At 62.8% G+C, this 56,761-nt stretch carries 49 protein-coding genes and 1 pseudogene (1 of these 50 cut by a window edge); 23 read left to right on the top strand and 27 right to left on the bottom strand.

Annotated features, from left to right (window positions below; translation table 11 throughout):
* Positions 1-203: 203 nt before the first annotated feature.
* A complete protein-coding gene (locus tag NTD82_RS26010; protein ID WP_262130805.1) occupies positions 204-1,118 on the bottom strand; it encodes a LysR family transcriptional regulator in 915 nt (304 codons plus the stop codon).
* A gap of 162 nt (positions 1,119-1,280) precedes the next feature.
* On the opposite strand from NTD82_RS26010, the gene NTD82_RS26015 reads away from it, so the two are divergent.
* A complete protein-coding gene (locus tag NTD82_RS26015) occupies positions 1,281-2,291 on the top strand; it encodes a zinc-dependent alcohol dehydrogenase family protein (protein WP_262130806.1) in 1,011 nt (336 codons plus the stop codon).
* Positions 2,292-2,730: 439 nt separating this feature from the next.
* Here NTD82_RS26015 and NTD82_RS26020 read toward each other — a convergent pair whose 3' ends face one another.
* A complete protein-coding gene (locus tag NTD82_RS26020; protein ID WP_262130853.1) occupies positions 2,731-3,624 on the bottom strand; it encodes a LysR family transcriptional regulator in 894 nt (297 codons plus the stop codon).
* Between the two features lie 97 nt (positions 3,625-3,721).
* Here NTD82_RS26020 and NTD82_RS26025 point away from each other — a divergent pair, with 97 nt between their 5' ends.
* Both NTD82_RS26025 and NTD82_RS26030 read left to right on the top strand, forming a co-directional pair.
* Positions 3,722-4,489 carry an SDR family oxidoreductase gene (locus tag NTD82_RS26025; protein WP_262130807.1) on the top strand — a complete coding sequence of 256 codons (768 nt, stop codon included), beginning with the start codon at positions 3,722-3,724 and terminating at the stop codon, positions 4,487-4,489.
* Between the two features lie 36 nt (positions 4,490-4,525).
* Positions 4,526-5,692 carry an aldo/keto reductase gene (locus NTD82_RS26030; protein ID WP_262130808.1) on the top strand — a complete coding sequence of 389 codons (1,167 nt, stop codon included), beginning with the start codon at positions 4,526-4,528 and terminating at the stop codon, positions 5,690-5,692.
* A gap of 174 nt (positions 5,693-5,866) precedes the next feature.
* On the opposite strand, the gene NTD82_RS26035 is transcribed toward NTD82_RS26030, so the two are convergent.
* The 6 genes from NTD82_RS26035 to NTD82_RS26060 form a co-directional block, all read right to left on the bottom strand.
* Positions 5,867-6,760: a LysR family transcriptional regulator gene (locus NTD82_RS26035; RefSeq protein ID WP_262130809.1), complete on the bottom strand. Its 894-nt coding sequence runs from the start codon at positions 6,758-6,760 to the stop codon at positions 5,867-5,869.
* Positions 6,761-6,842: 82 nt separating this feature from the next.
* A complete protein-coding gene (locus tag NTD82_RS26040) occupies positions 6,843-7,898 on the bottom strand; it encodes an alpha/beta hydrolase (protein WP_262130810.1) in 1,056 nt (351 codons plus the stop codon).
* A gap of 40 nt (positions 7,899-7,938) precedes the next feature.
* Positions 7,939-8,883: an alpha/beta hydrolase gene (locus NTD82_RS26045; RefSeq protein WP_262130854.1), complete on the bottom strand. Its 945-nt coding sequence runs from the start codon at positions 8,881-8,883 to the stop codon at positions 7,939-7,941.
* 127 nt (positions 8,884-9,010) lie between these two features.
* Positions 9,011-9,784: a carboxymuconolactone decarboxylase family protein gene (locus tag NTD82_RS26050; RefSeq protein ID WP_262130811.1), complete on the bottom strand. Its 774-nt coding sequence runs from the start codon at positions 9,782-9,784 to the stop codon at positions 9,011-9,013.
* 233 nt (positions 9,785-10,017) lie between these two features.
* Positions 10,018-10,491 (bottom strand): cupin domain-containing protein, encoded by a 474-nt coding sequence (locus NTD82_RS26055; RefSeq protein ID WP_262130812.1) that lies wholly within the window; start codon positions 10,489-10,491, stop codon positions 10,018-10,020.
* Positions 10,492-10,552: 61 nt separating this feature from the next.
* Positions 10,553-11,542 carry an aldo/keto reductase gene (locus NTD82_RS26060; protein WP_262130813.1) on the bottom strand — a complete coding sequence of 330 codons (990 nt, stop codon included), beginning with the start codon at positions 11,540-11,542 and terminating at the stop codon, positions 10,553-10,555.
* Between the two features lie 233 nt (positions 11,543-11,775).
* Between NTD82_RS26060 and NTD82_RS26065 the strand changes: the two genes are divergently transcribed.
* The 3 genes from NTD82_RS26065 to NTD82_RS26075 all read left to right on the top strand — a co-directional run bounded on the left by NTD82_RS26065 (position 11,776) and on the right by NTD82_RS26075 (position 14,536).
* Complete coding sequence (locus NTD82_RS26065) at positions 11,776-12,180, top strand: bifunctional diaminohydroxyphosphoribosylaminopyrimidine deaminase/5-amino-6-(5-phosphoribosylamino)uracil reductase RibD (protein WP_262130814.1); 405 nt, start codon at positions 11,776-11,778, stop codon at positions 12,178-12,180.
* A complete protein-coding gene (locus tag NTD82_RS26070; RefSeq protein ID WP_262130815.1) occupies positions 12,098-12,598 on the top strand; it encodes an ASCH domain-containing protein in 501 nt (166 codons plus the stop codon). The genes NTD82_RS26065 and NTD82_RS26070 overlap by 83 nt, the downstream gene beginning before the upstream one ends.
* A gap of 84 nt (positions 12,599-12,682) precedes the next feature.
* Positions 12,683-14,536, top strand: a complete 1,854-nt coding sequence (locus tag NTD82_RS26075) for an ABC transporter ATP-binding protein (RefSeq protein ID WP_262130816.1) — start codon at positions 12,683-12,685, stop codon at positions 14,534-14,536.
* 103 nt (positions 14,537-14,639) lie between these two features.
* Here the strand turns inward: NTD82_RS26075 and NTD82_RS26080 are convergent, their stop codons facing one another.
* Positions 14,640-15,005, bottom strand: coding sequence for a hypothetical protein (locus NTD82_RS26080; protein ID WP_262130817.1), 366 nt, complete (start codon positions 15,003-15,005; stop codon positions 14,640-14,642).
* Positions 15,006-15,045: 40 nt separating this feature from the next.
* Between NTD82_RS26080 and NTD82_RS26085 the strand changes: the two are divergent.
* A pseudogene (locus tag NTD82_RS26085) lies at positions 15,046-15,261 on the top strand (arsenical resistance protein ArsH); the annotation flags it as partial.
* A 146-nt stretch (positions 15,262-15,407) separates the two neighbouring features.
* Here the strand turns inward: NTD82_RS26085 and NTD82_RS26090 are convergent.
* Entirely contained in the window at positions 15,408-15,656 is a 249-nt protein-coding gene (locus tag NTD82_RS26090) for a hypothetical protein (RefSeq protein ID WP_262130818.1), read from the bottom strand.
* Positions 15,657-15,869: 213 nt separating this feature from the next.
* On the opposite strand from NTD82_RS26090, the gene NTD82_RS26095 reads away from it, so the two are divergent.
* The gene (locus NTD82_RS26095) at positions 15,870-16,673 is read left to right on the top strand and encodes a hypothetical protein (RefSeq protein WP_262130819.1); all 804 of its coding nucleotides are present in this window, start codon (positions 15,870-15,872) and stop codon (positions 16,671-16,673) included.
* Positions 16,674-16,923: 250 nt separating this feature from the next.
* A complete protein-coding gene (locus NTD82_RS26100; protein ID WP_095156618.1) occupies positions 16,924-17,625 on the top strand; it encodes a pentapeptide repeat-containing protein in 702 nt (233 codons plus the stop codon).
* A gap of 256 nt (positions 17,626-17,881) precedes the next feature.
* Here NTD82_RS26100 and NTD82_RS26105 read toward each other — a convergent pair whose 3' ends face one another.
* A complete protein-coding gene (locus NTD82_RS26105; protein WP_262130820.1) occupies positions 17,882-19,072 on the bottom strand; it encodes an FAD-dependent oxidoreductase in 1,191 nt (396 codons plus the stop codon).
* A 151-nt stretch (positions 19,073-19,223) separates the two neighbouring features.
* On the opposite strand from NTD82_RS26105, the gene NTD82_RS26110 reads away from it, so the two are divergent.
* Positions 19,224-20,168 (top strand): AraC family transcriptional regulator, encoded by a 945-nt coding sequence (locus NTD82_RS26110; protein ID WP_262130821.1) that lies wholly within the window; start codon positions 19,224-19,226, stop codon positions 20,166-20,168.
* Between the two features lie 135 nt (positions 20,169-20,303).
* On the opposite strand, the gene NTD82_RS26115 is transcribed toward NTD82_RS26110, so the two are convergent.
* Entirely contained in the window at positions 20,304-21,182 is an 879-nt protein-coding gene (locus tag NTD82_RS26115) for a LysR family transcriptional regulator (protein WP_262130822.1), read from the bottom strand.
* A 95-nt stretch (positions 21,183-21,277) separates the two neighbouring features.
* On the opposite strand from NTD82_RS26115, the gene NTD82_RS26120 reads away from it, so the two are divergent.
* Together NTD82_RS26120 and NTD82_RS26125 are read left to right on the top strand one after the other, a co-directional pair.
* A complete protein-coding gene (locus NTD82_RS26120) occupies positions 21,278-21,958 on the top strand; it encodes a nitroreductase (protein ID WP_262130823.1) in 681 nt (226 codons plus the stop codon).
* A gap of 31 nt (positions 21,959-21,989) precedes the next feature.
* Positions 21,990-22,970 (top strand): NADPH:quinone oxidoreductase family protein, encoded by a 981-nt coding sequence (locus NTD82_RS26125; RefSeq protein ID WP_262130824.1) that lies wholly within the window; start codon positions 21,990-21,992, stop codon positions 22,968-22,970.
* 64 nt (positions 22,971-23,034) lie between these two features.
* On the opposite strand, the gene NTD82_RS26130 is transcribed toward NTD82_RS26125, so the two are convergent.
* The 6 genes from NTD82_RS26130 to NTD82_RS26155 form a co-directional block, all read right to left on the bottom strand.
* Positions 23,035-24,108, bottom strand: coding sequence for a CaiB/BaiF CoA transferase family protein (locus tag NTD82_RS26130; RefSeq protein WP_262130825.1), 1,074 nt, complete (start codon positions 24,106-24,108; stop codon positions 23,035-23,037).
* Positions 24,109-24,133: 25 nt separating this feature from the next.
* Positions 24,134-25,273, bottom strand: a complete 1,140-nt coding sequence (locus NTD82_RS26135; protein ID WP_262130826.1) for an acyl-CoA dehydrogenase family protein — start codon at positions 25,271-25,273, stop codon at positions 24,134-24,136.
* Positions 25,274-25,313: 40 nt separating this feature from the next.
* On the bottom strand, positions 25,314-26,588 hold the full coding sequence (locus NTD82_RS26140; protein ID WP_262130828.1) for an OprD family porin: 1,275 nt from the start codon (positions 26,586-26,588) through the stop codon (positions 25,314-25,316).
* Positions 26,589-26,648: 60 nt separating this feature from the next.
* Positions 26,649-27,968, bottom strand: a complete 1,320-nt coding sequence (locus tag NTD82_RS26145; RefSeq protein WP_262130829.1) for an MFS transporter — start codon at positions 27,966-27,968, stop codon at positions 26,649-26,651.
* Positions 27,969-28,142: 174 nt separating this feature from the next.
* On the bottom strand, positions 28,143-30,743 hold the full coding sequence (locus NTD82_RS26150) for a LuxR C-terminal-related transcriptional regulator (protein WP_262130830.1): 2,601 nt from the start codon (positions 30,741-30,743) through the stop codon (positions 28,143-28,145).
* A 100-nt stretch (positions 30,744-30,843) separates the two neighbouring features.
* Positions 30,844-31,458 carry a TetR/AcrR family transcriptional regulator gene (locus tag NTD82_RS26155; RefSeq protein ID WP_218241295.1) on the bottom strand — a complete coding sequence of 205 codons (615 nt, stop codon included), beginning with the start codon at positions 31,456-31,458 and terminating at the stop codon, positions 30,844-30,846.
* Between the two features lie 206 nt (positions 31,459-31,664).
* Here NTD82_RS26155 and NTD82_RS26160 point away from each other — a divergent pair, with 206 nt between their 5' ends.
* Genes NTD82_RS26160 through NTD82_RS26195 form a run of 8 tightly spaced genes read left to right on the top strand, consistent with a single transcriptional unit; the run spans position 31,665 to position 39,957 of the window.
* Entirely contained in the window at positions 31,665-32,426 is a 762-nt protein-coding gene (locus NTD82_RS26160) for an SDR family NAD(P)-dependent oxidoreductase (protein ID WP_095156629.1), read from the top strand.
* On the top strand, positions 32,423-33,598 hold the full coding sequence (locus NTD82_RS26165) for an acyl-CoA dehydrogenase family protein (RefSeq protein WP_262130831.1): 1,176 nt from the start codon (positions 32,423-32,425) through the stop codon (positions 33,596-33,598). The genes NTD82_RS26160 and NTD82_RS26165 overlap by 4 nt, the downstream gene beginning before the upstream one ends.
* Complete coding sequence (locus tag NTD82_RS26170; protein ID WP_262130833.1) at positions 33,595-34,662, top strand: phosphotransferase; 1,068 nt, start codon at positions 33,595-33,597, stop codon at positions 34,660-34,662. Before NTD82_RS26165 ends, NTD82_RS26170 begins: the two co-directional genes overlap by 4 nt.
* Positions 34,659-35,456 (top strand): enoyl-CoA hydratase/isomerase family protein, encoded by a 798-nt coding sequence (locus NTD82_RS26175; protein WP_262130834.1) that lies wholly within the window; start codon positions 34,659-34,661, stop codon positions 35,454-35,456. The genes NTD82_RS26170 and NTD82_RS26175 overlap by 4 nt, the downstream gene beginning before the upstream one ends.
* Complete coding sequence (locus NTD82_RS26180; RefSeq protein WP_262130835.1) at positions 35,449-36,609, top strand: acetyl-CoA C-acetyltransferase; 1,161 nt, start codon at positions 35,449-35,451, stop codon at positions 36,607-36,609. The genes NTD82_RS26175 and NTD82_RS26180 overlap by 8 nt, the downstream gene beginning before the upstream one ends.
* A 1-nt stretch (position 36,610) precedes the next feature.
* Positions 36,611-37,588: an NAD(P)H-dependent flavin oxidoreductase gene (locus NTD82_RS26185; RefSeq protein WP_262130836.1), complete on the top strand. Its 978-nt coding sequence runs from the start codon at positions 36,611-36,613 to the stop codon at positions 37,586-37,588.
* A gap of 16 nt (positions 37,589-37,604) precedes the next feature.
* Positions 37,605-38,381, top strand: coding sequence for an enoyl-CoA hydratase-related protein (locus NTD82_RS26190; protein WP_262130837.1), 777 nt, complete (start codon positions 37,605-37,607; stop codon positions 38,379-38,381).
* Positions 38,382-38,427: 46 nt separating this feature from the next.
* Positions 38,428-39,957 carry an acyl-CoA synthetase gene (locus NTD82_RS26195; RefSeq protein WP_262130838.1) on the top strand — a complete coding sequence of 510 codons (1,530 nt, stop codon included), beginning with the start codon at positions 38,428-38,430 and terminating at the stop codon, positions 39,955-39,957.
* A gap of 66 nt (positions 39,958-40,023) precedes the next feature.
* On the opposite strand, the gene NTD82_RS26200 is transcribed toward NTD82_RS26195, so the two are convergent.
* From NTD82_RS26200 to NTD82_RS26235, 8 genes are all read right to left on the bottom strand, one after another.
* The gene (locus tag NTD82_RS26200) at positions 40,024-41,286 is read right to left on the bottom strand and encodes an OprD family porin (protein WP_262130839.1); all 1,263 of its coding nucleotides are present in this window, start codon (positions 41,284-41,286) and stop codon (positions 40,024-40,026) included.
* Between the two features lie 111 nt (positions 41,287-41,397).
* Positions 41,398-43,050 (bottom strand): AMP-binding protein, encoded by a 1,653-nt coding sequence (locus NTD82_RS26205; protein ID WP_262130840.1) that lies wholly within the window; start codon positions 43,048-43,050, stop codon positions 41,398-41,400.
* Positions 43,047-43,787: a nitroreductase gene (locus NTD82_RS26210; RefSeq protein ID WP_095156638.1), complete on the bottom strand. Its 741-nt coding sequence runs from the start codon at positions 43,785-43,787 to the stop codon at positions 43,047-43,049. Before NTD82_RS26210 ends, NTD82_RS26205 begins: the two co-directional genes overlap by 4 nt.
* A 59-nt stretch (positions 43,788-43,846) precedes the next feature.
* Positions 43,847-45,187 (bottom strand): MFS transporter, encoded by a 1,341-nt coding sequence (locus NTD82_RS26215; protein WP_262130841.1) that lies wholly within the window; start codon positions 45,185-45,187, stop codon positions 43,847-43,849.
* Between the two features lie 215 nt (positions 45,188-45,402).
* The gene (locus tag NTD82_RS26220; protein ID WP_262130842.1) at positions 45,403-46,428 is read right to left on the bottom strand and encodes an AraC family transcriptional regulator; all 1,026 of its coding nucleotides are present in this window, start codon (positions 46,426-46,428) and stop codon (positions 45,403-45,405) included.
* 189 nt (positions 46,429-46,617) lie between these two features.
* On the bottom strand, positions 46,618-47,844 hold the full coding sequence (locus NTD82_RS26225) for an MFS transporter (protein WP_262130843.1): 1,227 nt from the start codon (positions 47,842-47,844) through the stop codon (positions 46,618-46,620).
* A 680-nt stretch (positions 47,845-48,524) separates the two neighbouring features.
* On the bottom strand, positions 48,525-49,223 hold the full coding sequence (locus NTD82_RS26230) for a DUF4225 domain-containing protein (protein WP_262130844.1): 699 nt from the start codon (positions 49,221-49,223) through the stop codon (positions 48,525-48,527).
* A gap of 348 nt (positions 49,224-49,571) precedes the next feature.
* The gene (locus tag NTD82_RS26235) at positions 49,572-49,880 is read right to left on the bottom strand and encodes a hypothetical protein (protein ID WP_262130845.1); all 309 of its coding nucleotides are present in this window, start codon (positions 49,878-49,880) and stop codon (positions 49,572-49,574) included.
* A 631-nt stretch (positions 49,881-50,511) separates the two neighbouring features.
* On the opposite strand from NTD82_RS26235, the gene NTD82_RS26240 reads away from it, so the two are divergent.
* From NTD82_RS26240 to aldA, 3 genes are all read left to right on the top strand, one after another.
* Positions 50,512-51,582, top strand: a complete 1,071-nt coding sequence (locus NTD82_RS26240; RefSeq protein WP_262130846.1) for a ShlB/FhaC/HecB family hemolysin secretion/activation protein — start codon at positions 50,512-50,514, stop codon at positions 51,580-51,582.
* A gap of 303 nt (positions 51,583-51,885) precedes the next feature.
* Positions 51,886-54,066, top strand: coding sequence for a PQQ-dependent dehydrogenase, methanol/ethanol family (locus NTD82_RS26245; protein WP_262130847.1), 2,181 nt, complete (start codon positions 51,886-51,888; stop codon positions 54,064-54,066).
* A gap of 66 nt (positions 54,067-54,132) precedes the next feature.
* Positions 54,133-55,566: an aldehyde dehydrogenase gene (aldA, locus tag NTD82_RS26250; RefSeq protein WP_095156645.1), complete on the top strand. Its 1,434-nt coding sequence runs from the start codon at positions 54,133-54,135 to the stop codon at positions 55,564-55,566.
* A 61-nt stretch (positions 55,567-55,627) separates the two neighbouring features.
* On the opposite strand, the gene NTD82_RS26255 is transcribed toward aldA, so the two are convergent.
* Positions 55,628-56,761: the 3' portion of a sigma-54-dependent Fis family transcriptional regulator gene (locus NTD82_RS26255; RefSeq protein ID WP_262130848.1), read on the bottom strand. Its footprint extends 798 nt past the window's final position; the window shows 1,134 of its 1,932 coding nt (coding positions 799-1,932); its start codon lies beyond the right edge, outside the window — the gene reads right to left on this strand; its stop codon occupies positions 55,628-55,630.

The following is a 56,761-nucleotide window of genomic DNA, read 5'->3' on the forward strand; positions in this document are numbered from 1 at the left end:
CTCAGTACGTCGAGCAGCGACGAGCGATGATGCAGGACTGGGCTAACCGACTGGATCAGTTGGAGGAGGGCAGGGTCGCGGTGGCGTGTGAGCGATTGACCACTAGCTTGGAAGGGGCGGTTCTGCAGTCATTGAGGGCGCGGGGGCTTGAGAAAGAGGTGGGCTTGGAGGTGAGCGAGTTGATGGATCGACTAGCGCTCCTATCAGTTTTTTAGCCAGCGCCCATAAAGTTTCGGAAATTGCTCCCGCACCCATTCAACAAACACCTCAACCTGCGGCGCCAGATGCGAGCGACTCGGGTACAGCACCGAGACAGGCCGCGGATGTGGACGATAGGGGCGCAGCACCTCGACCAAACTCCCTTCCGCCAGAAAGCGATCCAGGGTGATGCCCGGGGCCTGAAGAATGCCGAAGCCCGCGACGCCACACTCCACATAGGTGTTGGACTCGTTGACGGTGATCCCCTGGCGGCTGATATGGGAGTGCTCACGACCGCCGTCCAGAAATTGCCAGGCCAGCGGGCGCTGGTTCTGGCCGGACAGAAAGGTCACGCCGCGGTGCGCGTTGAGTTCTTCAAGCGTCTTAGGCTCACCCTGTTCTTCCAGATACCGGGGCGCCGCGCACGTGACCATCGTTGCCATACCGATGCGGCGGGCGACCAGGCTTGAACTGGGTAGCTCGCCAATGCGCAGCGCACAGTCCACGCCCTCTGCGACCAGATCGACCGTTCTGTCGGTAACCCCCAAGACCAACTCGATTGCCGGGTACAGGGTGGTAAACGCGCGCAAGCTCTCGATCAAACCGGGCTGAGAAAACGCGGTAGGAATATCCACCCGTAATCGTCCCCGCAAGGTTGAGCCTGGCGAGGCGAACATGGCCGTGGCACCCGCGACCTCGCCAAGAATGGTTTTAACCCGCTCGTAGAATTGATCACCTTCGGAGGTCAGCCTCACCGTACGCGTGGTGCGTTGAAACAGCCGCACGCCGAGCGAAGTTTCCAACTCCTGTATGGCGCGGGTTACTTGCGGGCGGCCGATCTGCATGGCGTCCGCAGCGCGGGTAAAGCTGCCCAGTTCGGCCAGCTTGGCAAAAACCTGCATGGATTGGAGGAGTTCCATAACGTCGTGCTGCCTGTCGGTTTTGTTGCGGATTAGTCATTCGGGGTCATTCTGATTGTTGCCAATGAAAACAACAATCCTGTGTCGGCCTGGGCATTTATTGACTAGCCTCGCTTGGGAACAATATCGCCAGTAGGTCACCCCCCAACTGGAGATAGACAGATGAAAGCTTGGCTTCTGAACGATTTCGGTCTCGACAACCTGGCACTTGGCGAAGCAGCTACGTCTGAGCCAAAAGCCGGTGAGTTGCTAGTGAAGATCGGCGCTGTGTCGCTCAACTTCCGCGACAAGGCCATCGTCGATGGTTTCTATGAACCGCACCTGGTGCCCAAACCTCTGATCCCGGTTAGCGACGCTGCCGGTACTGTGGTTGCCGTCGGCGAAGGCGTTAGCCGTTACAAGATTGGCGACCGCGTCAACTCGCACCTTTACTCGCGCTGGATTGATGGCGAACCAGGTCCAAACGAACCTGCCTACTGCTTCGGTATGCCGCTGCCTGGTGGCTTGGCCGAGTACATGATCATCCACGAAGAAAGCGCTGTTCGTGCACCAGACAACATGTCTGACGAAGAAGCCTCGACCCTGCCGATTGCAGCACTGACGGCATGGTACTCGCTGGTTGACTTCGGCCAAATCCAACCCGGTCAAACCGTTCTGGTGCAGGGCACTGGTGGCGTGTCGATCTTCGCTATCCAGCTCGCAACTGCCCTGGGGGCGAAAGTAATCGTTACCTCCAGCAGCGACGCAAATCTGGAAGCTGTGAAGAAGCTCGGCGCCGTTGCAGGCGTGAACTACCGCACCTTCCCGCGTTGGGAGGAAGAAGTGCTGAAACTCACCGATGGCAAGGGCGTAGACCTGCTGCTGGACGTAGCAGGCGGCGAAGGCTTGAACCAGTCCATTCTGGCTACCAAAGCTGCCGGCAAGATCGCGCAAATCGGCTTCTTGACTGGCCAGGTCACCACGCTGAGCTTGATGCCGCTGATCTTCCGTCAGACAACTCTGCGCGGTATCGCTGTAGCCCCTCGCTCGTCGTTCGACCGGATGAACGCTTTCTTGAACGACCACGCAATCCGCCCGGTGATCGACCAGACCTACGCCTTCGAAGATGCGAAAAAGGCCTTCGAGCACTTGGCCCGTGGTCCGTTCGGCAAAGTCGTTATCAAGGTTTCGTAACCCCCCGTCAGCCTGAATTTGCCAAGAGGAGACTCTGTAGACCAATAAAATCCGTGTGGGCATCATCGGAACCGGAGGCTGGGCACGCTACGGCCATATTCCGACTTTGGAAGCGTTGGAGCATTTCGATGTCGTTGCGCTGTGCGGCCGCGACCTTGAAACGGTGTGCGGTTATGCCGAGGGCACCGAAACATTCACACCACTGGCGACGCCAGCGCACAGGACGTCGCCTACCTCTTCAGCGCCTGCACTACGGATAAAGCCACTGGCAGCATCGAGGCTTCAAGCTTTGCCGATGCTCTTCGCCAGCATGCACGCGACGGAGCATCCCGCATTTCGCGAGGGGCTACTTCTGCCCGTAAACGGCCTGAAGCAGATGCGAAAATGGCCAATAGCTGCCGTTGCGGGCAGGAGGCAATTAACAGGTGTAAACGCCGCATCACACGCCAGAACGCAGCAGATCCAGCAAAAGCCTGAACGCGGGCTTGGGTTGTCTACGGCTAGGGTAGTAGAGGTGATATCCCGTGAGAGTAGGGCACCATTCATCTAGGACGCGAATCAGTTGGCCTTGCGCAATGTGCGATTCGACGACGTCTTCGGGAAGATAAGCTAGCCCGATTCCCGCGATGGCGAAGTCCAGCATCAGCGGAACTGTGTTGCAGACAACGTGCCCTTCCGCTCGGACTTTGATCTCCTGGCCTGCCTTCGCAAACGGCCAAGACCACAATCCGCCAGATGTTGGCAGCCGCAAATTGATTCCAATGTGGGTCGTCAGGTCATGGGGCGTAATGGGTTTGGGTCTGCGTTCGAAGTATGCAGGCGAGCCGACCACCGCCTGCCGGAAGTCCGGGCCGATACGCATCCCAATCATATCTTTGGCAACCTGCTCACCGAGCCGAATACCTGCGTCGTACCGTTGCTCGACGATGTCGACCAGTCCGTAGTCATTGTTGATTTCGACCCGTACCTCTGGGTAGTCCAGCAGGAGCCTGCTAACGGCAGGTGCCAGGATGGTTGCTGAGGCGTGTTCTACCGAGGTGATCCGTAAGGTGCCCGCTGGTTTTCCGCTTAGCTCGGACAGGTCTGCCAGCCCGGCCTCAATGCCTTCAAAGTGGGGGGCGATGGCGCTTATCAAGCGCTCCCCGGCTTCCGTAGGTGAAACGCTTCGGGTGCTGCGCGTGAGTAAGCGCACGCCCAACTGTTCTTCGAGACGCCTCATCGTTCGGCTTAGCGCAGGTTGGGATGTCCCCAGTTGTGCCGCTGCTTTGGTAAAGCTCCGCTCACGAGCAACCGTCACAAATGCCACCAGATCGTTAACAGTGTCCCGCATGATTGATATCTATCTGATATGGGTGCATTCCAATCATACCAGCTAATTATTTATAGGGTGCGCTGCTAGATTGGCCCCACATTCCGCGTGGGTCTCTTCAATGAATCCGATCTACAACTTCGACGGACAAGTAGCCCTGGTGACGGGGGCGAGTGCTGGCATCGGCCTCGCAGCGGCAAAAGCCTTTGCCAGCGCCGGCGCTGCCGTAGTCCTGGCCGACATCAACGAAGCGTTACTTCACGGCGAAACCGACAAGCTGCGCGCCGACGGTCACCAGGTGACTGCTCTCGTATGCGATGTAGCGGACGAGGCGCAAGTGGCCGCGATGATTGAACGCATCGTTGCCCATCATGGCCGGTTGGACATGGCCTTCAATAACGCCGGTATCGCGGGCCACTCCGGGGCCCTGACCGACGAAGCTACAGCCTCCTTCGACCAGGTCAACGCGGTCAATTTGCGTGGCGTTTGGGCGTGCATGAAACACGAACTGGCCCAGATGGTGCGTCAGGGCAGCGGTGTCATTGTGAATTGCTCATCGCTGGGTGGGTTGGTCGGTCAGGCAGGTCGCGCCACCTATCACGCGACGAAGCACGGCGTGATCGGATTGACCAAAAGTGCCGGGGTTGAATACGCCGCTCGCGGAATCCGGGTGAATGTCGTTTGCCCAGGTGTGATTGACACCCCGATGTTCAGTGAGCTGCTCAAGCGGTCGCCCGAGGCAATGGAGGGCGTCAAACGCGACCAACCTATCGAGCGCCTTGGACGACCGGATGAAATCGCAGCAGCCGTGTTGTGGCTGTGCAGCCCGGCGGCAAGCCTTGTCGTGGCCACTGCGTTGCCCGTCGATGGCGGTTTTACCGCGCACTGATTCTGCAATACGCACTCACCGCACTCAGGAGTTTTTATGGACAGCGAAAAGCCGGTATCGCGTTCTGACTTTTTCACCTCTCTTGGCCGTCGCGAGTTCGTGACCAAAGCCGCCCTGACGGGCGCTGCACTGGCCGTCGGCGCTTCGGCCTGGGCTGAATCTTCGGTCCCACCTACCGCTGACCAAGGCTCGAAAACCCTTCCTGGAGAACAGGCGAAAATGACCAAACGTCATCTAGGTAATTTAGAGGTCTCCGCCATTGGTGCCGGATGCATGAGCATCAGCGCCAACTACGGTCCACCCGCCGATATTGCTCAAGGCATTCAAACGCTTCGCACGGCGTTTGAAAACGGCGTCACTTTTTTCGACTCGGCGGAGGTGTACGGCCCCTATACCAACGAAGAACTGGTGGGCAAAGCGCTTAAGCCGTTTCGCGACCAAGTGACGATCGCGAGTAAATTCGGTTTTGCCATTGACGGCACCATCGGCCTGAACAGCCGCCCGGAGCACATCAAAAAGGTTGTCGAAGAGTCTCTCAAGCGCTTGCAGACCGACCACATCGATCTCTACTACCAGCATCGCGTCGATCCCAATGTCCCTATTGAGGACGTAGCGGGCGCGATCAAGGACCTTATCGCTGAAGGCAAGATTCTGCATTTCGGTCTGTCCGAAGCGAGTGCCAAAACCATTCGCCGTGCGCACGCCGTTCAGCCTGTCTCCGCCATCCAGACCGAATACTCGTTCTTCCATCGCGACCCGGAACACAACGGCGTTCTCGCAGCATGCGAAGAATTGGGAATCGGGTTTGTGCCATGGGCGCCGCTGGGGGAGGGCTATCTCACCGGTAAAATGGACGCCAACACCAAGTTCGATCCGAAGACTGATTTCCGTGGAACATTCCCTCGTATGTTCCCTGAAAACATGACCGCAAACATGCCGGTCGTGGACCTCTTGAGGAAAGTGGCCGCAGCAAAAGGCGGCACACCCGCACAAGTGGCTATCGCCTGGTTACTCGCTCAGAAGGCTTGGATCGTGCCAATCCCCGGCACTCGCCGAATCGATCATCTGACTGAAAACCTTGGCGCGTTGAATATCCAGCTCACTAATGAAGACCTGGTGGCCATGGAGCAACAATTCTCCAAATTGACGGTGCATGGCGAGCGCATGTCTGAAATGCACATGCAGCAAATCGACCGTGACTAGCGGCCGCCGCCCGCCATTGGGTAGTGCGGCTCATCCTTATCTCTCCGGTCGATAGCGGTCATTGATGACCGGCCGCTGTCGATCGATTCCGTTAAAAAAGTCGGTCCTTCCAGACTGCCCAAATACTGGCTGCTGAAAACACTTTTTGCGCGTAGCTATGCGAAATCTGGCAATTCAGTGTTTATAAAGCAGTGCACCAACCACAACGCCAAACGCTGACGAATGCTCACGGCGATTCGGGTAGTAAAGATGGTATCCCGCAAAGGGTTGGCACCAGTCCTCAAGTACTCGCACCAGGCTTCCGTCAGCCAGCTCCCTGGCGACCATATCTTCTGGCAGGAACCCTAAGCCGCATCCCGCCACAGCCGCTCGCAAGATCGGCACGCTACTGTTGAACGTCCACTGCCCCTCGACGCGTGCCTTGAGTTCGTGTCCGTCCTTCTCAAAATCCCACTGCATCAGGCTCCCGTGGGTGGGCAGGCGCAGGTTGATGCAGTTGTGAGCAGCCAGATCTCCTGGCTCCCTTGGAATGGGTCTGTTTTTGAAATACTCGGGGGACCCTACGACCGCGATGCGCAACGACGGGCCGATTGGCACGGCGATCATGTCCTTCGCCACCTGATCTCCCAGCCGCACGCCGGCGTCATAGCGCTGCGCGACGATGTCGGAGAGGGCGTAGTCGACGGTGATTTCGACCTTGATGTCCGGGTAGTCGGGAAGCACCTTCAACAACTTGGGCCAAAGAATATTGTTCGCCGCATGTTCGGAGGCGGAGATCCGCACATTGCCTGCCGGGGTATCGCGAAACTCGCTGACCGCGGCCAGTTCAAGCTCGATCTCGTCAAAGCGCGGTGCCATGGTTTGATACAAGCGTTGGCCAGCTTCGGTCGGGGAAACGCTGCGTGTGGTCCGCGTCAGCAGGCGAACCCCAAGCCGGGTTTCGAGCGCACGCATGGTGTGGCTCAGTGCGGACTGCGAGACGCCCAATTGTGCCGCCGCGCGGGTGAAGCTGCCCTCGCGGGCAATGACCACGAAGGCTTGCAGATCGTTGAGATTGGCGCGGGGCATTGATGAGAGCCTCTCATGGGGCAGTGCGTGATTTTGCCATGTAAGCAGGTTCCGGCTGGATGCGCGACCCCCGAAGAGCCCGTCAAAGGGTTCGTGCGTAGAACGTTGTCAGCTTGCCAATGGCCGCGTCGACATAACGCGGAACCCAGTAGGTTTCGATATGGGTCGCGCCGTCGATGACGAACAATTCCTTGTCCTTGGTGCCGCTAGCCTTGGGAAACGCATCCTGAGTCATGTACAGGCTGTCAGCCTTGCTGCCCGCGATCATCAGCAACGGTTGATTGATCAGTTCGATCTGGTTGGTCGCGTTGAAACGCATCAGGCCCAGCAGGCTGCTCGTGGTGTATTTGAAGGTCGAATTCGGATGCGCGTGGGTCTTCCAGTAGTACTCGTAGCCTTGGCGATACAGTTCGAAGGGCAGTTTGGCGATCTGCTCATCGGTGAGGTTGGCATCACCCGAATACAGCACCGCGCCACCGGCGGCTTCCTGCGCGCGGGCGGCCGACGCTTGTTGCAGGCGTTGCTGGATGCTGTCCAGTTGCGAGTCGTTATAGCCGTTGCGGCGCACGCGTCCCGAGTTGAACATGCTCACCGTCGCCAGCGATTTGAAACGCTTGTCGGTTTGCGCCACGGCCAGCGAGTAACCACCACCTCCGCAGATGCCAAGCAAGCCCAGGCGCGAGCCATCGACGCCCGGATACTGAGTGATGAAGTCGGCCATGCCGTGGATGTCTTCGATGCGATACGCGGGTTCATCGACGCTGCGCGGTTGCCCACCGCTGGCGCCTTGATAGACCGCATCGGCGGTGATGGTGATGTAGCCCTGTTCGGCCAGGCGCTGGGCATACAGCCCGGCGACTTGCTCTTTCACGCCGCCATTCGGGTGCGCGACCACCACCGTCGGGTAGGTCTTCTTCGCATCGTAATTGGCCGGGGTGTAAACGTTGGCAGCGATGTCCAGGCCATTGAGTTTGTAGTTGACCGGGTGGATGTTGACCTTGCCCGGTTCGTTTCTGGTGAGTGCGCCGTCGTACGCCAGGGTGAACGGGTTCTTTTTGTAATCCGCAGCGCCAGCTTCGCCCGCAGAGAGACCGACCAGCGCCGACATGAGCGTGGCTTTCAGAAGGGTGTTTTTCACGTGAAGCTCCTGAGCAATCAAAAAAGGTGGCAGTGGAGGGTCAATCCAGTTGTTTTTCTTTGAGGAATTGCGACACCAGGTCGGCGATTTGCACGTTGTTCAAATCCGACATGGGGAAATGGGTATTGCCCTTGATGCCAATCTCCGGCAAGTGGATCAGTCGCACGTCGCCCCCATGCCGATTGACGGCATCACGCCATAGCCGGGCCATCTTCAGGCGGGCGCGCCAACTGTCCTGAGCGGGCAGGTCGACCGCCTGTTCCGGGATGTTGTCGCCGTAGAGGATCAGGATCGGAATGCGCGTAAGCGCCATGAATTGCTCCAATGGCACCGTCGCGCCTTGCACCGTGTCGAACGCGCTGGGAATCGGCGCCGGCACTTCACCCTCGGCAAACACGAAGCTGCTGCCAGGCTCGAACGCCACAATGGCTTTGACCTTGTCGTTCTTGATCGCCGTCAACCAGCCCGGCCCGCCGCCCTGCGAATGCGTGAACAAAATGCCCGGGCCGATTCTGTCGAACAGCGCCGACACGCCATCGGAAACCACGCCCATGTCGAACGGCCCGGTGTTCGGCGTCATCGCACGGAAGAACTGCTCGCGGGTCTGCGCATCCTGAGCCACTTGCACGCCGTTGAAGTAGTTGGGCCACAGGCCGATACGGAACTGGTTGAACCACAGTTGTTCGTCTGGCACCGGTTTGAGCGTCGTCTCGACCATGCTGCGCCCGGCATCGCCACGCCGAGGCTGATCGATCAGATAGACGCCGTAGTGGCGACGCAGAAAGATGTTCTGAAAACCCTCGCGGTTATCGGCGGTGGTTTCCCAGGTCTTGGAAAACTGGCCCGCGCCGTGCCACATGACGATGGGCAGTTTTCGCGCATCGACCGGGATTTGGTAAAACGCGTAGGCATGGTCACCGTGGTAGGTCTGGCCGTCGGGCGTCATCGGTTTGCGCGAATTGAATGTGCCCGGCGCGGTGGTCATCGTTCCCCCGGCGGCGAAGCTGCCTTGTGCCTGAATCAGCAATGGGCCCGAGCCATCGGGCTGGTTCGCACACGCCGCCAACACGCTCAGCAGAGTGATGCCCAGCAGGTTTTTTGCGGATTTCATGTCATTTCCCCGACGCAGCCAGTGCCTGGTCCAGCGCTGTGTTTGCACGTTCGGCAGTCCGCGCATCGCCGTGGGCCTTCAGCACTTCAATGACCTGACGCAACTGTGCCGAGCTGAGCCCCACACGCAGGCTCGCCAGCATGTGCGAACGCAATTGCGATTCCACCCCCGGCGTCGCCGCCAGCGCTCCGACGGTCGCCAGTTCGCGGCTTTGCCAGTCGAGGTTGTCGCGCTCGAAGATGTCGCCAAACAGGTGGGTTTGCAGAAACCGGTTGATCACCGGGGCGAACTCGAACACCGGCCCTTTGACCGGGCCACCGGAAATTTTCGTTTGATTGGCCGTGCCGGCCGTCAGCAGCTCATCTCCGGTTGGAATGGCCCGGCCCGGCTCATGCCCCGGCGCATCCGCGATGCCGCGTTGTTTGCGCGCTTGCACCACTGTCATCAGCTCGTTCAAGGCATTGAGGCTGCGCGGGAAGCCAACGTATGCGTAAAGCTGCACCAGAACTTCCCGGGTTTCGCTGACGGTCAGGCCGGCATCGAGACCCTGGCTGAGCGCCGTGTTGAGATTGGGCATGTCGCTGGTCGCCATGAATGCTGCGATCAGGGGAATGGCCTGTTGTTCGCTCGACAGCGTTTCTGCGGTGGCTTGCGTGCGGGTCATGGCTGACGAGGCCTCGGCTGTTTGTGTGGTAACGCTGAACATCGCCCCTAGGCTCAGGCAGAGCGCCATCAATGCGGGGAGGGGAGTGGTCTTGTGAGCGTCAGTGGTCATCGTGAAAGACTCCGTCCATTGCGGGTCACTGCGGTGTCGCTGGATCGTACGGAGGATGGTTGTGGCGATTAATCCCGATATTGCGCAAGGACTCCTGAGCAGAACTCATGAGTCGGTTTTTCAATGACCGTTGGAAACCTGACACCGACTCGCAAACACTGTGCTTGAGGCGCTGCGGGAGGACCCTGAGAAACGTGTCGAGCGCCAGGCCCCGACACATTCCGTAACCTCATTTACTGCGCTTGCGCTGCGTATTGCGCGTCCGAGACTTTTTCCGCCCAAGTCACAGTCTTGCCGTCCTCGGCTTCAGCGATCGCGATATGGGTCATGCCGTTGCTGGCTGTGGCGCCATGCCAGTGACGGATGTGCGGCGGAATCCAGACAATGTCGCCCGGACGGATTTCCTGACGCGGGCCACCCTCTTGCTGCACATAGCCGGCCCCGGCGATGACGATCAGTGTTTGCCCCAGCGGATGGCTATGCCACGCGGTGCGCGCGCCAGGTTCGAAGGTCACCGTGCCGCCGCCGATGCGCGCCGGCAAGTCACCCTTGAACAGGCCATCAACGCGTACTGTGCCGGTGAAGTTTTCCGCCGCGCCCTTGATCGAGGGCTGAGAGCCATTCTGGGTGATGCGAATTTCATTGGCCGCTAGGGCTTCAGTGGTAAACAGAGACAGGGCCACGAGTGGTGCGATCAGTGGGTTCATCGGATGGACTCCGGTCAGACAGTGAAGCTGCTCCGCAAACGGAGCAACGCAAGGCAGGCGCTCATCGCCCGACGCGCGCCTTGAGAGATTCGGGATAGCGCTCGCCTTCGATGTGTATTTGCGCCAGAGCCGCATCGATAGCCTTGAGTTCGGCCGCGTCGAGCGTGATGTCCGCACCACCGAGGTTTTCTTCCAGTCGATGCAGCTTGGTCGTCCCGGGAATCGGCACAATCCACGGTGCCTGGGCGAGCAGCCAAGCCAGTGCGATCTGCGCCGACGTGGCGTGCTTCTGCGCGGCGATCTGGCGGATCAACACCACCAACCCCTGATTCGCTTGCAGCGCCGACTGGCTGAAGCGGGGCACGATGCTGCGGAAGTCGTCGCTGCCATAAGTGGCATCCGCCGACACCGTGCCGGTGAGAAAACCCTTACCCAGCGGACTGAACGGCACAAAGCCGATCCCCAACTCCTTGAGCGTCGGCAGAATTTCCCGCTCGGGCTCACGCCACCACAACGAGTATTCGCTTTGCAGCGCCGTGACTGGCTGCACCGCGTGAGCACGGCGAATGGTTTGCGCACCGGCTTCCGACAGGCCGAAGTGCTTGACCTTACCCTCGTCAATCAACGCCTTCACTGCACCGGCGACTTCCTCGATAGGCACGTCCGGATCAACCCGATGCTGGTACAGCAAATCGATGTAATCGGTTTTCAGTCGGCGCAACGAACCCTCGACGGCGACCCTGATGTGCTCGGGGCGGCTGTTGAGAATCTGCTGTTTATTGTCGTCGCCGAAGGTAAAGCCGAACTTGGTGGCGATGATGACTTGATCGCGAACCGGCGCCAGCGCCTCACCCACCACCTGCTCATTCAGGTAAGGACCGTAAACCTCGGCGGTATCGAAGAACGTGACGCCTCGGTCAACCGCTGAACGGATCAACGCAATGGCTTGTTGCGTATCCGTCGCCGGGCCGTAGCCATGGCTCAGGCCCATACAGCCCAAGCCCAGGGCTGACACTTCGAGTGAGCTGTTTCCGAGTGTGCGCTTGTGCATTTCGATCTCCCGACGTTGGCATTTGGGGAACAGTAAGCGAGCTAACGAGTAGGGACTAGATGGGGCGATCGGCAAGGGTTGATGAGGTTTGCTCATCAATCCTGGAAGAAGAGACGCCAGCTCTGGTGGCACTGCCATTTTGGCTGTGTCGCGGCCAGTAGGTTATCGAGTTGGAATCGAAGAAGGCTCACCCTGTATCCTCACCGCGTCATATCGCTACCACGGATCCTGGTATGTCGCTTCCCAGCGAACTCAATGCGTTCTCCGATACAGACTCGTTTTTCATGAGGCAGGCGCTCGATCAAGGCCGACGTGCTCTTCCTGATTGCCTGCCCAACCCTCCAGTCGGATGCGTCATCGTGCGCCATGGCGTCATCATCGCCAGTGGCTACACCCAGTCACCAGGGCAGTATCACGCGGAAGCGATGGCCCTCTCACAACTGGAACCGGGGCTCGATGACTTGACGGCATACGTCACGTTGGAGCCTTGCTCTTTCGCCGGCCGGACACCTTCATGCGCCCTGGCGTTGGTTGCCGCCGGTATCGCGCGAGTGCATGTCTCGATGCTCGATCCCGACCCGCGTAATGCCGGAGCAGGAGTCGCCATGCTCCGACAAGCCGGATCAGGCGCGCCGTGACCTTGGCCCGCATTTGCACGGTGGGCAGCCGGACTGTCAGCACAAGCCCCTCAAGGCCTTGTCCATCGTGAGGCCCAACGGCGGACGCATCGCTTCCGGCCAGAAAACCCTCGAAATCCGCCGCTGGCACCCACACCTCGACCCAACCGAGGACCTGCTGATCGTTGAAAACGAGCGGTTCCTGCACGTCGATGGCGATGAAGACGACGGTCATGCCGTGGCGATCGTGCGGGTCAAGGCAGTTCGCCCCTTCGTTGAGGCCGACATCCCGGCTGCCTGCGCCAGCAGCTACGCGCGGGGCTGGCTCGCCTGGGAGCTGACCGATGTCAGGCCGATCACGCCGCCGATTCCAGTCCGGGCAGCACGGGGTATTTACCCGGTGGATTTCCCGGACTTGAGCCACTGCCGGTCTTCGTAAAATGTTTCGCGCTTGAACTCAAACGCGCAAAAAGCCTCTGTCGAATGACAGACTCGTGCCACTTCCACTTTTTCAGAGATCACCATGCTTCGTGTTTTCGAACGACGCCTCGACCCTTTTCCACCTGACGAATTGCCGCCACCCCCCGTCGGCCTGATGCGTTTCCTCTGGGCCTGCACGCGCGGCGCCCGGGGTTACATTCTTTTATTCGCGCTGCTGAGCGCGGCGGTGTCGGTCTACGAGGCCTGGCTGTTCGCCTTTCTGGGTCAGGTCGTGGATCTGCTGTCGGCCTGGAAAGCCGGCGGCGCCGAGGCGGGGCAGGAAAGCCGCGTGTTGTGGGGGATCGCCATCGTGCTGGTCACCAGTATCGGCATCGTGGCGCTGCGGACCATGGTCCAGCACCAGGTATTGGCGATCAATTTGCCGCTGCGGCTGCGCTGGGACTTCCATCGCCTGATGCTGCGGCAAAGCCTTTCGTTCTTTTCCGACGAGTTCTCCGGGCGGGTCACCACCAAGGTGATGCAGACCGCTCTCGCGGTGCGCGAGGTGCTGTTCACTCTGATCGAAATCCTTCCCGGCATCGGCGTGTATTTCATCGCGATCATCGCCCTGGCCGGCGGCTTCGCCCTGAAGCTGATGCTGCCGTTCATTGCCTGGATCGTGCTGTTCGGGCTGGCCATGCTGTATTTCGTGCCGCGCCTGGGCAAGGTCGGGCAGGAACAGGCCAATGCGCGCTCATCCATGACCGGTCGGGTGTCGGACGCCTACACCAATATCACCACGGTGAAGCTGTTTTCCCACTCCAAGCGCGAGGCGCACTTCGCTCGCGCGGCGATGGAGGATTTCAAGGAAACCGGCTTCCGCCAGATGCGCCTGGTCAGCCTGTTCGAGATCGTCAACCAGGCGCTGGTGGTCGCGCTGATCCTCGGCGCCGGCGGTTATGCACTGTGGCTGTGGCATCAGGGTGCTGTCGGCACAGGCGCGGTGGCGGCGATCACCGCCATGGCCTTGCGCATCAATGGCATGTCGCACTGGATCATGTGGCAGATGACCTCGCTGTTCGAAAATATCGGCACCGTGCAGGACGGCATGCAGACCCTGACCCAGGGGCCCAAGGTGGTGGATGCGCCTGACGCGGGCCAACTGGTGACCTCCGGCGGCGCGGTGAGCTTTGATAACGTCAGCTTCAACTACGGCGGCGAGCGTCAGGTCCTCGATGGCCTGAGCCTGGATATCCGTCCGGGTGAAAAGATCGGTCTGGTGGGCCGTTCCGGGGCGGGCAAGTCCACCCTGATCAATCTGCTGCTGCGCTTCTACGATGTGGACAGCGGCGCGATCCGCATCGATGGCCAAGACATCGCCCGGGTTACCCAGGACAGCCTGCGCAGCGCCATCGGCATGGTCACCCAGGACACCTCGCTGCTGCATCGCTCGATCCGCGACAACATCGCCTATGGCCGGCCCGACGCGACCGATGCGCAGATCCGCGAAGCCGCGGCGAATGCCCAGGCCGCGGGCTTCATCGACCAGCTCAGCGACCGACAGGGCCATGCCGGCTATGACACTTTGGTCGGTGAACGCGGGATCAAGCTGTCGGGCGGGCAGCGGCAACGTATCGCCATCGCCCGGGTGATGCTCAAGAACGCGCCGATCCTGTTGCTCGACGAAGCGACCAGTGCCCTGGATTCGGAGGTCGAGGTCGCCATCCAGGAAAGCCTCGATGAAATGATGCAGGGCAAGACCGTGATCGCCATCGCCCACCGGCTGTCCACCATCGCGGCCATGGACCGGCTGATTGTCATGGACAACGGACGGATCATCGAACAAGGCACCCACGCCCAGTTGCTCGAAAAGAACGGCACTTATGCGCGGCTGTGGCAGCACCAGAGTGGTGGATTCCTGGGCGAGGATCAGGGCGTGGTCGAAGCCGTCGACTAAAGGCCGCGAGGCGCCGATAGCTGCCGTTCGGGCTGGCAGCTATCGGTCACCCTCCGGTGACCGGGGAAATGAATCGCGCAACACCTGCAGCGTTCGCTCCTGTTCAGTCAACCAGCTCGACGTAGCTCGATTCGCCGCCACCGGAAGCCCCCGACAGCCAGCCCCAGACAAAACTCAGCGTGGTCCGCCCCGCGTCATCGACCCCCACCGTCCCCCGCGACCAGCCGGCAAGCATCTCGCCCTCTGTAGTCAGGCATTGGAACAGCAGCTCGATACTGTTGGGCCCTGTGCACCGGCCAACCTGATTGCCGATGCGAATCCGCCCGCCCTGGTAGGTGCTGGAAATGCCGTCACCCTCGACCCGATAGTGAAACACCGTCCCGGTGCCAGAGAGCCCGCTGGCATTGGCGGCGACCACGAAGCGGCGGTTGTGCAGGCGGTCGCGAAGTTGGGAAAAAGCGCTATCCATGAATGTCATGTCCTTGGTGATGTGGGCTGCGAGTGGTGGCTCGCAGTCGTCGGTGCCGAAAGCCTTCCTGGAGTTTGATGAAACAGAGCGCATGAAGCCATCTTCGTTCTACGACCGCCTGGTCGATGTGATGGAAGAGGTGACCAGGTTCACCTTGCTGCTACGCGATCGTCAGGACTACCGGGTGGACCGCTACTCCGAGCGCAAGGAGTCGGCGGAGGCGCTAACCAGGCGAGTCAACCTTCGGTCCATTTGACGTCTGGAGACGCCGGGCAGGCCTGCTTACCGTTCGGTAGCGTAACCAGGCACTGGTTTGCGACAAACTGAAACTGCCTTCCAGCGTCGACCCGCACTCGCCATTGGCGAAGGGTGCTCAGATCGGGGCATGCAAGGCGCCGCTGATCATAGCTGAACCAATCTTCGTCCAGCGCTTCGACGATCTGGCGCCGGCAAACATCGGCGCTGGCGCTGGCCATCAACCGCCGCAGCACTAGGCTGTCCAGGTGCCAGGCGGCGGGGCACCGGCTCGAAGGCCCGGGCGAAGCCGGCCAAGTCGTGGACCAGCGTCACGTCGTAGCCGCAGTCACCGAGGAACTCGTGGAGTTCTCCGGCCATCACGGGCTCGTCTTCAAGGAGGATCAGATTGGGCATTTCGGGGCGGCACCAGCGGTTCCGGGCAGGTCGAACTCGGCGATTCACCATGCAGGCTTGACGCGTGCGATGAGGTCAGCATCAATGCCGGCGCATTGTTCTATAAGTTCGATACCCCAACAAGGACTCGGGTCAAAGCTGGCTCAAAAGTTCCCTGCCCATGCAGGCTTGCCCGGGAGTTTCATCGTACTTTCTGGGCAAATGGCCATCTCGATGGCTACGCTCCTCTCTGTCGCGGACAACCGCAGATTCATCATAGGGGTGCTCATGCGAGCCTTTGTCCTGGTTGTGTGCCTGATCCTCAGCTCATTTGCCTGTGTCGCTCAGGCCGAGACAATCCGTCTGACCGTCTACGATGATGGCCGATCCTGCCCCGGTGACTGCGATGCGCACGTCGTGTTCGACGATGCGCTGAACAGGTCCGATTTCGCTCACCTGCCTGGTACGCAGAAAGGCGAGTGCATAAAAGGACAGAAGTGCGAAATTTGCATTGAGTCAGGAAGAAAGCAGTGCCTTGAAGTCACCTACCGTGGCAGGGGGCCCACCAAGAAAACCTTCGACCTCACACCGGCCTTTTTCCGAGATGCATGTGCTACGCCCCCAACACAGCCAGCTCTGGGCGCCAAGTGCAAGGAACTGAAGAAGGACGGCCAGGCACTGGAGGGCCGCGTGAACTGCATCGCCAACCCAGGCCATGCCAAGTGCGTCGAGATGATCGCTCACGCCAAGGCCGCCCGGGATCTGGACGAGCCCAAGTACGAACAATGCGTTCGGGTTGGGGAAGAGAAATACAACCAGGGTAAATCCAAATCCGAGCAACGCGCCAACACGTGCACCTATGAGTTCTTGAGCAACGGTGGACCCAATAGCCATGGAACCAGATGGCGCAAGCTGCTTCCCGGCGCCTGCCGGGAGGGGACCTTCGTTGGCCCCTACGGAACCGACTGCTGCAACGGTTTTCCATTCGAGGACGGCCCCAAGGGTGCCGAGTGCAAGTTCTACTACCCAAAACCTTAGGTGCTTCACGGAATCTTGGGGGCGATGAACTCGCTCCCACATCCGGCCCTCCTAAAGTCGCGAAGTTACGGGCGGCGCCTGGACTGACGCATTTCACCCTGGTAACTCTGCGGTTGAAGCTGCTGGTATAGCGGGCAAACAGCGACCGGGTGTCGTTCAGGTCATAGAGCCGTCTGACGGCAGACAGTCTTGACCTCACCGCGCACGAACCAGAAGATGCCTCCCTTCCAACGGTGCAGCCGGAGCTCGCATGCAGGCCAAAAGTGATTATTTTCGTGTTGACCCCGAGGTGCTCGAGGGCAAGACGCTGACTGACTTGACTGGCATCCAGCCCCTGCCGCTGCAGTGTGTCGGGCTCGACTTGAGTGGTGAGGATCTGGCCAGAGCCAACCTGGAAGGCGCGCTGTTTGAACGGTGTATTTTAACCGGCGCCGATTTCACCGCCGCCAACGTGATGGGGACCCAGTGGGTCAGTTGCCGGGCGGCGGAAGTCAATTTTCGCTCCGCTGTTCTCACCGATGCCAGCTTTGAACGGTGCGACCTGAACAACAGCAAGTGGCAACGCAGCAAGCTGGCCCACGTGCGCTTTGAAGGCTGCAAGCTCACCGGCGGCAACTTTGGCGATCTGGCCTCTTCACTGGGCCTGAGCTTCTCTGATTGCCGGTTGAACAGCGCGATGCTCTCGGGGATCTCCTTTTACAAGTCCGAGTTGCACAACATCGATTTCAGCGAAGCCGACCTGACCTACTGCGACTTCCGCAAGGCGGTGTTTGTCGAGGGCGGCAGCCTGTCGATGGCGCGGGTCAATAACGCGCGTTTCGATGACGCCGATCTGCGCGAGGCAAGTTTGCAAGGGCTGCGCTTGGTCGATGCCAAATTGTTCAAGGGCGCGATCATTTCCCGAAGCCAGGCCGGGATGTTGCTTGCCGGGTTGGGGTTGACGGTGCTCTGATCGACGGGGGGATGGGATCTCGAGCCACAGGCCGGCATCACGACGAAGAGTCCCGCCTGATCATGTTCACCCTCGCGCCGATGTATGCGCCGGACGCCATACCGAGCAGCATGATGAACCCATGGGTCAAAAGGGGATGACCACGCTATTAGCTGTGGTCTGTCCCCTCTGCCGCGCTTTTTTGCGACCCGAAGCGGTCGGTGGCGACCGTTGGAAACCGGGGCGTCACAACCTCATCATTTGCCAGGAGGCTGCATCAGTTGGGGTGAAGCTCCTGCATCGCCAGTGACATCTTCTCCGCGTCGGCGAGATAGTCGCGACGGATCATCCGATCAAGAATGCCGGTGTGATCGAAGAGGAAGTCGCGCACCTTGGCCAGGGGGTAGGGCAACTTGTGGAAGGCATCGCCGAGCTTCCTGGCGAACTCAACATGATGATTGACGTAGTTCACTCGCTGCGCCTCGAAACCATTGAAGCCCTTCGCGACCTGCTGTGCGTCGCTGAGGTCGGCGCCGGTGAGCGCCTTGGCCAGAAAGTAACCGTCCTCGATGGCCATGCCCATGCCGTAGGCGGCGTAGGGCGAGACCGGGTGCACGGCATCCCCCAGGCAGACCACGCGGCCACTGCTCCATTGCTCAAGCGAAGGCCGGTTGTAGATGTCCCACCTGAATATCTGGGTTTCCAGGTTGGTGGCTTGCAGAAACCGCGGTAGCGGGTCAGGGAAGTTGCGCAGGATCTTGCCGATATGACTGGCCACGTCGGCCGGCGCGGGGGCGTTTTCCTCGCAGGGTTCGACGATCCACCATTCGTAGCCAGGCTTGCCGTCGTGCAGCATGGGAAAGAAGCTGGCTTGGTACTTGTGTGAATGGATGATGCGTCCGGTCTGCACGGGAATGCCGGCGATGGGGTCGCACCAGGCCAGCCAGACCCGCAGCCCGACATGAAAAAGCTCGGGCTCGCCGAAGGCCTGGCGCGAGACGCCGGAGCGGATGCCATCGGCGCCAACGAGAATGTCGGCCTCGATGGTCTCGCCGTCCTTGAAAACGACGGTGACGCTGTCCGCGGTCTGCGTGTAGTGGTCGAAGTCCGCATTGGGCACCAGCATGCCTTCGGGCATCAGCTCCATCATCCTCGCGAACGCATTGGCGCGAAGCATGCCGTAGTGCCAACCCTTGATGCCGAAGGACGCTTCCACCGCCTGATTGAAGGGCAGGCGCGAGCGGAGGTTGTTTTTGTGATTACGGAATTCGGTGACAGTGAGGGAGCCGAAGTTGCTCAGGTCGACTCCGTAATGGCGCAGCACGGCCAGTACCGGCACGCTCAGCAAGACGGCGCCTCCCAGAGGCCTGGGTTCCGGCTGCTTTTCGAAGACGCGTACATCGAAGCCTTGCCGGTGCAGGGCCAGCGCGGCGGAGACCCCACCCGGGCCCGCGCCTATCACCGCCACTCGTTTTCCAGCACGCCATGGGAGACTCGGGTCAAAACGCATTCGCTGATACCTCGCTTATTGTTGTGCGGGCATTCTGGAAGGCTTTGCCTGGACAATATATGCGTAACTCGCCGAGTATTCGGATGATTACTCTCAATTGCGTAACGCCATGGACCTTCTCAGCCACTTTCTGTCGATGTTGACCGTCGAGTCGACCAGCATTTCAAGTTGGCACTTGTCGGAGCCTTGGGGCGTGGCTGTTCACGACTATCAGCCCGGCTTCTGCTTTATCGTCAACGAGGGGTCATTTGTGGTGCAGACCGCCGCCGGCCAGACGCTGCACCTCGCCCAGGGCGACACCCTGCTGGTGCCGCGCGGCGGCGAGTGCCGCCTGCTTTCGCGGCCGGGTGTCGCCACCACTGACCTGCATGAACTGAACTGGAGCGAGCCGCGTTCGCCCAGGCTGGACCGCAGCACACAGCCGGGCTCGGCGATTTCAGTGGTTCATGGCGGTGGCGGCGCGCTGTGCCGTCTGCTCGGTCTGGCGTTCAGCATTCACAGCGGGCAGGGAGGCTTCGTGCTGGCGGCTCTGCCGGACTTCATCGTGCTGCGCGACGCCGACAGCAGCATGCTGAGCCTGATGCGTCCGGCCATCGAGGCGCTGCTGGCGGACAACAAGAATGGCTATTACGCGGTAGCCAAGCACATGGCCGAGCTGATCGTGGTCGGACTGCTGCGCAGCTACATTCTCTCCGACAAAGGCTTTTCCCCCGGCTGGCTGAAGGGCCTGCAAGACCCGTACATCTGCAAAGCCATGCTGGCCATCCACGAGGCGCCGCAGCGCCAATGGAGCGTGCCGCTGCTGGCGGCGGTCGCCAACTTGTCACGCTCGACCTTCGCCGCGCGATTCTGCCGGGTGATCGGTCAATCGCCCATCGACTACCTCAGTGCCTGGCGCATCACCCTGGCCGCGCAGATGTTGCGCGACGGCAACGCGTCAGTGGCGCAGATAGCCGCCGCCGTGGGTTACCAATCGGACCGCGTGTTTCGCCAGGCCTTCCGTGAGCGCATGGCCATGTCGCCGCGTCACTATCGCAACCAGCAAGTTGACTGATGTGGCGTGCGCCCATCGCCGCCAAGCCCGTGCGCCGGCCCGGCGGCCGATGATATCCCTGTGGGAGCCGGCTTGCCGACGATGAGGCCAGTGAGCCGCTGAACCCTCCCAACGCTCCACCGGCTAACAACCATCTCAGCTATACAGCGCATTCAAAAAAACGTTGACCTTCTCCGAATCGTCCCGGTGGCGCAAAGACGCTGCGAACATCTCATAGTCGGCGAACGCCAGTCCGGGCAGGGCCTCGACCAGTTCTCCCGCCTTCAGGTCGGCTTCGATCAGGTAGTTCGGCAGCACCGCCAGTCCCGCCCCGGCCAACGCCAGCGCGCGTAACGATGTGGAGTCGCTGACGCTGATTCGCGGGTTGATTAGCAGGGTGGAGGACTGGCCCTGCCACGTTATCGGGAAGCTGATCCGTGGCGCATACACCCGCTGGGCCAGGCAGCTATGAGCAGCAAGGTCGTTCACGTCCAGCGGTTGACCGTGTTCGCGCAGGTACGCGGGGGATGCGCACAGCGTCAGGGTGAAGGTGTGGATCTTTTGGTAGCGAACGCCGGACTGCTCGGGCGTGCTCATGCGAATCGCCACGTCATATTCGCCGTCGAGCAAATCGACATAGCGGTCCGACAAATCGACCTCGAACCGCAAGCGCGGGTACTCGGCCGACAATCGGGCAATACGCGGCAGGACGAAGGCCCGGCCGAACGAGGTGGGCAGGGTGACCCGCAACACGCCTTCTGCCACCCGCAGGCCTTTTTGCAGGCGCGCATCGGCGTTTTCCAGGCCGGCCAGTATTTGCCGCAGTTCGCTGGCGTAGCTGATGCCGATGTCGGTCAGGGCAACCTTGCGGGTGGTTCGCAGCATGAGCTGGTGGCCGAGACGCGACTCCAGGTTGGTGAGGCGCCGGCTTACCGTTGACTGAGCGATACCCAGCTCCCGCGCCGCGGCGCTGAAGCTCTTGCTGTCGACCACGGCGAGGAAGGCTTCCACTTCGGCAAGGGAGGTTATTTTCATCGGTTTTTCGCATAAGTGAAATCGGATTTTTTCTATTCTAATGCGAAAAACGCAAGGATAGGATGAGCCGACCTGTAACGAAAAAGGCGCTCTCCATGTCATCTGTGATGCACGCGGTAATGAATCGGCGCTCCACCCGGGCCTTTCTCGATCGCCCGGTGGCTGAGGCGCTGCTGCGGGAAATCGTCGAAGGCGCTCGCCATTCGCCGTCGAGCGGCAACCTGCAACCATGGAAGCTGTATGTGCTGACGGGCGCGCACCTGCGCCGGCTGAAGGACGAAGTGGCCCAGACCTTGGCGCGGCACCCGTGCGGCGAGGGCATGGGTTACCCGATCTATCCCCAGGACCTCAAACCTCCGTACCAGGCGCGCCGGGCCAAATGTGGCGAAGACCTCTACGCGACCCTGAACGTCGCCCGCGAGGATCGTCAGGGCCGGCAGCAGCAGTTCGCCCGCAACTTTCGTTTTTTCGATGCGCCGGTGGGTCTGTTTCTTGCCGTCGATCGCAGCATGGGCCAAGGGCAGTGGGCGGACCTGGGGATGTTCTTGCAGAGCCTGATGTTGCTGGCCCATGAGCGAGGCCTGGCGACCTGCGCGCAAGCCTGCTGGACGCTGGTTCACCAGACCGTGGAGCGGCAGCTCGAACTGTCCGATGAGCTGATGCTGTTCTGCGGCCTGTCATTGGGCTACGCCGACCCCGAGCATCCGGTCAACAGCTTGCGCACCGACCGCGAGCCGCTCGCCGCAATCGCCGAGTTCCGCGGATTCGGCGCTTGAACCTTGTACGTTCTATTAATCGGAGAGGCTGATGAGACGGGTAGAAACCAACAATCTGGATTCGATCGACCACTACCGGCTGTTGCACGCCGCTGATCCGGTCGCGGCTGTGGGGGAAGTGCTGATTCGCGTTGCGGCGTGCGGCGTGGGCTATGTCGATGCGCTGGAATCCCTTGGCCGTTACCAGGTCAGGCCACCATTGCCCCACGTGCCCGGCCAGGAAATCAGTGGCTGGATTGAAGCTGTGGGGGCGGGCGTAGAAGGGCTGGCCGTGGGCGACCGGGTGATTACCCAGACCCACGGCGGCTTCGCCGAGTTGGCCGTGGCCGCAGCGGAGACGCTGGTAAAGATCCCGGACGGGATGGACTTCATTCAGGCGGCTGGCTTCAAGATCAACTACCTGACGGCCTACCACGGGCTGCACGACCGGGCAGCGCTGCAACCTGGCGAAACCCTGCTGGTCACTGGCGCCGCCGGCGGTGTCGGCAGCGCTGCGGTGCAGATCGGCAAATGCCTGGGCGCCACGGTGATCGGCGTAGCGTCGACGGCGGAAAAACGCGCGTTCGTGCAGGCGCTGGGCGCAGACCATGTGATCGATGCCAGTGCGGAGAGCTTCCGTGAAGTGGTCAAGGAGTTGTGCGGTCAGAAGGGGCCTGATGTGGTCTTCGATCCGGTGTGCGGGCCGCTGTTCGAGCCGGCGTTTCGCTCGATGACCTGGGGTGGCCGGCATCTGGTGGTGGGCTTCGCGGGTGGGCCGATTCCGGCGCTGCGGGCGAATCTGCCGCTGCTCAAGGGAGCGTCACTGGTGGGGGTGGATGTGCGCCAGTTCCAGATTTATGAGGCCGGGAAGGGCGCGGCGCATTTGCGCGAGTTGCTGGGCTGGGTCGCACAAGGACGACTGGCGCCGCCGATCGGTAAGGTGTTCGCGTTCGACGCGTTTGCCCAGGCGCTGGAGTACGCGCTGTCGGGGCAAGGGCTGGGCAAGACGGTGATTCGAGTGTCCGAGGGCTGATCGCTCGGGTTTTCCGACAGGCAAGGGCGTTCATCGCGAACGCCCTTGTTTTACGTAGCGCGACTCAGCCCTTCCAGCGCCGTAGCAGCTCCTCCAGCGATGCACCATAAGCCGGTCGCGGGATGCCCGGCGCAGTCCGCGAGAAGCGCGGCGCCGGCGCGGGTTGGGTCACGCCGTCGAGGCTGATGAAGGTTTCCCTGGCCCGGTTGTGCGCGTGCTCCGGCGCTTCATCCCAATCCAGCACGGGCGCGAAGCAGGCATCGCTGCCTTCGAGCAGCACGCACCATTCATCCCGCGTGCGGGTCGCGATGATTCCCGCCAGCGCCTGCTTCTGCGAGGGCCAGAGCGCCTGGTTCATCTGCTCGTCGAACAAACTGCCGTCCAGCCCGCAGCGCTCGCGCAAGAGTTGATAGAACTGCGGTTCGATGGCACCCAGGGCGACGAAACGGCCATCGGCGCAGCGATAGGTATCGTAGAAAGGTGCCGCGCCATCGAGCAGGTTGGCGCCGCGCTCGGTGCGCCAGTGTCCGGTCGCCCTGAGCCCGTGGATGAAACTCGACAAAAGTGCGGTGCCGTCGGTCATGGCGGCATCGATGACCTGGCCCGCGCCGGACTGCGCGGCCTCGTGCAGCGCCGCCAGCACACCCACCAGCAACAACATCCCGCCGCCGCCAAAATCGCCGATGAAGTTCACCGGGGGCGGCGGCGTTTCGCCCGGACGACCAATCCCGTGCAAGGCGCCGGTGAGGGCGATGTAATTGAGGTCGTGGCCGGCCGTTTGCGCCAGCGGTCCGTACTGGCCCCAGCCGGTCATGCGCCCGTAGATCAGCCGTGGATTGATGGCGTGGCAGTCGGCCGGGCCGAGGCCGTTCTTCTCCATGACCCCGGGCCGGAAGCCCTCGATCAGGATGTCGGCCTTCGCCACCAGGGCCAGGACGGCGGCTTGCCCTGGCTCGCCGCGGATGTCGATTTCCACGGTCGGCCGGTTGCGGCTGAGCACATCGGCCGGGTCCACGCCCGTGCCGGGGCGCACGATGCGCACCACGTCCGCGCCGAGATCGGCCAGCACCATGGCGCAGAAGGGAGCGGGTCCGATACCGGACAATTCGACGACTTTGATGCCTTGCAGTGGTCCCATGTCAGTTCCTTGAAAGGGGCGATGCTCAGCCAAGCACGGCGCGAGCGATGATTTCTTTCATGATTTCCGAGCTGCCGGCGAAGATCCGCGACACCCGGGCGTCCTGGAAGCGTTGGCAGATCTCGTATTCCTGCATGTAGCCGGCGCCACCGTGCAGTTGCACGCCGGCATCCATGATCCGGGATTCCAGTTCGCTGCTGATCAGTTTGGCCTTGGCCGCCGACGGCACGCTGAGGGCGCTGTCATTGTGCAGAGTGACGCAATGGTCGATATACACCTGGGCCATTTCCAGCTCCGCCGCCAGTTCCGCCAGTACGAAGCGGGTGTTCTGGAAGTCGGCGATGGTCTTGCCGAACGCCTTGCGTTCCAGCACGTAATCACGGGTCAGGTCGAAACCGCACTGGGCATTGGCCAGCGAACCGACGGCGCAGATCAGGCGTTCTTCCACCAGCGAGGTCTTCAGGTAGCTCAGCCCCTGTCCGGCATCGCCCAGCACATTGGCCTTGGGGACGCGCACGTCGTTGAAGAACAGCTCGGCGGTGTCCTGGGCATGCAGGCCCATCTTGGCCAACTTGCGGCCGCGCTCGAATCTCGGCATGCCGCGCTCCACGAGGAACAGGCCGATCCGGCGCGGGTTGTCCGGGTCGGTCCTGGCCGCGACCAGCACGACGTCGGCGTTGATGCCGTTGGAGATGTAGGTTTTGGCGCCATTGAGCACCCAGTGATCGCCCTGCTCCTGGGCGCGGGTCTTGATGCCGGCGAGGTCGCTGCCGGCATCGGGCTCGGTCATGGCGATCGCCAGGATGCTGTCGCCCGTTGCGCAGGCGGGCAGGTAGCGGGCCCGCTGCGCCGGGCTGCCGAAGTGCTGGAGATAGGGCGCGACCAGGCGGCTGTGCAGGGTGTGATAGAAGCCCACCTCGCCGAAGCGGTTGTCTTCCTCGATCATGATCTGCTGATAGCGGAAGTCCCACAGGCCAAGGCCGCCGTGCTCTTCGTCGGCCCACACCAGCAGGTAGCCGAGGTCGCCCATCTTCCTGAACATTTCCCGCGGGACGATGCCCGCTTCGCGCCAGGCCTGTTTGTGTGGCTGCACTTCTTTTTGCAGGAAAGCCCGATAGCTTTCGCGGAAAATCTCATGTTCTGTGCTGAAGCCGGGACGTTGCATTAAGCCTCCTGAGCGGGGCGCGAGAGGCGCCCCGCGCTGTTCACCAGAGTTTCCAGGAATAGACGATGTTGACCCGCAGGTCGTTGTTGTCGCGGAAGGTCGCCGCCTGGGTAAAGTCGTTGCGATACCAGGCGTGGCGGACCTTGACGCCCAGGCCCTGCAACGGCCCGGACTGGATGACGTACGCCACCTGGGCCTGGCTTTCGCGTTCGTAAAGACCGCTGCCGCCCATGCGCTCCGGCAGTTCGATGTTGTCGCCACGCATGTGCCAGAGCATAGCCGTCAGCCCCGGGATGCCCTGGACCGCGAAGTTGTAGTCCCAGCGCACCTGCCAGGTGCGCTCCTTGGCATTGAGGAAGTCGGTGGCGATCGCCCCTTCGACGGTCGGCGACGGCTCGCTGCGGCCCATGTACGGCTGGGCGGTGTCGCCGAACAGCGCCATGTAGCCGGTGCTGAACGTGTGCCCACCGAGGGCGTAGCGGAAGACCACGCCCAGGTTGTCATTGTCGACATTGCCCGCGGCGGCGGAGCCGTCTTCGCCGGACCTCACCCAGCGGAAATCGGTTTTCAGGCTGCCCGGTCCCAGCGGCAGGTCGTGCACCAGCCACAGGTAGTCCTGGCGATAAATGTCGTTCAGCGTGGCGTGGTAGTAGCTCGCGGTGAGGTTGGGCGCGACCTTGTATTTGGCCCCGACATAGCTGAACCCGCTGGAGTCGACATCCAGGAAGCGGCCGTTCTGCGCGGTCACGCGGATGTTTTCGTAGTTGCTCGAATCGCGGAATTTGATGCGGTCGAGGTAACCGCCCATGAGCGTCAGGCGGTCGAAATCGTCCGACTGGAACGTCGTGCCCTGGAAGGTCTGCGGGAGCAGGCGGCCGGGGCTGGAAAAGGCGATGGGCAGGGTCAGCACCATCCTGCCGGTATTCAATTTGGACTGGGCGAAGCGCACTTTGGCGACACCGCCGAAGGTGCTGAAGCTGTCCTCGGCGCGGCCCTGGGAGTCGAGTGGCAGCAACTGGGTGCCGGCGCGGCTGCGGGAGGAGTCCAGTTTGAGGCCGGTCATGCTGGTCAGGTCCAGGCCGAATCCGACCGGCCCTTCGGTGTAGCCGGACTTGAAATCCAGCGTCACGCCCTGCGCCCATTCCCGCAGTTCACGTTTCAGCGCGGGGTTCGCGGGGTCTTTGTAGTCGCGGTCGAAGTAATAGTTGTGCAGTAGCACGGAGGCGCTGCTGTCGGTGATGAAGCTGGTCTGCGCCTGTGCCGTGAAAGACATCGGCAAAGAGCAGGCGAGCAGGGTTGCGGTGCGCAAATTCATGGCGGCTCCGGTTCTTGTTCTTGTAGGGAGTGGTGGCGGCCTCGCGGCCGCGGGTGGGGCTCAGTCCTTCTGCGCGCTCATCATCTGGCCGAAAGGGCGGCGGGCGAAAAGGAAGCCGAGCAGGGCGCCGGGGCCGATGATCGCCGCCATGGTGGCGAGCGCCGAGGCGATGGCGGTCGGCCCGCTGAATACCCGGTCGGCCAGCACGCCGCTGAGGAACGGGCCGACGGTGTAGCCGAAGAGGTTGATGACCAGCAGGTTAACCGCCACGGTGCGTGCCCGCAGGCGGGAAGGACTGATCATCTGCATGCCCAGGCACGTCATGACCGAGATGCTCGGCAGAAACATCATGCACACCGCGAACGCGGCGACCAGCAGCCAGTAATCGCCCACCAGCAAACCGGCGATGATCGCGGGCACCGGGATGGCCACCGCCACCATCAGAATCAGCGCGATGCCGTCCGCACGCCCGGCCTTCTGCAGCCGGCTTGCCAGCCAGGGCAGGCACAGCGTGCCGAGCACCGAGGTCGGCAGGCCCACCGAGCCGAACACGAAGCTGGCCTGGGCGGCGCTCAGGTCGTGAAGGCGGATCAACAGGGTCGGCGCCCAGGAAATCACCCCCAGGGTCAGCGATGAAATCAGCCCGGTGGCGATGAAGAAGGGGATGAACATGGCCTTGTTGCCGACCAGGAACGGCAGCAGTGCGTCGATGCCTGCGCCTGTCGTGGACGAGGGTGTTTCGACCCGCGCCGGCTCGCGGACGGTCAGGGCGAACACCACCATCATCAGCAGGCCCGGCAGGCTCACGGCGAGCAGGGTGAAGCGCCAGGGTTCCATGCCGGGAATCAACTGTTGCCCGCCGGCGAACTGGTACACGGCGCCGCCAATGATGAACGCGCCCGTCGCCATGATGTTGCCGGTGGCCATGTAGAAACTGGTAGGCAGCGCGCGCTCCTTGCGCTGGAACATGTCGCCGATCAGCGACATCGCCGCCGGGGTCAGCACGGCTTCGCCGATGGCAACGCCGGCGCGGCAGATGATCAGGGTGGTGAAGTCGACGGTGAAGGCGGACGCCGCGGTCATCAACGACCACAGCAGCACGCCGGCGAGGATCACCCGCGTGCGGTTGCCCTTGTCGATCAGGTAGGCCACCGGAATCCCGGCGATGGAATACAGCACGGCGAAGCCCGCGCCCAGCAGCAGGCCCATCTGCGTGTTGGACAGTTCCAGGCTCTGGGTGACCGGCTGGGCGACGGCGGAAAGGATGAAGCGGTCGACCATCGAAATCGCGTAGAAGATGATCAGGCAGCCCACGGCGGTCCAGCGTCCGGGGTGGATCTTGCTTTCGGTGTAGGGGAGGGTGGTGCTTTGCTCGTTCATTGCTCAATCCCGTTAATTATTGTTGTTGGATCTGTCAGATGACCGACGGCGGCCCTGACGACCGGACTGCAATCGCAAGCCTGCTGCACGTGGCGCGGGATAGCGGCTTTCGGGATCAGTCTATGGGGCGGGGGGAGGGGAAAAATCGTCACAAAAGACGATTTTTCCCCAAAGCTACGACACCAGTCCCATCTTCCTCGCCACCGCCAGCGCCTGGTTGCGGCTGCCGGTCGAAAGCTTGGCGTTGATGTTGCGCAGGTGGGTGCGCACGGTGCTCAGCGACACGTGCATGCGCCCGGCCAGGTCGAGGTTGGAGCAGCCGTCGGTGAGCAGTACCAGGACTTCGATTTCCTTGCGCGTCAGCGGCTCGGGCAATGGCGCGGCGGGGGCGGGTCTGGCCGGCTCGGCGGGCAGCGCCGGGCCGAAACCGATCAGCAGCGAGCGCAGATAATCCAGCAGCAGTGGCGTGCGTGACGTGCGCGTTTCGTATGACTGCTTGAACTCCAGCACCACCTGGCCGAGCGCCGCCCCTTCATCGAGCACGGTGCGCACATAACCTTCGCGCGCGGCGAATGTCAGCGCCTCTTCCAGCGTTTTGTGCGCGGCGAGCAGGTTGTCGCAGCGCTGCAGCGCCAGCACCTGCAACAACTGCAGCACCAGCGCACGGTGGCGGCGGCCCGAGGCATGGGCGTCTTCCAGATCGACAGCCAGTTGCCGGAGCGCCGCGACCGGGTCGCCAAAATGAATGTCCCAGCGCAGCCGCGCCAGGCGCAGGTAATGACTGTCATGGGCGAGCAGCCGCTGGCGACATTCCCGCGCCCAGATCACCGGGTCATCGGCCCGGCTCAATTCATCCCGCGCCGCCTCGCCTTCGCCCTGGATCAGCAGGATCTTCGCCCGCTCCAGTTGGGCGGCGGCCACTGCACGGGGCAGGCTGCGACGGTGGCCTAGGTATTCGAGTTCGGTCAGCGCATGCAGCGCGGTTTCCAGGTCGTTCTCGTTGAACGCCAGCCGGCATTTGAGCAGGTAGATCAGGATCAGGTGGTCGGGAATGCCGACCTCACGGGCCAGCGGCAGGTAGACGTTAATCAGGTGGCGCGTCTGGACGAGGTCGTTGGCTTCGTACACCGTCGCCGTGTGCAGCACGCCGGCCCAGGCGTTGCCGTGGACGTGTCGATGATTGCTGGCCTGGGTGACATCGATGGCCAGGCGGAAACGCGCGGAGGCGTGACGCAGGCGACCATGCAAGAGGTCGATCAGGCCCTCGGTGGTCTCCGAGTACATCCGGTTGAAGTGGCTTTCACCGCCGTGCAGGCGGCGCGCGGCATCGACCATGCGTTGGGCATCGCGGGTGTCGCCGATGATCAGGGTCTGGTGGGCGATGGCATTGAGCAGGGTGGCGCTGGCGAAGGTATGCCTGGCGTCGAGGTTGTTCAGTGCGCGCATGCCGACCGTCACCGCTTCTTCGCAGTGGTCACGCATGCCCAGCAGGGTCGGGTAGAGCGCGGCGCCGTGATTGCGCACGTGCGGGTCCGGGCTGTTGCGCCAGTCGAGCCGCTCCAGTTCCTGCCAGGCCAGGTGCGCGCCCTCGGTCAGGGCCAGGGCCCACAACGACATCACCTGCAACCGCGGTCGGGCGGCCACCAGGTCTTCGGGAATGGCGGTGAACCAGCGGCGCAGCAAGCGCATCCGGCCTTGTTCCAGCAACGACTCGATGTGGTGTTCGAGCAGCAGCAGGGCCTGGTTGTACTGCTGGCCGAGCACGGCGTGATCAATGGCCTGCACCGCCTGGCCTTGGCTGTCGAACCAGCGCGAGGCCGCAAGGTGCAGGCACGCGTTCTCGCCGGGGCTTTCGCGGTCGAGTCGATCACGGAGAAATTCAGCGAACAGGCCATGAAAACGCCAGAGCCCGTGTTTCGTTTCAACCGGTACGGCCAAGCCCTGGGCTTGCAGGTGCTCGATCATTGGCTGTCCGTCGACGCCCGGGTTCAAGGCCTCGCACAGTGCGGGATTGAAGTACCTCAGCACGCTCATGCGCAGCAGCACCTGGCGCACGCTCGGCGATTGTTCCGCCAGCACCACTTCGCTCAGGTATTGGGCCACGGTGCTGGTGGAGCCGGAGAAGCGGGCGATGAATTCCAGCCGCGACTCGCTGCGCTTGAGCGCAATGGACGCCAGCCACAACGCCGCGGCCCAGCCCTCGGTCTTGCCGTGCAGGTGCTCGACATCGGCGCGGGAGAGGGACGCGGCGCCGAGCTGGCCAGCGAGCAGGGCCTGGCTCTCTTCCCTGTCGAAGCGCAGCTCGCTGGCGCCGATTTCCGTCAGCCGGCCGCTGGCCCTCAGCCGCGCCAGCCCCAGCGCCGGGGTCAGCCGGGTGGTGGCGATCAGGTAGGCGCGATGGGGCAGGTGCAGGGCCAGCTCCTGGAGCAGGGCGAGGACCGAGGGTTCCTGGATGGTTTCCAGTTCATCGATGAAGAGCGCGTACGAGGCCGTGGGCATCGTCATGCAGGTGATGGCGTCGCAGCCGGGCCGGGCGATGCCGAGATGGCGGGTGACCCGGTCAAGGCTGGCGAGCAAGCGGGGCAGGTCGTTGTCTGCCGCGTGGGTGTTGAGCCAGGCCGTGGCGATGCCGGCCTGGTTCAAGTGCGCGCAGGCCTGGGCCATCAGCGTCGATTTGCCGAAGCCGGCCGGTGCGCTCAAAAGGGTGAGCGTGCCGCCCGCGCGGGCGATCACCGGCAGCAGTCGAACCCGTTCGATCTGCTGCGACAGTGGCACAGGTCCTGTGAATCTCGCGTCAGGGGATCCAGGCACGTTGAGCATGATGCGACACCCTCCTTCCTTCGCCACTACCGACAGTTGCGATGCGTATATTGGCTCAGCGCGGCGCGAATCCGCTGGTCAGCAGATCGACCATTTGCGCGGCCACCTCTTCTTTCGTTTGCTTGCCATCCGGGGAAAACCAGCGCGCGGGCCAGTTGAGCGCGCCCGCCAGGGTAAAGGCCAGCAGCCGCGCGTCGCAGGGCGCGACGGAGCCGTCGGCGATGGCTTCCTCGATCAGCCCGCGCATGGCCCGGTCGATGTCACTTTTCAGCGCGCGGAAGCGGGTCCGGCCTTCCTCGGACAAGGCTTCGTCGCCGGTGCGGATCACGCAGCGGCCGAAGTCGTCCATGTTGATTTCCGCGTAGCGACGCAGGTAGCTGCGCAACCGGTCAATCCCCGTGCCGGGCTCCTGGCGTGCGGTGTCGGCGGCGTCGATCAGTTGTTCCAGGCCGTGGATGACGCACTGCAGCAGCACCTGCTCCTTGTTGCCCAGGTAGTGATAGATCGTCGGTTTGGAGATGCCCAGGCTAACGGCCACATCGTCGAGCAGCGTGGCGTGGAACCCGCGCTCGTTGAAGATCCGCACCGCCGCGCGGAGCACGGCCTGGCGCTTGGCTTCACGCTCTTGTTGCTTCTGCGTCGCGCTGGCGAAAGGGGAGGTTTCGGTCACGTCGTTCGTTCCATTTGTCGGGTGTGGGGTGAGCGTCTGGTGGAGGCCCGCTTTCCACTTTCAGGGATTTTCGACCTTGACAGGCCAGTGATCGGAATTCTAGCCTACTGGCGAGTAGATATTCTACCGCTGCGTTAAATCGACGGGTTTTCCTGCTCGCAGCAGAGCTCGCTGTCCCAACAAGAACAAGCAAGAGGATGTGCTCGATGAAGATTCAAGGTGTGGCTGCAGTAGTAACCGGCGGCGCGTCCGGACTGGGTGGCGCGGTGGCCTCGCGGCTGGCGGCGGCCGGCGCCAGGGTGGCGATTCTCGACCTCAACCAGGCACTGGGCGAAGCCCACGCCGCGGCGCTCGGCGGCCTGTTCATCAAGGCCGATGTGACGGATGAAGCCGGCATCGCGCATGCCCTCGAAACCGCGGAAGGGGTGCACGGCAAGGCCCGTATCCTGGTCAACTGCGCCGGCATCGGTCCGCCCGGCAAGGCGCTTTCTCGCGACGGCACGGCGCTGCCGCTGGCCGACTTCGCGCGGATCGTGAACATCAACCTCAACGGTAGTTTCAACGTGCTGTCGAAGTTCGCCGAGCGCCTGCACCTCGCCGAGGCCGAGGGTGAAGAGCGTGGCGTCATCATCAACACCGCGAGCGTCGCCGCCTTCGACGGGCAAATCGGCCAGCCGGCCTACGCTGCGTCCAAGGCCGGGATTGTCGGCATGACCCTGCCGCTGGCGCGGGAGTTCGCCCGCTACGGCATCCGCGTGATGACCATCGCACCGGGGATTTTCCTCACCCCGTTGCTGGCGTCGCTGCCCCAGGACGTGCAGGACTCCCTCGGTCAGCAGGTGCCGTTCCCGAGCCGTCTCGGCCAGCCGGACGAGTTCGCCTTGCTGGTCCAGTCGATTGTCGAAAACCCCATGCTCAACGGCGAAGTCATTCGCCTGGACGGCGCGATCAGGATGGCCGCCCGATGAGCTTCCACGATCAGCAACAGGCCACGGAGATTGCCGACAGGGTCGAGCGCTTCGTCCGCGACGTCGTGATCCCTTACGAGCGCGACAACCGCCGCGATCACCACGACTGCCCCACGGACGCACTGGTGCTGGAACTGCGGGAACGGGCCCGCGAGGCCGGAGTGCTGACCCCGCACATCCTTGCCGATGGCAGCCACCTGAGCCAGCAAGGCACGGCGCTGGTGCTGGCGAAGACCGGGCTGTCGCCCCTCGGGCCGCTGGCCTGTAATACCTGCGCGCCAGACGAAGGCAACATGTACCTGCTGGGCAAAGTCGGCAGCCCGTTTATCAAGGCGCGTTTTCTCGAACCCCTGGTTCAGGGCACCGCGCGTTCCGCCTTTTTCATGACCGAACCCGCCGAGGACGGCGGTGCCGGCTCCGATCCGTCGATGATGCAGACCACCTGCCGCCGCGACGGTGACCACTGGCTGATCAACGGCCGCAAGGCGTTCATCACCGGCGCCGAGGGCGCGCAGATCGGCATCGTCATGGCCAAGGCCGAGGAAGGCGCGTGCATGTTTCTCGTCGCGCTGCCGGACCCGGGCATCCGCATCGAACGCATTCCGCGCACCATCGACAGTTCCATGCCCGGTGGCCACGCCATCGTCGCGCTGGACAACCTGCGGGTGCCCGCCGAGCAGATGCTCGGCGAGGCCGGCGAAGGCTTTCGTTATGCGCAGATCCGCCTCGCGCCGGCGCGGCTATCGCATTGCATGCGCTGGTACGGCGCCTGCCTGCGGGCCAACGAAATCGCCACCGATTACGCCAACAAGCGCATGGCGTTCGGCAAGTTGCTGATCGACCACGAAGGCACCGGTTTCAGCCTGGCCGAGAACCTGATCGACCTGAAACAGGTGGAACTGCTCATCAACTGGTGCGCCAGCGTGCTGGACACGGGTGCGGCGGGCGGCACCGAAAGCTCGATGGCCAAGGTCGCCGTCAGCGAAACCCTGATGCGCGTCGCCGATCGCTGTGTGCAGGTCATGGGCGGCAGCGGCCTCACCGAGGACTCGATCGTCGAACAGGTATTCCGCGAGATCCGCGCGTTTCGCATCTACGACGGCCCCACGGAAGTGCACAAGTGGTCGCTGGCGAAAACCATCAAGCGTGAATGGGCGAGGGCACGGCAATGAGTGCAGTGGAGCAAAAGGCCAATGCCGGCGCGGGTGAGGTGCGCCCCGATATGGCGTTCGATGAGCGTGTTCTGGCCCAGTGGCTACGGTCCAATGTGGACGGTTTCGCCGGTCCGATGACCGTGCTGCAGTTCAGGGGCGGGCAGTCGATTCCCACCTACCAGATCACTACGCCCACCAGCAGCTACGTGCTGCGGCGCAAGCCCGCCGGGGTCCTGCTCAAAGGCGCCCACTCGGTCGAGCGCGAGGCGCGGGTCCAGCAGGCGCTGGGCGGCGTGGGGTTCTGCGTGCCGAAGATTTTCGCGGTGTGCACCGACGAGACGGTGGTGGGCACGCCCTTCTATGTGATGGAGCGCGTCGAAGGGCGGATTTTCTGGGACGCCACCTTTCCCGAGGTCAGCCCGGAGCAGCGCCCGCAGTATTTCGACGCGATGAACCAGACCCTGGCGGCCTTGCACAGCATCGAGCCTGACGCGGTCGGGCTGGGGGATTTCGGCAAGTCGGGCAATTATTTCGCGCGGCAGATCAGCCGCTGGACCTCCCAATACCTGGCGGACGAAGCCGCGGGCCGCGATCCGGACATGGACCTGCTGGTGGAATGGCTGCCGGGGATGATCCCGCCCGGCGACGAGACCCGGATCGTGCATGGCGACTTCCGCTGCGACAACATGATCTTTCACCCGCGCGAGCCGAAAGTCCTGGCGGTACTGGACTGGGAACTGTCGACCCTCGGCCATCCGCTGGCCGACTTCGCCAACCACGCCATGATGTACCAGATGCCGCCCGACATCGTTGCCGGCCTGGCCGGCGCCGACCTGCGGCGGCTGAACATTCCCGCGCAATCCGAGTACGTCGAGCGCTATTGCGAACGCACCGGTCGCGCGTCCATTCCGGCCTGGGAGTTCTATATCGCCTTCAACCTGTTCCGCATGGCGGCGATTTTCCATGGCATCAAAGGACGGGTGATTCGCGGCACCGCCGCCTCGGCCCACGCCCGTGAGCGGGCCAGGAGCTTTCCCGTGCTGGCCGGGCTGGCACGTCGTGCGCTGGAGGAATGCCGATGAACGATTCAGTGCTGCTCGATATCCACGAAGGTGTCGCCACCCTCACCCTGAACCGTCCTGAACAGGGCAACGCCATTGACCTGCCGATGGCCCAGGCACTGCTTCGCGCGGCCATCGTCTGTGACCAGACGCCGGACCTGAAGTGCGTCGTGCTGACCGGCAGCGGCAAACTGTTTTGCGCCGGCGGTGACCTGCAAGCCTTCACCGAGGCGGGCGACGGGATTTCCGGTTTTCTCAGCGAGTTGGCGGGCACCCTGCACCTGGCGATCTCGCGCCTGATGCGTATGAACAAACCGTTGCTGACGCTGGTGAACGGTGCGGCGGCAGGCGCTGGCCTGAGCCTGGCGCTGATCGGCGACATCGTTCTCGCGGAGCCCGCCGCCTCCTTCACGCCGGCTTACGGTGCCATTGGCCTGAGCCCGGATGGCGGGCTGAGCTGGATACTGCCGCGCTTGACCGGCTTGCGCCGGGCGCAGGAACTGATCCTGCTCAACCAGCGCCTGAGCGCGGCGCAGGCGCACGGGCTGGGCCTGGTCTCGCGGGTGGTCGAGGCCGGCCAGTTGCAGGCCGAAGGGGCACGCGTCGTGGCAACCCTGGTCGCGATGAACCCAGCGGCGCTCGGCAGCGTCAGGCGGCTGTTGCTGGAAAGCCACGGCACCCCGTTGGAAACGCAACTGGAAAACGAGGCCCGCAGCATCGCGGCCCTCGCCGCACAGCCTTGTGTCCGTGACAAAGTCGCTGCATTCGTTGCGCAGCGGCTCCCTAAAAACAAGAAGGAGTTGAGTCATGGCTGATGCCTACATTGTTGCAGCCGTTCGCACCGCGGGCGGGCGTCGTAACGGCAAACTGGCCGGCTGGCACCCGGCGGACATGGGCGCCGAAGTGCTCGACGCGCTGGTCGAGCGCTCGGGAATCGACCCGGCGGCCATCGACGACGTGATCCTCGGTTGCGTGACCCAGGCCGGTGAGCAGGCGTTCGCCTTCGCCCGCAACGTGGTGCTGGCTTCGCGGCTGCCGCAGAGCGTGCCGGCGGTCACCATTGATCGCCAGTGCGGCAGCTCACAGCAGGCGGTGCAGTTTGCGGCGCAAGCGGTCATGTCCGGGTTCCAGGATGTGGTCATCGCCGGCGGCGTGGAAAGCATGAGCCGGGTGCCGATGTTCTCCAACCTGTCCTTCCACGAAAAGGAAGGCATCGGCATCGGCCCGTTCAGCGCGCGGATCCAGGAGCGCTTCAAGGTCAGCAGCTTCAGCCAGTTCGCCGGTGCGCAAATGCTCGCGGAGAAGTACGGTCTCGACCGCCTGACCCTCGACCGCTTCGCGCTGGCCAGCCATCAGCGGGCGGCGCGGGCGACCCACAGCGGCGCGTTCCGCGATGAAATCATCGGCCTGGCGACCGCCGACGGCTTGCACCTGGTTGACGAAGGCATTCGCTTCGATGCGTCGCTGGAGGGCATCGGTTCGGTGAAGCCGTTGCAGGAAGGCGGCGTGGTCACGGCCGCCAACGCCAGCCAGGTGTGCGATGGCGCGTCCGCGGTGCTGGTGGTCAGCGAACGCGCCTTGAAAGCCCATGGCCTGACGCCCATTGCGCGGATCGTCGACATGACCGTCACCGCGGGCGACCCGGTGATCATGCTCGAAGAGCCGATTTTCGCCACGCGCAAGTCCCTGAAGAAAGCCGGCCTGAGCATCGCCGATATCGACCTCTATGAAGTCAACGAAGCCTTCGCCCCTGTTCCTCTGTCCTGGCTGGACGCGCTGGACGCCGACCCCGAGCGGTTGAATGTCAACGGTGGCGCCATTGCCCTCGGCCACCCGCTCGGTTCGTCCGGGACCAAACTGATGACCACCCTGATCCACGCCCTGAAAGCCCGCGGCAAGCGCTATGGCTTGCAAACCATGTGCGAGGGCGGCGGCATCGCCAACGTCACGATTCTGGAGGTGCTGTGAGATGAGCTTTCGTAACCGTGTGACCGAATTGCTCGGCATTCGCCACCCGATCGTGCAGGGCGGCATGATGTGGGTTGGCCGGGCCGAACTGGCCAGCGCCGTCTCCAACGCCGGCGGCCTGGGTACGCTGACCGCGCTGACCCAGCCGACCCCCGATGCGCTGCGGCGGGAAATCGACCGCTGCCGGAGCCTGACCGACAAACCGTTCGCGGTGAACCTGACGATCCTGCCGTCGGTCAACCCGCCGCCTTACGCCGAGTACCGCCAGGCGATCATCGATTCCGGCGTGCGCATTGTCGAAACCGCGGGCAACAAGCCGCAGGAACATGTCGAGGCGTTCAAGGCCCACGGCTTGACCGTGATCCACAAATGCACGGCGGTGCGCCATGCCGTGTCGGCGCAGCGCATGGGCGTCGACATCATTTCCATCGATGGCTTCGAGTGCGCGGGGCACCCCGGCGAGGATGACATTCCCGGTCTGGTGCTGATTCCCGCCACTGCCGACAAGGTGACCATCCCGATCATCGCCAGCGGCGGCATTGGCGACGGGCGCGGCCTGGCGGCGGCCATGGCCCTGGGCGCGGAAGGGGTGAACATGGGCACGCGTTTCTGCGCGACCCGTGAAGCGCCAATTCATGAGGCAATCAAGCGCTTTCTGGTGGAGAACGATGAGCGGGCCACCCACCTGATTTTTCGGCGGTTCCACAACACCGGGCGGGTCGCGCGCAACAGCGTGTCGGACGAGGTGGTGCGCCTGTCCCAGGCCGCCGAAGCCACGTTCGAGGACATCCGTGGCTATGTGTCCGGCGCCAAGGGCCGCGAGGCGCTGGAGACCGGTAATCTCGACGCCGGGCTGGTCTGGGCCGGACAGATCCAGGGGCTGATCCGTGACGTGCCCAGTTGCGAAGAACTGCTGGAGCGCATGATCCGTGACGCCCGCGACATCATCAATCGCCGTCTCGGCGGCATGCTGGCCTAGGTCGGGAGAGAGAACGATGGACTATCAATTCATCCGCGTGGTCCGCGAAGGGCACCTGACAATCGTCACCCTGCAGCGGCCGGATGCTTACAACGCCATGAACTACGCAGCCCATGAAGAGCTGCAGCGCGCCTTTGACGACTTCGCCAGCGACGACGAGCAGTGGCTGGCGATCCTCACCGGTAGCGGGAACAAGGCGTTCTGCGCCGGGCATGACCTCAAGCAGCAGGCCAACGACGCCAATCTCGGCACCCCGCCGGCGGGGTTCGGCGGGCTGACCGCGCGGTTCGACCTGCACAAACCGGTGATCGCCGCCGTCAACGGCGTGGCCATGGGCGGCGGCTTCGAGCTGGCGCTGGCCTGCGACATCATCGTCGCGTCGAGCAATGCCGCCTTCGCGCTTCCCGAAGCCAAGATTGGCCTGGCCGCGCTGGCCGGCGGCATGTTGCGGCTTCCCGCGCTGATCGGCCTCAAGCGCAGCATGGGCCTGCTGCTCACCGGGCGCCGCGTCAGCGCCAGCGAAGGCGTGCAGCTTGGCTTCGTCAACGAAGTGACGGAGGGTGACGTGATGGACCTCGCCCGGCGCTGGGCCGATGACATCCTCACCTGCAGCCCGCTGTCGGTCCGGGCGACCAAGCAAACGGTGATGCGCGGCCTGGATGTGTCGGTGGAGCAGGGCATGGGCGAACAATGGGACTACTCGCAGGTTCGCGCCATGCTTGCCTCGGCGGACGCCGTCGAGGGCCCGAAAGCCTTTGCCGAGAAACGCGCCCCGGTGTGGTCGGGACGTTGAATCCGCGGGCCGTACTTCCTGACAACGACAATAAGAGAAAAACGCCATGCACCCGTTGATTCACGCCCGCACCAACCCCGACAAGCCTGCCTGCGTCCTGGTTTCCAGCCAGGAGGTCCTGACCTACGGCGAACTTGATGCCCTGGCGAACCAGGCCGCGCACCTGTTTCGCAGCCTTGGCCTCACTCGCGGAGACACCGTGGCGGTGGTACTGGGCAACGATTTCGAGATTTTCGTGGTGGCCTGGGCCACTCAGCGCATCGGGCTTTATCTGACTGCGGTATCGACCAAGACCTCCGTGGGCGACCTGGCCTACGTGTTGGAAAACTCCGGTGCCAAGGCGCTGGTGGCCGGCCGCGCCTATGCCGACGTCGCCGAACAGGCGGCGAAGCAGATCGGCTCCCACAGCCTGCAGGTATTCAGCGCCGCCCCTGGCCGCCGTTCGTTGCGCGAAGCCTGCGAGGGCCTGCCGACCACTCTGGTCAGCGACCCCAGCCCGGGCTCCGACATGCTCTATTCGTCCGGCATGACCGGCCGCCCCAAGGGCGTCAAGCCGCAGTTGCCGGAAGGCTCGATCGAAGCGCCGATCCCGCTGATGCGCCTCGGCGGGGCGCTTTACGGGATGGATGGCGACAGCCGCTACCTGTCGACGTCACCGCTGTACCACGCCGCGCCGCTGCGTTGGGCGATGGTGATCCAGCGATTCGGCGGGACCGTGTTCATCATGGAGCGTTTCGACGCGGAGCAGTCACTGGCGTTGATCGAACAGGAGCGCATCACGCACTCGACCTTCGTGCCCACGCATTTCGTGCGCATGCTCAAGCTCGATCCAGCGGTTCGCCAACGCTATGACCACCGCTCGCTGCGCGCGGTGATCCATGCCGCGGCGCCGTGCCCGGTGCCGGTCAAGCACGCCATGATCGACTGGTGGGGGCCTGTTATCCACGAGTACTACTCGGGCACGGAAACCTGCGGGATTACCGCCCTGGATTCGGCGCAATGGTTGAGCAAGCCGGGTTCGGTGGGGCGCGCCGTGCTGGGGACCCTCAAGATCCTCGGCGCGGACGGCGAGGAGGTGCCGTCGGGCACCCAGGGCGATGTCTACTTCGCCGATGGCCCGCGCTTCGAGTACCACAACGACCCGGAAAAAACCCGCCAGGCGTACAACGCCAAAGGCTGGGCGACGCTGAACGACATCGGCTGGGTCGACGAGGACGGCTACCTGTTCCTGACCGATCGCAAGAGCTTCATGATCATTTCGGGCGGCGTGAACATCTACCCGCAAGAAATCGAAAACCTGCTCATCACCCACCCCGACGTCGAGGACGCGGCGGTGTTTGGCGCGCCTGACGCCGAAATGGGCGAGCGGGTGGTGGCGGTGGTACAGCCCCGGGCGGGTATCGCCGGGAGTGCCGAGTTCGCGGAAACGCTTCGCCGCTTCGTTCGCGAGGGCCTGGGTGGCGTCAAGTGCCCGCAGCAGTTCGATTTTCGCAGCGAGCTACCGCGTGAGCCTACGGGGAAGCTGATGAAGCGGTTGTTGAAAGCCGAGTATGAAGTGGCTTATCGGGGGGCTTAGGTGGGGCTGACTCACACATGACGGCTGTCGGCCTGGCGAGCAACTCGCCAGGCCGGGATCAAGGGCTTAGAAATTTACCGTGTAGCGCACGATAAAACGGTTTTCGTTGGCGCTGTCGGCATAGGTGGAACGGTTGGTGGAGTTGCGCCATTGCACGCCGAGGCCTTTTACCGGGCCGCTCTGGATGACGTAGGCGATGTCGGTGACACGTTCCCATTCTTTGCCCGATTCACCCGCCTGGCGCAGGGCCGCCGCCTGGCGGGTAGTCAGCATGGCGGGATCGACATCGTCGCCGTTGACGTACCGCAGGGTCAGCGTCAGGCCGGGCAGGCCGAGGGCGGCGAAATCGTAGTCGTATCGAGCAAACCAGACACGTTCGTTTGGCGCGCTGAAGGTGCTGACCAGCGACTCGCCAAACAGGTAGGTGTCTGTCCCGTTGACGAACGCGAAGGGCGTATCGCCCCATGCTTTCTGGTAGCCGCCGCCGATAGTGTGGCCTTTCAGGCTGTAGGCGAAATAGCTACTCAGCGTGCGGTTGTCGACGTCCCCCAACAGCTCGTCGCCTGTTGCTCCGGCATCGAACAGGCGGACGTCGGCAATCACCGCGCCTGTCGACAGCGGTTGGTTGAGCTTCAGGCCGGCGTAGTGGGTGCGATAGAGGTCGGCGAGCTCAGCGATGTGATAGCTCAGGGTGAGTGTCGGCAGTAGCTTGTAGTCGAACGCCAGGTAGTCGAAATGATCAGCGTCGATGGCGCGATAACCGAAGGTCGTGAGCGATTCGAAATCCGTCGAGTTTCGCTGCTTGACGGCGTTGACGCGAATCGCCGAGACGGTCAGTGAGTCGACATCATTGGACACCAGGGAGCCGCCGCGGAATACCTGCGGCAACAGCCGGCTGTTGTTGCTCCACAACAGCGGCATCAGTGGGCTGATGCCGCCGAGGCGAAGTTCGCTCTTGCCGAGCCGCGCCTTGGCCGTCAGCGTGAACTTGCCGTACTCGTCTTCGACGTTGCGCTGCGAATCGAACGCCAGAAGGCCCGAGCCGGTGCGGTCCGGGCTTGAATCCAGCTTGAGCCCCAGCAGGCCTTGAGCATCCACGCCAAAGCCCACCGTCCCCTCGGTGAAACCTGACTGCACGTTGAGAATGAAGCCTTGCGCCCATTCGTCGCGCTTCGATTGGCTGGCACCCTCGTTGCGGAAGTCGCGGTTGTAGTAGAAGTTTCTGAGTTCCAGGCTTGCCTTGGTGTCATCGATGAAATCAGCGCACGCGAAGGGGGCGCACGTGAGTGCCGCCACCGGCACGAGGAAGTGGGCGTGGTATGTCGTCATTGCAAGCACCTTTTGTTGTTTTAGTGTGCATGAACCCCTGCCGCCGCTAGTGGGCAACATGAGTGATAACGCTGGAGGAATTGCTGTCAGGCGGGTGTCGTGCTCGGCCGCTCAGGCGCCGGAGGCCAGGCGCACGATCGCGTCACGGCTGCCCGCCCGTTGACGGAGCAGGAACTTCTGGATCTTGCCGGTGGCGGTTTTTGGCAACTCGTCGAAAATCACCCGTTGCGGGCACTTGAAACGGGCCAGGCGTTGTTGGCAGAACGCGATCAATTCCTGCGGCGTGGGCGTTTGCACGCCAGCTTTCAATTCAACGAAGGCGCAGGGGACTTCACCCCATTTGTCGTCCGGTTGCGCGACAACCGCCGCATGAAGTACCGCGGGGTGGGCATGCAGCGCTTCTTCGATTTCGATGGAGGAAATGTTCTCGCCGCCCGAAATAATTACGTCCTTGCAGCGGTCGGTGATCTGGATGTAACCGTTCTCATGGACGACCGCCACATCGCCGGTATGAAACCAGCCGCCGGAAAACGCCTGGCGGGTGGCAGACGGGTTTTTCAGGTAACCCATCATCACGGTATTGCCGCGCATCAGCAGTTCCCCGGTGGTCTGGCCATCGCGCGGGACCGGCTGCAGTGTCTCGGAATCCGCCACCATCAGGTCTTCGAAGACGGCGCCGCGTGCACCCTGGCGAACCCGCAACGCGCACTGTTCAGCGGGTGGCAGGGCGTCCCAGGCGTCTTGCCAGACACAGCTCACCGGTGTTCCGCACACTTCGGTGATGCCATAGACATGATCGACATCGAAGCCCAACGCCAGGACTGCCCGCAGCACTGCGGCGGGCGGCGGGGAGCCGGCGGTCAGCACCCGGACCGGCGTCGCCAGGGCGGCGCGGCCGGTCGTGTTGGCGATCATCGCCATGACGATGGGGGCGGCGCAGAAGTGATCGACCGCATGGGTGTCGATGGCGTCGAACACCGTTTCAGCCGAGACCTTGCGCAAGCACACGTGGGTGCCGGCGGCTGCGGTGATCGCCCAGGTGAAACACCACCCGTTGGCATGGAACATGGGCAGCGTCCACAGATAGCGCGGCGCCCGGGCCAGCGGCCAGTTGGTCATTTGCAGCAGGCTCATGAGGTAAGTGCCGCGGTGGCTGGCAACCACGCCCTTGGGATCGCCGGTGGTCCCGGAGGTGTAGTTGAGGGCTATCGGTTGCCATTCGCTGGCCGGCCAGACACCCGCGAAGCCAGGGTCGCCGCCGGCCAGCAAGCGCTCGTAATCGGTTTCGCCAATGGCTGGCCCGTCGGGCGAAAGGTGGTCGTTGATATCGATCACCACCGGGCGTTGTTCCAGCAGTTCGAGCGCCGCCGCCGCCAGCCTGGCGAACTCGCGATCCACCAGCAGCAGCTTGCATTCGCTGTGGCGAAGGATGAAGGCGACACCTTCGGCGTCCAGGCGATAGTTGATGCCGTTCAGCACCGCGCCGGCCAGCGGCACCCCATAGTGTGCTTCGAGCATCGCCGGCGTGTTTGGCGAGAGGATGGACACCGTGTCGCCCTGGCCCAGGCCTCTGCTGGCCAATGCCGAAGCCAGCCGGTAGCAGCGCTCGCGGGTTTCAGCCCAGGTTCGGCGCAGCTCACCGTGCACCACGGCATGCCGTTGCGGATGGACCAGGGCGGCGCGGTCGAGGAAACCGAGCGGCGTGAGGGGCAAGTGGTTGGCAGGGCTACGCTCGAGCCCGCTCTCATAGGCACCAGGATTCATGGGGTTGTCTCCTTGTTATTGTGATGAAAAGTGGTGAAGGCGCTGACGGGCTCGCGGTCAGTGACCAGGGTGTTCTCGATGCGGGTTTCGTCGGCGTAGCCAAGGCTCATCCCGCACACCAGCATGTGCTCGGGAGGAATCGCCAGCATCTCGGTAATCACCTCGTGGTACTTGAGAAACGCGGCCTGCGGGCAGGTGTGCAAGCCTCTGCCGCGAGCGGCGAGCATGACGCTCTGCAGGAACATGCCGTAATCCAGCAGGCTGCCTTCCTGAAGCACGCGATCAATGGTGAAGATCAGGCCTACCGGCGCATCGAAAAACCGATAGTTGCGGGCGTGCTGCTGATGCATGCGCTGCTTGTCGCCCTTGCTGATGCCCAGCAGGCTGTACAGCTCCCAGCCGACCTGGCGGCGCCGCTCGACGTAGGGCGCGACCCACTCACGCGGGTAATACTCGTAAGGATCGGCGAGGTTTTCAGTGAGCGCCGGGTCGTTGTCGAGCGCGGCGATCGCGTTGGACAAGCGTGCCTTCATTGCCCCGGTGATGACATGAACGCGCCACGGCTGCATGTTCACGCCGGTCGCACAGAAGCGCGCCACATCCAGGATCGATTCGATGTCCTCGCGTGATACCGGGGTCGGCAGAAAGGCTCTGATGCTGCGGCGCGAGGCGATCGCCCAATCAACCGTCTGCTCCAGTAGCTGCGCCGAGAGTGGCGGTTGTGATAAGCGGTTCATAGTCATCTCTTACAGGTTCGTGTGTGAGGGGCAAGCGCGGGCGCGCCGGGGCCGCAGGCTCAGTTGGACGCGACGGCAGCCTTTGCCTGGGCAGAGTCGGAGCGTGACTGGTTGATCAGGGTGACGGCCGCGGCACCGATCAGGCCGGCCAGGCTGATCGCCATGAAGTTCTGCTCCAGTGGCAGGCTCAAGGACACCAGCCAGCCGATAAGCACCGGTGCCACGATCGCGCCGATGCGGCCAACCCCGGAGGCAAAGCCAACGCCGGCAGAGCGGAGGGTCGAGGGATAGAAGTCGCCGGCGTAGGCATAGGCCAGCAGTTGTGTGCCCAGGGTCGAAGCACCCACCACGAACACCACCACGAACAGCAGGCTGGTCGAGCGGGTATAGCCGAGCAACGTCAAGGCGATTGCGCCCACCAGGTAGAAGCACACCAGCACATGCTTGATGTTGAATTTGTCGCTCAACCAGCCACCGCCGAGGGCACCGACGATGGCGCCGACATTGAACACGATGACGAAGTTGAGGGCCGAGCCCAGGCTGAAACCGGCCATCGCCATCAGCTTGGTCAACCAGGAATTGAGGGCGTAGACCATGAACAGCCCGGTCATGAACGCTGCCCAAATCATCACGGTGCTGAAGCCGCGGCCGTCCTTGAACAGGTTGCGTACCGGTGCCTCCTGCTTGCCGAGCACCGCTGGGTTGCCGACCATCACGGCCTGGTCGTCGATGGCCAGGTCTGGCCGCAGTTGTCGGGCGATGTCGCGCAGTTCGTCCTGGCGGTCATTCTTCAGCAGGTAGCCGATGGAGTCGGGCATGCTCTTGAGGATGAACGGAATGAGCAGCACGGGTAGCCCGGCGATGTAGAACACCCACTGCCAGCCGTGGCTTTCGATCAACTGCTTGGCCGTCAGTGCGACGAGAATGCCGCCTACCGAGTAGCCGGCGAATACCAGCGTCACCAGGCGCGTGCGTAGCTTCAGGGGCGAAAACTCTCCCATCTGCGCGGTGCACACCGGCAACACACCGCCGATCCCCAGGCCGGCGATGAAGCGCATGACACTGAAACTCACGGGGTCATTGGTCAGGCCCGCTGCGGCGGTAAACAGACTGAACAGCGCGACGCAGAACGCGATCATTTTCGGGCGGCCGATCCGGTCTGCCAGGGTGCCGAGGAAAATGGCGCCGAGCATCGTGCCGAACAGCGCCGAGCCGGCCATGATGCCGGCGCTCGTCGGGTCGATATTCATGTCTTTCATGATCGCCGGGAGCGCCGCGCCGACCACTGCCAGGTCGTAGCCATCGATCACCAGGATCAGCACGCACCAGAATAGAATCAGCCTGTGGAAACGGTTGAATCGTGACTCGGCCGCCAACGTATAAACGTTCACCGGTTGCATAGCGTGTCTCCTTCAATCTTGTTTTTGTTTGTGAAGTGCACTGTGGGTCGTCGGGCATGCCGCGCTGTACGACGTACTGCGGAGCCGATCATAGGGGCGGGGCGTGGGCGCGGCCCATGCCCGCAGGCATCGTTGTGATTGACCGATTCGGGCAGTCTTTGAGGTGGGCGGGCGGCGCGGGGCGGGAAGGGGAGCGTGCGGTCGGATGGGTGCCGTCAGAGGTCGGCGTCTTCGCCCTGGGATCGGCGATAGGCGCCGGGGCTTACCCCGGTCCATTTCTTGAAGGCACGGTGGAACGCGCTGGTTTCCTGAAATCCTGTGCGTGCCGCGACGTCGGTCACCGTCAAGCCAGGCTGGCTGAGCAGATTGATGGCGATGTCTCGGCGCAGGTTGTCCTTGAGCCGTTGGTAGTTGAGCCCTTCGGCCTGCAGCCGGCGCTGCAGGGTCGAATAGGACATGCGCAGCATCTTCGCCAGCGCCTCGAGTTCTGGCCACTCTTCGGGGCTTTGCCCGCGCAGGCGTTGCCGGATCCGGGCACTGATGCTCTCGTCGTTGCGGTATTTGACGAGGATGCTGGCAGGCGACTCCTTGAGGAATGCCGCCAGCGTGAGGGGCGTCTGGGCCACCTTCAACTCAAGGAAGTCGCGCTCGAAGAACACCTGCGAGACCGGCGCCGCAAAGTTGATGTTTTCGCAGAAACGCATCCGGTAGTCGCTGTCGTCCTCAGGCTGTTGAGCGCGCAGGTCAAGGCGCTGAATCGGGATGCGCCGATTACCCAGCCAGCAGAGCAGGCCGTGGACCAGAATGAGCCAGGTCCCGTAGCAGAACAGCCTGCGCTGCACGCCGTGATCGTGGAGGACGATGACCGCCGACTCGCCGTCGAACATTAGCTCACCGTACACGTCATCCAGAATCGAGCGGAGAAATGCCAGCATGCGCCGCAAGGCGTGCTCCAGGTTTTCGCAGCCGAGCGTGAGCTGGCACATCAGCTTGAAGCTGCCGCGTCGCATCGGATGGCGGTCGATGGCAAAGAACTCATCATCGAGCACGTCCGACAGGGCAACCCACAGACGCGAGAACCCCGCCGCCGATACCCGTGCCTGAGGCGATGCCAACAGCGCCGGGTCAATGCGCGCCTGACGCAGCGCCCATGCCACGTCGACGCCCTTGTGCCGCGCGCCGAACAGCGCCTCTTGTACCAGCCCGATCGAGGTGGTGCCCTTGTCTGGTGGCAGTGCCATGCAGTCTCCTTCCTCTGGCCGATGGATTGCGATAGCCGCCGGCGGCGCGCAACAGTGCTGTAGCGCCGCTACGTTCTGTTTTCAGCTATCGCTTGTCAACCGGGAGGGTGCGCTGCTGGGCCGCTCGCTGTCGGGGAGAAAAAGGGGACAGATCTTGAAAATCAACGCTCGCTGCTTCTACCTGACGGATTAGCAGGGCTGTGCCGCCGTGCTATTACTGACGTTACGCCCCAGTACCAGCACCGTGACAAAACCGCAGCCCACCAGGGCCGTGGCCAGACTCAACAGCACCGAGCTGCCCATCTGGTCGACGATCTGCCCGCCGAAGAACGAGCCCAGCGCGATGATCACCTGGAACAGGGCGACGAACAGTGGCATGCCGCGTTCGACATCCTTCGGCGCCACGACAAACATCCAGATGCTGGCGCAGGCCGGGAACGCGCCGAAGGCGAAGCCCCAGAGTGCGATCAGCATCGCGGCGCCGGTCATGCCGGTGGCGAAGTGGGGGAACAGGGCGGTGCTGATGCCGATGGTCAGTGCCACCAGCAACAGCGTGTGGCGCACGCTGCGGTTGGCGGCAAAGCCGGCGAAAATATTGCCGATGACCCCGGCCACGCCATAGAGCAGCAGGAGCGAGCCAATCGTCGGCCCATCGAAACCGGCGCTCTGTTTGAAGAAGGGGGCGACATAGGTGTACGCGGCAAAGTGCGCCAGGCCAATCAGCAAGACCGCGATCAATCCAACCCGCGCTTGTGGATTGATAAACAAGGCCGGCAGGTCACTGATGCGAATGGCCTTGTCCGGGTTGAGCCGCGGCAGCAGGAAGACCTGCGCCAGCAGCACCGGAATGCCCAACAGGGCGGTAACCAGGAAGGTCATGCGCCACCCCATCAGGCCACTTAGCCAGGTGCCTACCGGAACGCCCAACACCGTGGCCAGGGTCACCCCGACCATGATGATTGAAGTAGCCTGGGCTACGCCGACTCCCTTGGGCGCCAGACGGCCGCTGAGGGCAATGGCCGTCGCCCAGAAACCGCCGATGCTGATGCCCAGCAAAACGCGGCCGAACAGCAACAGACCGAAGTCGCTGGCATAGGCCACGACCGAGTTGGCGATGATCATGATCAGCGTCAGGCCGATCAGCAGATAGCGACGGTCCAGAGCGCCAATCCCCACCGACAGCAACGGCGCGGCGAGGGCGGCCATGATGCCGGGGAGGGTAACCATCAGACCGGCATGGCCGGCACTGATGCCGAGGTCGCTGGCGACATCGTTGAGCACGCCCACCGGGAGAAACTCACTGGTCACCAGGGCGAAAGCGCCCACGGCGACTGAAAGGATTGCCAGCCACTGCTGTTTGACGCTTTGCTGACTATGTTCGGGGAGGCCGCGAGGGGCCTGGCTGGCGCTTGGCATGGGTGCTGGGTTCCAAGGGGTGAATGTCGCCTGAAGGCAGGCGGGGGAGAGGGGAAAAGCTGGGAGGCGATTATAGGAGCCGGTTTTGGGAGTCCGACAGGGGAGCACTTCGATAGTAATCATCAGTGCAATCGATGGGATGGGCGGGGGAGAGGGGTTGGTTTAGGTTGCAAATCGTAGGGGAGGCAGCTGTACGCGGGTTCGCGGACCGAGGCAAAAGGAACTCGGCAGACCCAAGGTCTCCCACGCACAGCCGCCATAGCATGAAAAACGCATGCGAAAAAACGCCTGTAATCGCGTCCACACGCCCACAGATTCTTGCGCCGCTTTTCAGCGATCACCGCAACAGATGCAGGCACTGCAAATTCACAAGACTTTTCGCCTTATTCGAAATAAACGCTTAGGTTCCCACTCTGTAGGAATAGCAAAGCAATGAAGAAAAATACAAGCGAGCGCAACCCACTCAATCACCGGGTGACTCTTGGTCAGGTCTGGGAAACACTTGAAGAACAGCACGCAGTCATTCTGGGTCAGCTCTATATAAAAGAATGCACAAGCGCTATTTGTGAACACGATAGCGACCGTCAGTGATTTTCTGTAGTTCGCTCCTGAAAAACTGAACTTAAGGTGGTAGGCCATGAAGACGCCTGAAGCAGCGCAGATTACGAAGATCCAATTAGTCATTTTTTAGCTTCTTCGTAAACCTGGCTTGCCGTCCAGGCGCCCATGATTGCTTCAAACAAAAGCGCTCCTTTATTCATAAGTTTATAGGCAGGTACGTAGTCTGTTTTTATTGGCCTGAATAGCTGCCAAGTGCCTGGCTTTGGCAATGGCCTATAAAATCCATAGATCGACAACAAGACGTCTACACTGCCGTACGCAACACTTCCATTGCTTTCGCTTCCTCCCGCAGCGACAGCGACACCTTGATAGAGTTTTTTCAACGGTCCTACTGCATCAGAGCGGCCAGAAGAGAGATTGGCGCCATTTTCATAGATATTATTTGCACCGTGAGCAACCATCGGTGCGCCCGCAACAGCACATACGGTCATAGCGGAGCCGTAGCAGACACCAACGCCAGTTGTCATCATTGAGGCGCCTGCTATTACACCGCCCACTTCCAGTCCTATTCTGGAAATGCTCTTATGCTCCACCTCAATCTGCTTTAAACCTTCCTCCGTCCTGATCTTCCCATTCCGCACATCCTCCAAAACCTGCCGCACGTAATACGCCATCGTCCGATTAAACCGACCCCGTAACACCCCGTCCTTGATATGCCGGGATCTGACGATGCAGGCATATCGAGTCAGGTTCGCCGCACTTTGATGAAGCTCCGAGAGCTGGTTATCCAGCCGATAGGGCGAGGGCCGCGTACTCATTCGGTCATCCCCCATAAGATGTAGCCACGGGCGCTGGCGGTGTGGTGAATCCAGGTGATGCTCAGGTAGCTGTGATTGGCCATGCTCGAACTCCTTGTAGGTTGGAGTTCGCAGCCTAGAGAGGTGACACGGCAGAGTCTGTGAGGCGTTTCCGAAAGATTTAAGGGAAATTAAGCAAGTTCGCGGAAGGGCCGAACGAGCATCCCGCGAACTCGTGTCCTCAACGCGCCAGATGCAAGTACTGCAAATGTCGTTCGTACTGCTCGAGAATGTCGTTGATGGTCTGCTCCTTGCTTCAACCCGATATGTCGAGGGGCCACATGCGTGGCCCTTCAAAGGATCCGCCTGTCACCCTTGAGCCTGGGCCTGCTCGCCTCGATTGCGCAACGCTTCAGTCAACGCCTGGCAGATTTCCAGTGATTGCCAGGTAGACCACGCCAGGTCCGCCAGCGGCCGTTCGAGCATTTCGCAGAGTTGCGCGTTGGTTTCGAAGGCTGATGTCAGCGCGGCCGAAAGATGCACCAGCGCGTCGTCGATATCGGCCGCCGGGTGTACGGAAAACACCGGTGGATGAGCGCCGTTGCATGAGCCGAAATGGGTGTGAGGAACGGTTTGGCGGAGGGTGGAGACGGGCGGGTCGGGAACGATCTTTTTCATTGTGTGGCTCCTTGATTAGTGGAGCCGTCACCGTTCGCTACCAAACGAAAGGGTGGCGGTCGTGCGCAGGTTGGTAGACCGGGAATCAAGGAACCCAGCGCGCCCGAAGGCGCCCTACGCACAGCCGCCATAAAATCAACAGCGGGCGAACAGCACCGCTGTTTCAGAGGGACGTCGTGCGTCTTGATTTACCGGGCTACCAAACCCGATCGCTGATTGTGCAGCGACCGGCGAAGACTAGGTAGCGAGTTCCAAGTGCGCAACGACTCATGGGGCGGAAAAGTATGATTGGGAAATTGCCTACGAGAAAGTCGGAAATAGTAGAAGCTTTGTAGCCTGAGGCAGCCGTTGGAGTGGGTTTTCGCCGGGGTGGTTGTCGGGAAAAGTCACGCGACCTGGCCTACGCAATCACCGGCTCACCCTGGATAGTCGCGATCAGTTGCGTTTCACCCGGGCGGGACTTGCGCGGGGATAGCACAAAGCCATATCTTGCCTCGCCCCCCGAAGATCAGCCCGGTAATCCCGTATGCGCATGGCGTCCAGCCTGTTGTCCGCATTGTGTGTCCTTGCGTTTTCCTGCCTTGCCAAGGGTACTGCGGCGGATCTGCTGCCTTTTCAGGAAATCCCCGACTTGCCATCGCGCACCAGCCTCACGCTGGGCAGCACGGCATACGATCCCCCGGATGACCTGAGCGTGAAGCCCTTCTTCAGTGGTGGCATTGCGCTGGACAACTTCGGTGGCGATGACGATGAGGGCCGGCTCGCCAGCGCCCTCAACCTGCATGGCCTGCTTGACCCGAGCGACCTGCTGAGCCTGCGCAGCATGGGCTCGGCCGAGACCGGCCATTACCACTGGGGCACTTACCACCTGGACGTCGGCCCTTGGGCCAGCCGGTTGGGCATCATCCTGTCGGACATGTCCTATGAGTTGGGCGACGAACTCGAAATCCTCGCGGCCAAGGGCAAGGCCCGTACTGCCAGCGCATTCATCATTCAGCCGCTCTTTCAGTACCCGGCGTTCAGCCTCAAGGCCCGGCTGCAGTTCGACGACAAACACCTGCGGGACGAGTCGGGGCTGCTCGGCATCAACAGCGAAAAACGATCACGCGTGCTCAACTACGGTCTCTCCGGCACGGCCCGGGACCCGTTGCTGAACGGCGCCACGACCACCCTTGCGCTGAGCTGGAGCGAGGGCAGCCTGAATATCGACGGATCGCCCTGGACACTGGTCGGCAGGGCCGATCCGGGCCATTTCAGCCTGCTGCGCGCCAGCCTGGCCCGCCTGCAACAGTTGGGTGGACGTCTGGCCCTGTATGTTCGCCTTCAGGGCCAGTGGTCGGATGACAACCTGGACGACTCGGAAAAGCTCTATATCGGCGGCGTCTTCGGCGCGCGCTCCACCTACCAGACCGCCGCATTCGGTGATCGCGGCTGGCTTGCCAATCTTGAGCTGCGCTATGCACTGACTGATACCTGGCAACTGGTGACCTTTGCCGATCATGGTGAAGCGCGCCTGAATACACCGAGCTGGACCACCGACACCGCGCCCCGTCGTCTTTCTGCCACAGGTTTTGGCGGGGGGTGGTCAACGGAGACGTGGAATATCAGCGCGTTGGCAGGCTGGCCGGTCGGCGATCATCAGGCCCAGAGCGACGCCGAGCGGCAGCCGCGGGTATTGGCGCAGGTGGCTTATGCGTTTTGATGTTGCCTTGTGCTAGCCGACTGTTATTCAGCGTTCTCAAGATCGAGCGCCGCCCGCGCGGCGCTCGATCTTGAGAACGCTGAAAATCTGTCGCCTAGAGACCGGCACTCCACCTGTCCCACCCCTGTAGCGCCCGACGCAACACCTGTAGCGCTCCAGCATCCCCGAAAACGCTCTTCCTTTTCCCGAAAACCCCCGTAAACAAAGGCCTCCAGCCCAATCAAACCGATCTGGCATAGCCGTTGCTCTGTCCCTGGTGCGCAGCGAAAAGATCGCGCCACTAATAAGAACAGGACTAACCCCATGAGACAGATTGGCCATGCCTCGCTTTCCGGCGCTCGTTCTACCGTCGCCGGTATTCCCTTGAAATCCCTGGCTGCCGCGTTGCTGTTGAGCCTGGCCACCACGCCAGCGCTGGCCGTTGAAGTGCCGGCCAACGTCGACAGCAAGCGCCTGATTGCCGCCGACAAGGAACCCGGTAACTGGATGAGCACCGGGCGGACCTACGACGAGCAGCGCTACAGCCCGCTCAACAAGATCAGCGATCAGAACGTCGACAAGCTCGGCCTGGCGTGGAGCTACAAGCTCGACCTGGATCGCGGTGTGGAAGCCACGCCGATCGTGGTCGACGGCGTGATGTACACCACCGGGCCGTTCTCGGTGGTGTATGCGCTGGATGCCCGCGACGGCAAGCTGATCTGGAAATACGACCCGCAATCGGACCGCAACCGCGCCGGCGAAGCCTGCTGTGACGCGGTCAACCGCGGAGTGGCGGTGTGGAAGGGCAAGGTCTATGTCGGGGTGCTCGACGGCCGCCTGGAAGCCATCGACGCCAAGACCGGCCAACGCGCCTGGTCGGTCGATACCCGCGCCGACCACAAGCGCAGCTACACCATCACCGGGGCGCCACGGGTGGTCAACGGCAAGGTGGTGATCGGCAACGGCGGCGCCGAGTTCGGCGTGCGCGGCTATGTCACGGCCTATGACGCCGAAACGGGCAAAGAGGCTTGGCGCTTCTACACCGTGCCGGGCGATCCCAAGTTGCCGCCGGAAGGCAAGGGCATGGAAATCGCCGCGAAGACCTGGCACGGCGATGCCTTCGTCGAGCAGGGCGGTGGCGGCACGGCCTGGGATTCGTTTGCCTTCGACCCGGATTTGAACCTGCTGTACATCGGCGTCGGCAACGGCTCGTTGTGGGACCCGAAATGGCGCAGCCAGGCCAAGGGCGACAACCTGTTCCTGTCGTCGATCGTCGCGGTCAATGCCGACACCGGCGAATACGTCTGGCACTACCAGACCACCCCCGGCGACGCCTGGGACTACACCGCGACCCAGCACATGATCCTTGCCGAGCTGCCGATTGACGGCAAGCCGCGCAAAGTGCTGATGCAGGCGCCGAAAAACGGCTTCTTCTATGTGATCGACCGCGCCACCGGCGAGCTGCTTTCGGCCAAGGGCATCGTGCCGCAGAGCTGGACCAAGGGCATGGACATGAAGACCGGCCGGCCTATCGTCGATGACGAGAACGCCGCCTATTGGAAGGACGGCAAGCGCAAGCTGGTGACGCCCGCCTTCTGGGGTGCCCATGACTGGCAGCCGATGTCCTACAACCCGAACACCGGGCTGGTGTACATCCCGGCCCACATCATGTCGGCCTACTACGAGCACATTCCCGAGGCGCCCAAGCGCAACCCGTTCAAGAGCATGTACCAGCTGGGCCTGCGCACCGGGATGATGCCGGAGAATGTCGACGGCCTGCTGGACATGGCCAAGGGCTGGTCGGGCAAGCTGATCGCCTGGGACCCGGTCAAGCAGCAACCGGCCTGGGAAGTGCCCTACGTGACCATCTTCAACGGCGGCACCCTGAGCACCGCCGGCAACCTGGTGTTCGAAGGCAGCGCCGACGGCCGCGTCATCGCCTATGCCGCCGACACCGGCAAGAAACTCTGGGAGCAACCGGCGGCCAGTGGCGTGATGGCGGCACCGATCACCTACAGCGTCGATGGCGAACAGTACGTGACCTTCATGGCCGGCTGGGGCGGGGCGTTCTCCACCTTTGCCGGGGCGCTGTCGCTGCGGGCCGGGGTGCAGCCGTTCTCCCAGGTGCTGACCTACAAGATTGGCGGCACCGCCAAGCTGCAAGAGCCGGCACCGCGTCCCGACACCCCGAAACCGCCTGCGCTCAGCAACGACACGGCGTCCATCGAAGCCGGCGCCAAGCTGTATGACGGCTATTGCTCGCAGTGCCACGGCATCCACGCGGTCAGCGGCGGCGTATTGCCCGACCTGCGCAAGCTGACGCCAGAGAAACACCAGATGTTCCTCGGGATCCTGTTCGGCGGCCGTGTGCCCGATGGCATGCCGTCGTTTGCCGATGCCTTCACTCCGGAGCAGGTCGACCAGATCCATCAGTACCTGATCAAGCGGTCCCACGACCTGCAGAACGAAGGCGATGCCTGGAAGCAGTTCAGCGCCAAGCAATAAACCCCTGACCGCCGGGCCTGCAGCAGTGCCGGCCCGGCGTGCCATCCCGACAAGAGAGACGCGGATATGAGTGACGCCATCTACCAGAACTACATCGCCAATGCCTTCGTCGCCAGCGACGAACTGATCGAAGTACACAACCCGGCCAACGGCCAGCTGCTCGGGCGTGTGCCCCAGGGCAGCAGCGCCGAGGTCGAACAGGCCATCGCCGCCGCGCGCCAGGCGCAGAAGGCCTGGGCGCTGCGGCCGGCCATCGAACGTGCGGGCTACCTGCGCAAGATCGCCAGCAAAGTGCGCGAGCACGCCGAGCGCCTGGCGCGGGTGATTACCGCCGAACAGGGCAAGGTGCTGGAACTGGCCCGGGTCGAGGTGAATTTCACCGCCGACTACCTCGACTACATGGCCGAGTGGGCGCGACGCCTGGAAGGCGAAGTGCTGAGCAGCGACCGGGCCGGCGAGAGCATCTTCCTGCTGCGCAAACCGCTGGGTGTGGTTGCCGGGATTCTGCCGTGGAACTTCCCGTTCTTCCTGATCGCCCGCAAGATGGCGCCGGCGCTGTTGACCGGCAACACCATCGTGATCAAGCCGAGTGAAGAAACCCCGATCAACTGCTTCGAGTTCGCCCGCCTGGTGGCCGAGACCGATCTGCCCGCCGGCGTCTTCAACGTCGTTTGCGGCACCGGCGCAACGGTCGGCAGTGCGCTGACCAGCCATCCCGGCATCGACCTGATCAGCTTTACCGGCAGCGTCGGCACCGGCTCGCGGATCATGGCCGCCGCCGCGCCGAACATCACCAAACTCAATCTGGAACTCGGCGGCAAGGCGCCGGCCATCGTCCTGGCTGATGCCGACCTGGATCTGGCGGTCCGGGCCATTACCGCCTCGCGGGTGATCAACACCGGGCAGGTATGCAACTGCGCCGAGCGGGTCTATGTCGAGCGCAAGGTGGCCGATGCGTTTATCGAACGCATTGCCGCGTCCATGGCCGCCACCCGTTATGGCGACCCGCTGGCCGAGAGCGGCCTGGACATGGGCCCGCTGATCAACCGCGCAGCATTGGACAAGGTGGCGCAGATGGTCCGCACCGCCAGCGGGCAGGGCGCGCAGGTGATTACCGGCGGCGCGGTGGCTGATCTGGGCCAGGGCTTCCACTATCAGCCGACGGTGCTGGCCGGCTGTTCCGCCGACATGGAAATCATGCGCAAGGAGATCTTCGGGCCGGTCCTGCCGATCCAGATTGTCGACGACCTGGACGAGGCCATCGCGCTGTCCAACGACAGCGAGTACGGCCTGACCTCATCGATCTACACCGGCAGCCTGAGCGCGGCCTTGCAGGCGACCCGTTCGCTGGACTTCGGCGAGACCTACATCAACCGCGAGAACTTCGAAGCCATGCAGGGCTTCCATGCCGGGACGCGCAAGTCCGGTATTGGCGGTGCCGATGGCAAGCACGGGCTGTACGAGTACACCCACACCCATGTGGTGTACATCCAGGCCTGATAGCCCGTCCATTGAAAACGCCCGGACCGTGTTTAACGGTCCGGGCGTTTTTCGTTGCGGCTCAGAGGCAGTCGTTGGGCTGCACCAGCCGGTGTTTTTTCATCTGCCGGTAGAGCGTCGAGCGGGCGACGCCCAGTTCGCTGGCCGCCGCGCTGATATTCCAGCGATGGCGGCGCAAGGTCGCCAACAGGCTCGACGCTTGCGGTTCGCTGCTCGTCGGCGGGATGGCCGGCAGCGCGTGCACGGCGGGGCTGTGCAGCAGGTCGCCGGGCAGGCAGTCCAGGTCGATACAGCCGTCCTCGGCCAGCGCCACCGCGTAGCGCAGGGCATTGAGCAACTGGCGGATATTGCCGGGCCAGGGCGCGTCGAGCAGGCATTGCCGCGCCTGGTCGGTGAGTTGCAGGCCCTGGGCCTCGGCCTGGCTGTCGAGCAGGTACTGGATCAGTTGCGCGCGGTCGCTGCGTTCGCGCAGCGGCGGCAGGCTGAGGTTCATGCCGTTGAGGCGATAGAACAGGTCTTCGCGAAAGCCCTTGTCGCGCAACATGCCCTGCAAGTCCTGGTGCGTGGCGCAAATCACCTGGATATCCAGCGCTACTGGTACCTGGGCGCCGATCGGGGAAATCTCGCGCTCGGCCAGCACCCGTAGCAGGCGGGTTTGCAGGTGGGCCGGCATATCGCCGATCTCATCGAGAAACAGCGTGCCGCCATTGGCCAGTTCCAGCTTGCCCTTCATGCCTTTTTTCTCGGCACCGGTGAAGCTGCCGCCGCGGTAGCCGAACAGTTCGCTCTCGATCAGGCTCTCCGGGATCGCCGCGCAGTTGAGCGCGATAAAGGGCCCGCTATGGCGGGCGCTGGCCTGGTGGATGGCCCGGGCAAAGGCTTCTTTGCCGGTGCCGGTTTCGCCGGTAATCAGGATGGCGATGTCCTTGTCGATCACCTTGCGCAGGCGTCGCACCGCCTGTTGCAGCGCCGGGTCGGCGCCGGCCAGTTGTTCCAGGTCGGGATGGCGGGGCCGCGGCGCCTTGGTCGCTGCCGGTGTCGGCGCCACGCGGTGCTGCTCCGAGGGAATGCGCAGGCTCAGGTCCAGCAGCGCTTCATCATGCCGGGCACGCAGGCGCAGGCCGCGGGCGCCACCGTTGGTCAGGCGCAGTAACTCGTTGACGCCCATGGGCAGCAACTGGTCGATCAGGCTGCC

Origin of the sequence: Pseudomonas sp. 5P_5.1_Bac1 (genome assembly GCF_025466015.1) — a bacterium.
In the GTDB taxonomy this organism is placed as follows: Bacteria; Pseudomonadota; Gammaproteobacteria; order Pseudomonadales; family Pseudomonadaceae; genus Aquipseudomonas.

What these genes read in the sequence shown, in the direction of transcription:
- NTD82_RS26080 (WP_262130817.1), bottom strand. Translation starts at nt 15,005, where the DNA reads ATGGATAGCGCTTTTTCCCAACTTCGCGACCGCCTGCACAACCGCCGC.
- NTD82_RS26070 (WP_262130815.1), top strand. Translation starts at nt 12,098, where the DNA reads ATGTCTCGATGCTCGATCCCGACCCGCGTAATGCCGGAGCAGGAGTCG.
- NTD82_RS26170 (WP_262130833.1), top strand. Translation starts at nt 33,595, where the DNA reads ATGAGTGCAGTGGAGCAAAAGGCCAATGCCGGCGCGGGTGAGGTGCGC.
- NTD82_RS26030 (WP_262130808.1), top strand. Translation starts at nt 4,526, where the DNA reads ATGGACAGCGAAAAGCCGGTATCGCGTTCTGACTTTTTCACCTCTCTT.
- NTD82_RS26115 (WP_262130822.1), bottom strand. Translation starts at nt 21,182, where the DNA reads ATGAAAATAACCTCCCTTGCCGAAGTGGAAGCCTTCCTCGCCGTGGTC.
- NTD82_RS26060 (WP_262130813.1), bottom strand. Translation starts at nt 11,542, where the DNA reads ATGCACAAGCGCACACTCGGAAACAGCTCACTCGAAGTGTCAGCCCTG.
- NTD82_RS26225 (WP_262130843.1), bottom strand. Translation starts at nt 47,844, where the DNA reads ATGCCAAGCGCCAGCCAGGCCCCTCGCGGCCTCCCCGAACATAGTCAG.
- NTD82_RS26120 (WP_262130823.1), top strand. Translation starts at nt 21,278, where the DNA reads ATGTCATCTGTGATGCACGCGGTAATGAATCGGCGCTCCACCCGGGCC.
- NTD82_RS26175 (WP_262130834.1), top strand. Translation starts at nt 34,659, where the DNA reads ATGAACGATTCAGTGCTGCTCGATATCCACGAAGGTGTCGCCACCCTC.
- NTD82_RS26045 (WP_262130854.1), bottom strand. Translation starts at nt 8,883, where the DNA reads ATGACCACCGCGCCGGGCACATTCAATTCGCGCAAACCGATGACGCCC.
- NTD82_RS26140 (WP_262130828.1), bottom strand. Translation starts at nt 26,588, where the DNA reads ATGAATTTGCGCACCGCAACCCTGCTCGCCTGCTCTTTGCCGATGTCT.
- NTD82_RS26055 (WP_262130812.1), bottom strand. Translation starts at nt 10,491, where the DNA reads ATGAACCCACTGATCGCACCACTCGTGGCCCTGTCTCTGTTTACCACT.
- NTD82_RS26220 (WP_262130842.1), bottom strand. Translation starts at nt 46,428, where the DNA reads ATGGCACTGCCACCAGACAAGGGCACCACCTCGATCGGGCTGGTACAA.
- NTD82_RS26215 (WP_262130841.1), bottom strand. Translation starts at nt 45,187, where the DNA reads ATGCAACCGGTGAACGTTTATACGTTGGCGGCCGAGTCACGATTCAAC.
- NTD82_RS26065 (WP_262130814.1), top strand. Translation starts at nt 11,776, where the DNA reads ATGTCGCTTCCCAGCGAACTCAATGCGTTCTCCGATACAGACTCGTTT.
- NTD82_RS26010 (WP_262130805.1), bottom strand. Translation starts at nt 1,118, where the DNA reads ATGGAACTCCTCCAATCCATGCAGGTTTTTGCCAAGCTGGCCGAACTG.
- NTD82_RS26090 (WP_262130818.1), bottom strand. Translation starts at nt 15,656, where the DNA reads ATGCCCAATCTGATCCTCCTTGAAGACGAGCCCGTGATGGCCGGAGAA.
- aldA (WP_095156645.1), top strand. Translation starts at nt 54,133, where the DNA reads ATGAGTGACGCCATCTACCAGAACTACATCGCCAATGCCTTCGTCGCC.
- NTD82_RS26205 (WP_262130840.1), bottom strand. Translation starts at nt 43,050, where the DNA reads ATGAATCCTGGTGCCTATGAGAGCGGGCTCGAGCGTAGCCCTGCCAAC.
- NTD82_RS26125 (WP_262130824.1), top strand. Translation starts at nt 21,990, where the DNA reads ATGAGACGGGTAGAAACCAACAATCTGGATTCGATCGACCACTACCGG.
- NTD82_RS26035 (WP_262130809.1), bottom strand. Translation starts at nt 6,760, where the DNA reads ATGCCCCGCGCCAATCTCAACGATCTGCAAGCCTTCGTGGTCATTGCC.
- NTD82_RS26015 (WP_262130806.1), top strand. Translation starts at nt 1,281, where the DNA reads ATGAAAGCTTGGCTTCTGAACGATTTCGGTCTCGACAACCTGGCACTT.
- NTD82_RS26230 (WP_262130844.1), bottom strand. Translation starts at nt 49,223, where the DNA reads ATGAGTACGCGGCCCTCGCCCTATCGGCTGGATAACCAGCTCTCGGAG.
- NTD82_RS26075 (WP_262130816.1), top strand. Translation starts at nt 12,683, where the DNA reads ATGCTTCGTGTTTTCGAACGACGCCTCGACCCTTTTCCACCTGACGAA.
- NTD82_RS26185 (WP_262130836.1), top strand. Translation starts at nt 36,611, where the DNA reads ATGAGCTTTCGTAACCGTGTGACCGAATTGCTCGGCATTCGCCACCCG.
- NTD82_RS26100 (WP_095156618.1), top strand. Translation starts at nt 16,924, where the DNA reads ATGCAGGCCAAAAGTGATTATTTTCGTGTTGACCCCGAGGTGCTCGAG.
- NTD82_RS26180 (WP_262130835.1), top strand. Translation starts at nt 35,449, where the DNA reads ATGGCTGATGCCTACATTGTTGCAGCCGTTCGCACCGCGGGCGGGCGT.
- NTD82_RS26190 (WP_262130837.1), top strand. Translation starts at nt 37,605, where the DNA reads ATGGACTATCAATTCATCCGCGTGGTCCGCGAAGGGCACCTGACAATC.
- NTD82_RS26095 (WP_262130819.1), top strand. Translation starts at nt 15,870, where the DNA reads ATGGCTACGCTCCTCTCTGTCGCGGACAACCGCAGATTCATCATAGGG.
- NTD82_RS26195 (WP_262130838.1), top strand. Translation starts at nt 38,428, where the DNA reads ATGCACCCGTTGATTCACGCCCGCACCAACCCCGACAAGCCTGCCTGC.
- NTD82_RS26165 (WP_262130831.1), top strand. Translation starts at nt 32,423, where the DNA reads ATGAGCTTCCACGATCAGCAACAGGCCACGGAGATTGCCGACAGGGTC.
- NTD82_RS26025 (WP_262130807.1), top strand. Translation starts at nt 3,722, where the DNA reads ATGAATCCGATCTACAACTTCGACGGACAAGTAGCCCTGGTGACGGGG.
- NTD82_RS26160 (WP_095156629.1), top strand. Translation starts at nt 31,665, where the DNA reads ATGAAGATTCAAGGTGTGGCTGCAGTAGTAACCGGCGGCGCGTCCGGA.
- NTD82_RS26235 (WP_262130845.1), bottom strand. Translation starts at nt 49,880, where the DNA reads ATGAAAAAGATCGTTCCCGACCCGCCCGTCTCCACCCTCCGCCAAACC.
- NTD82_RS26210 (WP_095156638.1), bottom strand. Translation starts at nt 43,787, where the DNA reads ATGAACCGCTTATCACAACCGCCACTCTCGGCGCAGCTACTGGAGCAG.
- NTD82_RS26110 (WP_262130821.1), top strand. Translation starts at nt 19,224, where the DNA reads ATGGACCTTCTCAGCCACTTTCTGTCGATGTTGACCGTCGAGTCGACC.
- NTD82_RS26245 (WP_262130847.1), top strand. Translation starts at nt 51,886, where the DNA reads ATGAGACAGATTGGCCATGCCTCGCTTTCCGGCGCTCGTTCTACCGTC.
- NTD82_RS26050 (WP_262130811.1), bottom strand. Translation starts at nt 9,784, where the DNA reads ATGACCACTGACGCTCACAAGACCACTCCCCTCCCCGCATTGATGGCG.
- NTD82_RS26200 (WP_262130839.1), bottom strand. Translation starts at nt 41,286, where the DNA reads ATGACGACATACCACGCCCACTTCCTCGTGCCGGTGGCGGCACTCACG.
- NTD82_RS26130 (WP_262130825.1), bottom strand. Translation starts at nt 24,108, where the DNA reads ATGGGACCACTGCAAGGCATCAAAGTCGTCGAATTGTCCGGTATCGGA.
- NTD82_RS26135 (WP_262130826.1), bottom strand. Translation starts at nt 25,273, where the DNA reads ATGCAACGTCCCGGCTTCAGCACAGAACATGAGATTTTCCGCGAAAGC.
- NTD82_RS26145 (WP_262130829.1), bottom strand. Translation starts at nt 27,968, where the DNA reads ATGAACGAGCAAAGCACCACCCTCCCCTACACCGAAAGCAAGATCCAC.